General features: G+C 33.4%; 55 protein-coding genes. 15 read left to right on the plus strand and 40 right to left on the minus strand.

Features of this window, described 5'->3' with window-relative positions; all coding sequences use genetic code 11:
* Positions 1–312 precede the first annotated feature (312 nt).
* The gene (locus Q0800_RS09785) at positions 313–1,353 is read left to right on the plus strand and encodes a tyrosine-type recombinase/integrase (protein WP_299129219.1); all 1,041 of its coding nucleotides are present in this window, start codon (positions 313–315) and stop codon (positions 1,351–1,353) included.
* Between the two features lie 17 nt (positions 1,354–1,370).
* Here Q0800_RS09785 and Q0800_RS09790 read toward each other — a convergent pair whose 3' ends face one another.
* From Q0800_RS09790 to Q0800_RS09805, 4 genes are read right to left on the minus strand one after another with little or no spacing between them, the layout of a single operon-like run.
* Positions 1,371–1,760: a VOC family protein gene (locus tag Q0800_RS09790; RefSeq protein ID WP_299129220.1), complete on the minus strand. Its 390-nt coding sequence runs from the start codon at positions 1,758–1,760 to the stop codon at positions 1,371–1,373.
* A gap of 39 nt (positions 1,761–1,799) precedes the next feature.
* Positions 1,800–2,231 (minus strand): DUF4268 domain-containing protein, encoded by a 432-nt coding sequence (locus tag Q0800_RS09795; protein ID WP_299129221.1) that lies wholly within the window; start codon positions 2,229–2,231, stop codon positions 1,800–1,802.
* 41 nt (positions 2,232–2,272) lie between these two features.
* Complete coding sequence (locus Q0800_RS09800) at positions 2,273–2,947, minus strand: ZIP family metal transporter (RefSeq protein ID WP_299129222.1); 675 nt, start codon at positions 2,945–2,947, stop codon at positions 2,273–2,275.
* Positions 2,948–3,679 carry a methyltransferase domain-containing protein gene (locus tag Q0800_RS09805; protein WP_299129223.1) on the minus strand — a complete coding sequence of 244 codons (732 nt, stop codon included), beginning with the start codon at positions 3,677–3,679 and terminating at the stop codon, positions 2,948–2,950.
* Positions 3,680–3,734: 55 nt separating this feature from the next.
* On the opposite strand from Q0800_RS09805, the gene Q0800_RS09810 reads away from it, so the two are divergent.
* A complete protein-coding gene (locus tag Q0800_RS09810; RefSeq protein ID WP_299129224.1) occupies positions 3,735–4,892 on the plus strand; it encodes a THUMP domain-containing protein in 1,158 nt (385 codons plus the stop codon).
* Between the two features lie 87 nt (positions 4,893–4,979).
* On the opposite strand, the gene Q0800_RS09815 is transcribed toward Q0800_RS09810, so the two are convergent.
* The 10 genes from Q0800_RS09815 to uvrA form a co-directional block, all read right to left on the minus strand.
* A complete protein-coding gene (locus tag Q0800_RS09815; RefSeq protein ID WP_299129225.1) occupies positions 4,980–5,456 on the minus strand; it encodes a hypothetical protein in 477 nt (158 codons plus the stop codon).
* Between the two features lies 1 nt (position 5,457).
* The gene (locus tag Q0800_RS09820; protein ID WP_299129226.1) at positions 5,458–6,150 is read right to left on the minus strand and encodes a response regulator transcription factor; all 693 of its coding nucleotides are present in this window, start codon (positions 6,148–6,150) and stop codon (positions 5,458–5,460) included.
* A complete protein-coding gene (locus Q0800_RS09825) occupies positions 6,140–7,204 on the minus strand; it encodes a sensor histidine kinase (protein ID WP_299129227.1) in 1,065 nt (354 codons plus the stop codon). Before Q0800_RS09825 ends, Q0800_RS09820 begins: the two co-directional genes overlap by 11 nt.
* Positions 7,191–7,880 carry a hypothetical protein gene (locus tag Q0800_RS09830; protein ID WP_299129228.1) on the minus strand — a complete coding sequence of 230 codons (690 nt, stop codon included), beginning with the start codon at positions 7,878–7,880 and terminating at the stop codon, positions 7,191–7,193. Before Q0800_RS09830 ends, Q0800_RS09825 begins: the two co-directional genes overlap by 14 nt.
* A 96-nt stretch (positions 7,881–7,976) precedes the next feature.
* Complete coding sequence (locus Q0800_RS09835) at positions 7,977–8,249, minus strand: DUF202 domain-containing protein (protein WP_299129229.1); 273 nt, start codon at positions 8,247–8,249, stop codon at positions 7,977–7,979.
* Between the two features lie 90 nt (positions 8,250–8,339).
* Positions 8,340–10,751 carry an alpha-ketoacid dehydrogenase subunit alpha/beta gene (locus tag Q0800_RS09840; RefSeq protein ID WP_299129230.1) on the minus strand — a complete coding sequence of 804 codons (2,412 nt, stop codon included), beginning with the start codon at positions 10,749–10,751 and terminating at the stop codon, positions 8,340–8,342.
* 154 nt (positions 10,752–10,905) lie between these two features.
* Positions 10,906–13,683, minus strand: coding sequence for a metalloprotease (locus Q0800_RS09845; RefSeq protein ID WP_299129231.1), 2,778 nt, complete (start codon positions 13,681–13,683; stop codon positions 10,906–10,908).
* A gap of 65 nt (positions 13,684–13,748) precedes the next feature.
* Positions 13,749–15,023: a hypothetical protein gene (locus Q0800_RS09850; RefSeq protein ID WP_299129232.1), complete on the minus strand. Its 1,275-nt coding sequence runs from the start codon at positions 15,021–15,023 to the stop codon at positions 13,749–13,751.
* Positions 15,024–15,048: 25 nt separating this feature from the next.
* Positions 15,049–15,735, minus strand: coding sequence for a TIGR00730 family Rossman fold protein (locus Q0800_RS09855; RefSeq protein ID WP_299129233.1), 687 nt, complete (start codon positions 15,733–15,735; stop codon positions 15,049–15,051).
* 92 nt (positions 15,736–15,827) lie between these two features.
* A complete protein-coding gene (uvrA, locus tag Q0800_RS09860; RefSeq protein ID WP_299129234.1) occupies positions 15,828–18,656 on the minus strand; it encodes an excinuclease ABC subunit UvrA in 2,829 nt (942 codons plus the stop codon).
* Positions 18,657–19,216: 560 nt separating this feature from the next.
* On the opposite strand from uvrA, the gene Q0800_RS09865 reads away from it, so the two are divergent.
* Positions 19,217–19,504 (plus strand): DUF2188 domain-containing protein, encoded by a 288-nt coding sequence (locus tag Q0800_RS09865; protein ID WP_299129235.1) that lies wholly within the window; start codon positions 19,217–19,219, stop codon positions 19,502–19,504.
* Between the two features lie 394 nt (positions 19,505–19,898).
* Positions 19,899–20,423 (plus strand): hypothetical protein, encoded by a 525-nt coding sequence (locus Q0800_RS09870; RefSeq protein WP_299129236.1) that lies wholly within the window; start codon positions 19,899–19,901, stop codon positions 20,421–20,423.
* A gap of 148 nt (positions 20,424–20,571) precedes the next feature.
* Here the strand turns inward: Q0800_RS09870 and Q0800_RS09875 are convergent, their stop codons facing one another.
* The 4 genes from Q0800_RS09875 to Q0800_RS09890 all read right to left on the minus strand — a co-directional run bounded on the left by Q0800_RS09875 (position 20,572) and on the right by Q0800_RS09890 (position 24,830).
* Positions 20,572–21,303: a hypothetical protein gene (locus Q0800_RS09875; protein ID WP_299129237.1), complete on the minus strand. Its 732-nt coding sequence runs from the start codon at positions 21,301–21,303 to the stop codon at positions 20,572–20,574.
* A gap of 124 nt (positions 21,304–21,427) precedes the next feature.
* Complete coding sequence (gene yiaK / locus Q0800_RS09880; RefSeq protein WP_299129238.1) at positions 21,428–22,432, minus strand: 3-dehydro-L-gulonate 2-dehydrogenase; 1,005 nt, start codon at positions 22,430–22,432, stop codon at positions 21,428–21,430.
* Between the two features lie 98 nt (positions 22,433–22,530).
* Positions 22,531–24,231, minus strand: a complete 1,701-nt coding sequence (ggt, locus tag Q0800_RS09885; RefSeq protein ID WP_299129239.1) for a gamma-glutamyltransferase — start codon at positions 24,229–24,231, stop codon at positions 22,531–22,533.
* Entirely contained in the window at positions 24,228–24,830 is a 603-nt protein-coding gene (locus tag Q0800_RS09890; protein WP_299129240.1) for an acyl carrier protein phosphodiesterase, read from the minus strand. The genes ggt and Q0800_RS09890 overlap by 4 nt, the downstream gene beginning before the upstream one ends.
* A gap of 71 nt (positions 24,831–24,901) precedes the next feature.
* Between Q0800_RS09890 and glmM the strand changes: the two genes are divergently transcribed.
* On the plus strand, positions 24,902–26,290 hold the full coding sequence (gene glmM, locus Q0800_RS09895) for a phosphoglucosamine mutase (protein WP_299129241.1): 1,389 nt from the start codon (positions 24,902–24,904) through the stop codon (positions 26,288–26,290).
* A 112-nt stretch (positions 26,291–26,402) separates the two neighbouring features.
* Here the strand turns inward: glmM and Q0800_RS09900 are convergent, their stop codons facing one another.
* The gene (locus Q0800_RS09900; RefSeq protein WP_299129242.1) at positions 26,403–27,293 is read right to left on the minus strand and encodes a lysophospholipid acyltransferase family protein; all 891 of its coding nucleotides are present in this window, start codon (positions 27,291–27,293) and stop codon (positions 26,403–26,405) included.
* 61 nt (positions 27,294–27,354) lie between these two features.
* On the opposite strand from Q0800_RS09900, the gene Q0800_RS09905 reads away from it, so the two are divergent.
* The gene (locus Q0800_RS09905) at positions 27,355–28,008 is read left to right on the plus strand and encodes a rhomboid family intramembrane serine protease (protein WP_299129243.1); all 654 of its coding nucleotides are present in this window, start codon (positions 27,355–27,357) and stop codon (positions 28,006–28,008) included.
* A 134-nt stretch (positions 28,009–28,142) separates the two neighbouring features.
* Here the strand turns inward: Q0800_RS09905 and Q0800_RS09910 are convergent, their stop codons facing one another.
* Positions 28,143–29,297 (minus strand): TlpA disulfide reductase family protein, encoded by a 1,155-nt coding sequence (locus Q0800_RS09910; protein ID WP_299129244.1) that lies wholly within the window; start codon positions 29,295–29,297, stop codon positions 28,143–28,145.
* Between the two features lie 147 nt (positions 29,298–29,444).
* On the opposite strand from Q0800_RS09910, the gene mnmE reads away from it, so the two are divergent.
* The 3 genes from mnmE (at position 29,445) to Q0800_RS09925 (ending at position 32,261) form a co-directional block, all read left to right on the plus strand.
* Positions 29,445–30,878, plus strand: coding sequence for a tRNA uridine-5-carboxymethylaminomethyl(34) synthesis GTPase MnmE (gene mnmE / locus Q0800_RS09915; protein WP_299129245.1), 1,434 nt, complete (start codon positions 29,445–29,447; stop codon positions 30,876–30,878).
* Between the two features lie 79 nt (positions 30,879–30,957).
* Positions 30,958–31,320, plus strand: coding sequence for a DUF4870 domain-containing protein (locus Q0800_RS09920; protein WP_299129246.1), 363 nt, complete (start codon positions 30,958–30,960; stop codon positions 31,318–31,320).
* 155 nt (positions 31,321–31,475) lie between these two features.
* Positions 31,476–32,261 (plus strand): DUF547 domain-containing protein, encoded by a 786-nt coding sequence (locus Q0800_RS09925; protein WP_299129247.1) that lies wholly within the window; start codon positions 31,476–31,478, stop codon positions 32,259–32,261.
* Here Q0800_RS09925 and Q0800_RS09930 read toward each other — a convergent pair.
* The 8 genes from Q0800_RS09930 to Q0800_RS09965 all read right to left on the minus strand — a co-directional run bounded on the left by Q0800_RS09930 (position 32,258) and on the right by Q0800_RS09965 (position 39,875).
* Positions 32,258–33,007 carry a head GIN domain-containing protein gene (locus Q0800_RS09930; RefSeq protein WP_299129248.1) on the minus strand — a complete coding sequence of 250 codons (750 nt, stop codon included), beginning with the start codon at positions 33,005–33,007 and terminating at the stop codon, positions 32,258–32,260. The genes Q0800_RS09925 and Q0800_RS09930 overlap by 4 nt on opposite strands.
* Positions 33,008–33,098: 91 nt before the next feature.
* A complete protein-coding gene (locus tag Q0800_RS09935) occupies positions 33,099–34,196 on the minus strand; it encodes an acyloxyacyl hydrolase (RefSeq protein WP_299129249.1) in 1,098 nt (365 codons plus the stop codon).
* A gap of 147 nt (positions 34,197–34,343) precedes the next feature.
* Positions 34,344–35,462: a DNA polymerase III subunit beta gene (dnaN, locus tag Q0800_RS09940; protein WP_299129250.1), complete on the minus strand. Its 1,119-nt coding sequence runs from the start codon at positions 35,460–35,462 to the stop codon at positions 34,344–34,346.
* Positions 35,463–35,641: 179 nt separating this feature from the next.
* Complete coding sequence (gene gldG, locus Q0800_RS09945) at positions 35,642–37,309, minus strand: gliding motility-associated ABC transporter substrate-binding protein GldG (RefSeq protein ID WP_299129251.1); 1,668 nt, start codon at positions 37,307–37,309, stop codon at positions 35,642–35,644.
* Positions 37,296–37,793: a hypothetical protein gene (locus Q0800_RS09950; RefSeq protein WP_299129252.1), complete on the minus strand. Its 498-nt coding sequence runs from the start codon at positions 37,791–37,793 to the stop codon at positions 37,296–37,298. The genes gldG and Q0800_RS09950 overlap by 14 nt, the downstream gene beginning before the upstream one ends.
* Complete coding sequence (gene gldF, locus Q0800_RS09955) at positions 37,790–38,512, minus strand: gliding motility-associated ABC transporter permease subunit GldF (RefSeq protein WP_299129253.1); 723 nt, start codon at positions 38,510–38,512, stop codon at positions 37,790–37,792. The genes Q0800_RS09950 and gldF overlap by 4 nt, the downstream gene beginning before the upstream one ends.
* 52 nt (positions 38,513–38,564) lie before the next feature.
* The gene (locus tag Q0800_RS09960; RefSeq protein ID WP_299129277.1) at positions 38,565–38,861 is read right to left on the minus strand and encodes an antibiotic biosynthesis monooxygenase; all 297 of its coding nucleotides are present in this window, start codon (positions 38,859–38,861) and stop codon (positions 38,565–38,567) included.
* 138 nt (positions 38,862–38,999) lie between these two features.
* On the minus strand, positions 39,000–39,875 hold the full coding sequence (locus Q0800_RS09965; protein ID WP_299129254.1) for an SAM-dependent chlorinase/fluorinase: 876 nt from the start codon (positions 39,873–39,875) through the stop codon (positions 39,000–39,002).
* Positions 39,876–39,985: 110 nt separating this feature from the next.
* Between Q0800_RS09965 and Q0800_RS09970 the strand changes: the two genes are divergently transcribed.
* Together Q0800_RS09970 and Q0800_RS09975 are read left to right on the plus strand one after the other, a co-directional pair.
* Positions 39,986–40,939, plus strand: coding sequence for a PhoH family protein (locus Q0800_RS09970; RefSeq protein WP_299129255.1), 954 nt, complete (start codon positions 39,986–39,988; stop codon positions 40,937–40,939).
* Between the two features lie 150 nt (positions 40,940–41,089).
* Positions 41,090–42,043 (plus strand): phosphoribosylaminoimidazolesuccinocarboxamide synthase, encoded by a 954-nt coding sequence (locus tag Q0800_RS09975; RefSeq protein WP_299129256.1) that lies wholly within the window; start codon positions 41,090–41,092, stop codon positions 42,041–42,043.
* Positions 42,044–42,306: 263 nt separating this feature from the next.
* Here the strand turns inward: Q0800_RS09975 and Q0800_RS09980 are convergent, their stop codons facing one another.
* From Q0800_RS09980 to rlmD, 3 genes are read right to left on the minus strand one after another with little or no spacing between them, the layout of a single operon-like run.
* Positions 42,307–43,062: a DUF6048 family protein gene (locus Q0800_RS09980; RefSeq protein ID WP_299129257.1), complete on the minus strand. Its 756-nt coding sequence runs from the start codon at positions 43,060–43,062 to the stop codon at positions 42,307–42,309.
* Positions 43,028–43,573, minus strand: coding sequence for a DUF6452 family protein (locus Q0800_RS09985; RefSeq protein WP_299129258.1), 546 nt, complete (start codon positions 43,571–43,573; stop codon positions 43,028–43,030). Before Q0800_RS09985 ends, Q0800_RS09980 begins: the two co-directional genes overlap by 35 nt.
* A 3-nt stretch (positions 43,574–43,576) precedes the next feature.
* Positions 43,577–45,028 carry a 23S rRNA (uracil(1939)-C(5))-methyltransferase RlmD gene (rlmD, locus tag Q0800_RS09990; protein WP_299129259.1) on the minus strand — a complete coding sequence of 484 codons (1,452 nt, stop codon included), beginning with the start codon at positions 45,026–45,028 and terminating at the stop codon, positions 43,577–43,579.
* A gap of 243 nt (positions 45,029–45,271) precedes the next feature.
* Between rlmD and rocD the strand changes: the two genes are divergently transcribed.
* Entirely contained in the window at positions 45,272–46,549 is a 1,278-nt protein-coding gene (gene rocD / locus Q0800_RS09995) for an ornithine--oxo-acid transaminase (protein ID WP_299129260.1), read from the plus strand.
* Between the two features lie 66 nt (positions 46,550–46,615).
* Here the strand turns inward: rocD and Q0800_RS10000 are convergent, their stop codons facing one another.
* Entirely contained in the window at positions 46,616–47,587 is a 972-nt protein-coding gene (locus Q0800_RS10000) for a sodium-dependent bicarbonate transport family permease (protein ID WP_299129261.1), read from the minus strand.
* Between the two features lie 36 nt (positions 47,588–47,623).
* Complete coding sequence (locus Q0800_RS10005) at positions 47,624–47,935, minus strand: hypothetical protein (RefSeq protein WP_299129262.1); 312 nt, start codon at positions 47,933–47,935, stop codon at positions 47,624–47,626.
* Positions 47,936–48,284: 349 nt separating this feature from the next.
* Here Q0800_RS10005 and Q0800_RS10010 point away from each other — a divergent pair, with 349 nt between their 5' ends.
* Positions 48,285–49,208, plus strand: a complete 924-nt coding sequence (locus Q0800_RS10010) for a LysR family transcriptional regulator (RefSeq protein WP_299129263.1) — start codon at positions 48,285–48,287, stop codon at positions 49,206–49,208.
* A 13-nt stretch (positions 49,209–49,221) separates the two neighbouring features.
* On the opposite strand, the gene Q0800_RS10015 is transcribed toward Q0800_RS10010, so the two are convergent.
* The 7 genes from Q0800_RS10015 to recF form a co-directional block, all read right to left on the minus strand.
* A complete protein-coding gene (locus Q0800_RS10015; protein WP_299129265.1) occupies positions 49,222–50,331 on the minus strand; it encodes a heparan-alpha-glucosaminide N-acetyltransferase domain-containing protein in 1,110 nt (369 codons plus the stop codon).
* Positions 50,332–50,419: 88 nt separating this feature from the next.
* Positions 50,420–50,770 (minus strand): hypothetical protein, encoded by a 351-nt coding sequence (locus Q0800_RS10020; protein ID WP_299129266.1) that lies wholly within the window; start codon positions 50,768–50,770, stop codon positions 50,420–50,422.
* Positions 50,763–53,186, minus strand: coding sequence for a penicillin acylase family protein (locus tag Q0800_RS10025; RefSeq protein ID WP_299129267.1), 2,424 nt, complete (start codon positions 53,184–53,186; stop codon positions 50,763–50,765). The genes Q0800_RS10020 and Q0800_RS10025 overlap by 8 nt, the downstream gene beginning before the upstream one ends.
* Positions 53,187–53,223: 37 nt before the next feature.
* On the minus strand, positions 53,224–53,706 hold the full coding sequence (locus Q0800_RS10030) for a CIA30 family protein (RefSeq protein WP_299129269.1): 483 nt from the start codon (positions 53,704–53,706) through the stop codon (positions 53,224–53,226).
* Positions 53,707–53,822: 116 nt separating this feature from the next.
* Positions 53,823–54,119, minus strand: coding sequence for a DUF721 domain-containing protein (locus Q0800_RS10035; protein ID WP_299129271.1), 297 nt, complete (start codon positions 54,117–54,119; stop codon positions 53,823–53,825).
* Positions 54,120–54,149: 30 nt separating this feature from the next.
* Entirely contained in the window at positions 54,150–54,620 is a 471-nt protein-coding gene (locus Q0800_RS10040; protein WP_299129273.1) for a hypothetical protein, read from the minus strand.
* A complete protein-coding gene (gene recF / locus Q0800_RS10045) occupies positions 54,620–55,699 on the minus strand; it encodes a DNA replication and repair protein RecF (RefSeq protein ID WP_299129274.1) in 1,080 nt (359 codons plus the stop codon). Before recF ends, Q0800_RS10040 begins: the two co-directional genes overlap by 1 nt.
* Before the next feature lie 141 nt (positions 55,700–55,840).
* Here recF and Q0800_RS10050 point away from each other — a divergent pair, with 141 nt between their 5' ends.
* On the plus strand, positions 55,841–56,605 hold the full coding sequence (locus Q0800_RS10050) for a tetratricopeptide repeat protein (protein WP_299129275.1): 765 nt from the start codon (positions 55,841–55,843) through the stop codon (positions 56,603–56,605).
* A 3-nt stretch (positions 56,606–56,608) separates the two neighbouring features.
* Positions 56,609–57,115: a 6,7-dimethyl-8-ribityllumazine synthase gene (gene ribH / locus Q0800_RS10055; RefSeq protein WP_299129276.1), complete on the plus strand. Its 507-nt coding sequence runs from the start codon at positions 56,609–56,611 to the stop codon at positions 57,113–57,115.
* Positions 57,116–57,294: the final 179 nt, after the last annotated feature.

Below are 57,294 nucleotides of genomic sequence, written 5' to 3' on the forward strand. Positions count from 1 at the left end.
TTGTAAATTCCACAGGCAATCCTTCTGACCAATTTCCTTCCGGAATTGGCACGTACATTTTTCCGTATGGTGGAAGTCCTTTTAAAATTTCAAATATTGAATTCAATTATGATGTTTTTTAGCTTGCTTACAACTCGTAAATAAGTCTGTATTTACGTATTTATTTTTAAAAATAATAATTATTTGTAAACCCAATGAATTTAAAGGGTTTTATTTTTTTAGTAGTCAGGTATTTTGTATATCAAAATACGTATATTTACATAAAGTGTTATACAAAATACCTGTATGAATTTAAAATATTATAGCTTTTCAATGTCATCCCATAGAGGTAATGCCGTTATACTTATTTCATTTCCTTACAGGCAAGATTTAATCAAAGCTTTAAGGCAGCGGTTTCCATCTGCTAAATGGAGTGCTACAAAAAAATCGTGGTATTTGCCAGACCTCAATGTAGTTAGAACCGCCTTAAATTTAATGCCCAAAGACAATCTAAAAGCTAAAGCATCTAAAATTCATCTCGTAAATAGGCAAGCATTTTTAAATTTAAATGAACAGCTCAGTTTAAAAGGTTACAGTCCAAGTACTAAAAGAATTTACATTGCTGAGTTTATGCACCTGCTAGATTTATTAGATGACTATGACGTAAAAGATTTATCTCCTAAACGCTTAAAAGACTACTTTCTCTATTGTATTAAAATTGAGAAAATGAGTGAACGAAAACTTAATGGAAAAATCAATGCTATTAAATTTTATTTTGAGCAGGTACTGAACAGACCAAAAATGTTTTTTGATATTCCTAGACCTAAAAAACCACTAACACTTCCCAAGATGTTAAGTAAATCTGAAGTAAAAAAACTTTTTAGAGTCACCACTAATTTAAAACATAAAATAGCACTACAATTAACATACGGAATGGGTTTACGAGTGTCCGAAGTCGTAAGACTTAAACTTACAGATATTGATAGTAAGCGTATGGTCGTTCATCTCAATGGTGCTAAAGGAAAAAAAGACCGTTATGTGCCTTTACCAGAATCTGTTTTACCTCTGCTTAGAGAATATTATATAACCTATAAACCAAAAGAGTTTTTGCTAGAGGGACAGTATGGTGGCGTTTATGCTAGATCTAGTCTGCAACAAGTCTTTAAAAAAGCAATGCGCAAGGCTAGAATAAAAAAGAATATAGGCATACATGGACTTAGACATTCCTATGCTACGCACCTTTTAGAGTCTGGTGCTGATATGCGTTTTATACAAGAGTTGTTAGGCCATAATTCTATAAAAACAACACAGGTATATACTAAGGTTACGCCACGGAGTATGTCTAAAATTAAGAGTCCATTAGATACCTTATAACCATTTTGTAAAGTAGGCTATTTAGCAACGTCATTATTAACTTCTATCCAATAACCGTCGGGATCTTTAAAGTAGATTTGTCGTATACCATCATCCCGTACATAATCCTTATTAGGAGTATTTTCCCAATCAGAATATGCAATTTTTAACCCGTTTAAGTGATTTATAAACGTATTAATATCCTTCGTTGCTAGTGCAAAGTGTACTGCTTTATTAATCGTAATCTCAAATTGAGGTCTTGGGATTAAATGAATTTGTACGTTTTTAGTTAGCATCAACCATCGTGTTTCAGTTACAGAAGCTGTATTTTTAATTTCATTTAGGTTGAAAACGCTTTGGTAAAAATCAACAGATTTCGCTACGTCTTTTACAGATATAGCAATATGATTAAAAGAAAATAATTGCATTACATAGTTTTATAGGGCAGTAAATATAAATATTACAGTCTAAGAGACCTTAATGATATCTCTATATTCTTCAAAAAAAGATTCAAATAAAATCATGTTAGTATTAAAAAATTCCATCACAGCACGCCAGGTGTTTTTGTTGTGTATGGATACTTTTTGAGGTATAGAAATATAAATACGAGAGAGTTCTTTTCCATTTTCTAGATAGAATTCTTCTTCATAAATAGCATCGGGTAAATAGTCATTTCGAAGAATACTTTTTAAAGCTACTAACTTTTCCCAGCAATTGATCCTGTTTTCCAAGTCATCTTCTAAATCTAAGGCAATTAAGGCCGATGTAGTGTCAAAATGAAATTTAAAAGCAACTCCTTTTATTTTTGTATTGTATAATAGCCATTTTCTAGGAAAAGACTTCCCAAAACTGGTCCAGAATTCTTGTCTTAAAGCTCTACTTTCTTCTTTGCTAAACATTATTTTTAATTGACAGCTAAGACCTACTAATCCATAAGTTATTAAATAAAATAAGCAATTAAAACTCCCAAACAAATGGCTACCAGCTTAGATAAATTAAATTTATGACCCTCACTTGCCTCAAAAAGAATGGTTGTAGAAATGTGTAAAAATATACCAATAACTAAAGCATTAATGCTTACCAATACTTTTTGGTCTAAGCTCACCGTATTAGATATAAAGGTTCCCAAAGGTGTCATTACTGCAAAAATGAAAATAAAGCTAATAATTTGCACTTTTTTACATTTTGATTTTAATAGGTAAGAGGTAAGCAAAGCTGCAATGGGTATTTTGTGTATAAAGACGCCATAGATCATTGTATTATGTTGATGAATCGGAAAACCCTCCAAAAAACTATGGATACAAAGACTAATAAAAAGTAACCACGGAAAGTCTAAATTTTCTTTATGAATATGCACATGGCCATGCTCTGCACCTTTAGAAAAAAACTCTAAAACAATTTGCAGAAGAATACCGCACATTATAAAAAAACCAGTGGATTTAGCATCTAAATGATCATAGACCTCTGGTAGTAAATCAAATAAAGTTAATGCCAATAAAAAAGCACCACTAAACGATAAAAGTAGTTTAGTGTGTATAGATTTTTGACTTTTGGTTAATAAAGCGATAAGTACACCAATAACTATGGCATATATAGGAAAGAGATACTTATTCATTTACTTAAAAATCATAATTAACCGCTCAGAGGTTTTTGGATGATATTTGTGTAATTTATAATCTCCAAATACATCTAATAAATGAACTCCTGCTTTGTTAAATAATACATTAAAATCTTCTAGTGTTAGTGCTTTAACACGTTCTTGAAATTTATAGTTTTCATCATCTATTTTAAAACTAATATCCTTAACAATGTATCCATCTACAACACGGCGTTTTTGATTAAATGCTATGCCGTCTATGGTTTTTGTGTTTTCAGCAACCAAATTTTCTATCACAAAATTGCTGTTCATAAAATCAATTACGCCAAATCCAAATTCGTTTAACTCTGCTTTAATAGATGTAATGGTTTGTAGATTGCAGTCTTCATTTTCAAAGTACCCAAAACTTGTAAAAAGATTAAAAACGGCATCAAAAGTATCAGGATAAGGTTTAGTCATGTCATGCACATTAAACCGCAGGGTGTCATTAGCAAACTGTTTAGCGTAGGTTATGCTTTGTTCAGATAAATCAACACCAGTAACATTATAACCTAAAGTGTTTAAATAAACAGAATGCCTTCCCTTACCACAAGCCAAATCAAGGATCTTACCACCTTCTGGGATGTTGAGGTAATTGGTAAGGTTATCCATAAAGTTTTGGGCTTCGGTATAATCTCTGTCTTTATATAGAATGTGATAGTATGGTGTATCAAACCAAGATGCATACCACGCTTTTGTTGGTTTTGTCATAATGCTAATTGTACTACAAAAATACTGTATTTTTGCATTCCTTTAGACGTAAGTTATGAACGATAATTTTAAGATGGTTGCCAAGACTTTATTTGGTTTTGAAGACCTATTAGCAAAAGAACTAACCCAACTTGATGCCATGGAGGTTACAAAAGGTGTCCGTAATGTTAGCTTTGTTGGCGATAAAGGCTTTATGTACAAGGCTAATTTGGGATTAAGAACGGCCATTAAAATTCTTAAACCAATAAAGTCTTTTAGAGTTACCAAAGAAGAGGATCTTTATAAAAATGTAAAAGATATAAAGTGGGAGAACTACCTTAAATCCACTGGCGCTTTGGCGGTAGATGCTACCGTGCATCATAGTGTGTTTACTCACTCGCAATACACGGCCTTAAAGTGCAAAGATGCCATTGTAGATCGTTTTAGAGAACATAGCGGCACTAGGCCTAATGTAGATTTACGATTTCCAGATCTTAAAATTAATGTACACATAGATCGGCAACGTTGTACCATTTCTTTAGATACCTCGGGTGAATCTTTACACCGTAGAGGCTATAAAACAGCAACCAATATTGCACCAATTAACGAAGTACTTGCAGCGGGCTTAATCTTAATGAGCGGTTGGGATGGCCAAACCGATTTTATGGATCCAATGTGTGGTAGTGGTACCATACTTGCTGAGGCGGCAATGATTGCTTGTAATATACCACCAAATCTAATGCGTAAAGAATTTGCCTTTGAACGTTGGGAAGATTGGGATGTAGATTTATTTGAAAAAATTGAAGAATCTTTATTAAAAAAGACGAGAGATTTTCATCACCGAATTATAGGTTACGACAAATCACCTTCTGCAGTTACCAAAGCCAAAGAAAATATTAAGAATGCACACTTAGATGAATTTGTCCACATTCAGCACGAAGATTTCTTTAAAACCCAAAAAGCGGGTAACGATAAATTACAAATGGTGTTTAATCCACCTTATGGAGAGCGCCTAGAAAATCTAAATATTGAAGCGTTTTATGGTAATATTGGTACAACCTTAAAACATGGTTACCCAAATACCAATGCTTGGTTAATTACCTCTAATCTCGAAGCACTAAAGTATATTGGTTTAAGACCATCTCGAAAAATCAAAGTGTTTAACGCAAAATTAGAGTCTCGCTTGGTAAAATACGAAATGTATGAAGGTAGCAAGAAGACTAAAAAACAGTAAGTTGTTGGTTGTTAGTTCTTGGTTTTGTTTGTTGGTTTCAGGTTTAATAACTCTAATCAATTTAACCCGTCTAAAAAGCCCAATAAACTACACTTCCAAATCCTCTAATTGCAAGTTATAATCGTACTGTAAATCTTCATGTAGGACACTTATCTTTTTCTTAAGCGCAATAATTTGGCGTTCGTATAGGTTACTTAAGGTTTTGTTTCTGTGAATAGAAGGATTAAGTTCATTTAACCGTTCGCAAAAATAGAGTAGGAGCTCTACTTCCGTGGATTTTTTTAATGAATACCTACTATAGACTCTTATTTGTCTTAAAATCTTTCTAATCGTCTTTTTCATGTAGAAATAACTCGCCGTGTTAATGCTGTCAAAGAGTTCGTCTAATGTAGATTTAATGCTTGTAATGTAGCCATCCTCATCATGAGATTCAAAAAGTAAGTAGGTGAGTAAGGCTTTATTTTCTTTTTTAAACTTTCCTAAGCGTAAGCAAAGTTCTAAAAGGTCTTCTTTGGGTAAATGTTGAAGCTCTTTTTTAATCGTAACAATAGATGCAATCTTCATATTACAAATTTAAGGCTTTTAAAACGGATTGCTTATAGGTTGGTCCTATTGGAATAGTGTGAGAATCTACCGCAATTTTATTTCTGATGAGGTGATGCATTCTATTGAGATTAATACTGTAAGATTTGTGTATTCTCAAAAAATAATCTGGTAATTTCCCTATAAGATTAGAAAACGTGCTATGGGTCACAATTGTTTTATCTACGGCGTGCACTTTTACATAGTCTCCAAAAGCTTCAACGTATTGTATGTCTTTAAATAATATTTTATGTATGGCTTTATTTTCTTTTAAAATTATAAATTCACTAGTTATGTTAACGTTATTAAATTTATTTAAGACTTTGTTTATGGCGATTAAAAACCGCTCATAAGAAAAGGGTTTTAATAGGTAATCTGTGGCATTAACTTCAAAGCCTTCAACGGCATATTGAGAATAGGCTGTGGTAAAAATAACCTGTGGTGCATCTTTTAACGATTTGTAAAAATCTAGCCCATTTTGTTGCGGCACGTTAATATCTAAAAATAATAAATCTACATCTCTATGTATTTGAAGATGTTTAAAAGCTTCAGAAGTAGTGTTACATGTCTTTTTTAATTCTAATACTTCGGTGTTTTTTATGAAGTACTGAAGAACTTTTTGTGAGGATAACTCGTCATCAATTATTATACAAGATATATATTTTTTAGATTTCATTTGTAAGTTTTAGTAAAACTTTAAATTGCTCTGGTGTTTCTACAACTTCAAAATAATGGCGGTTAGGATACACTAAATTTAGATTATTTTTTAGATTTTTTAAACCCACACCAGAGTCTTTAGCCTTTAGTTTATTATCCGTGTTAAGGTTGGTGTTTTTAATACAAAATTCAAAATTGTTTTTATTTTGAGTTAGATCTATTTTTATGCGTTTTGGTTCTTCTCCAGAAATAATACCGTACTTGTAACTGTTTTCTATGAGTGGCAGTAAAAGCATTGGGTATATTTTATAATGCTCGTTTTCTATATTAATATTTAGGTCAGTGGGTATTGGTGTCTTAAACCTATAATTTTGAAATGCAATATAATTCGTAATCAATTTTACTTCATCTTTTAGTATCACACGTTCAGTATCAGTATCGTAAATAACATAACGTAAAATGTCCGACAATTGCACAATAGCCTTAGTGGTTTCTGTTTTTTTTTCTAGTGCTAGTGCGTAGATAACATTAAGCGAATTAAATAAAAAGTGGGGATTTATCTGTGCTCTTAAGGCAGATAACTGAGTTTCTATGTGCTGGTTTTTTAAACGTAGAATTTTGTTTTCGTTTGTGTTAAAATAGAACCAATCTTCAGCAAATTTAATTAATGTTGTGGCAACTAAAAAGATTGAAAACACAATAAAAATATCGGTTTTTGAGAGATATGCAATGAAGAAATACTTTGTGAAAACGAGATCTAAAAGCGGCCGTAAAAACCAGCTACTGGTTAACGCAAAAAATACTAAATTGAAGATGAAAGACATTGCATAACTTAAATACTTTTCTTGCTTTAGTAGTCTGGGAATAAGTATATAGAAATTGATACTTACTGGTAGTGCTAGTGTTATTAAAAAGACCATAGTGTAGATGTAATCTACTTTAATTGGAGTATTGCCTTTTGAAAATACAAATACTAATACTACAAAGGCTAATAACCACAAAATGCCATTAAAAATTAATGGTCTGTGGTAATTGGATTTTTTTAGAATGGCATTAAGACTAAGGCTTTGCATTTATTTTTGTTAAGATTAATTTATCAGAAGAATTCCATTTTTCACCATCTTTTTTTAAAGTCGTAAACATGTCCATGTCTAACGCTCTTTTTAAAAACTCGTATAATTCCTCTGAAGATGCCGTTATTAAAAGGTCATTTTCAAAGCCTATTTTTTCATGTTTTAAACGAATCTTTTGTTCTTCAAAAAGTGTTGTAATACGTTCTTCATTTAACCATGTAAGTGACACCGCTTTGTTAGCCTTTATGTTTAACTTAGCTACAGAGTGTGTTTTTAAAAGATGTTTAGCGGCTAAGCTGTTAATTTCGTTATCTTCAATATCTATAGGTATAAAATCTAAAAAATAGGTATCATTAACCTTAAACGGCATTGCAATAAAGCCAGCTTCCTTATTCTTTTTTAAATGTGTTATGTAATACCCTTTGTTGTAGGTTTCATAGATTTTTAGATCTTCATCAGAAAATTTGGCATCGCTTTTTTTATCGGCTTCCATTTTAGCTGAAATGGCTTCTACGGTCCATTGCCCTTTTTTATTATCTACCCAGTTTCCTAAGAGTGCCTTATTAAAGCTTAAATGCTTTTTAATATAAAACGGTTGCAAGGACTTAACAATGCAAGAATTTAATAAAATACCAATCGCAACAGTAACAATAAGGATTGAGGTCTTTGGTTTCATAAACGTTTATTTTTTAAAGTTTATGCTAAACTCAATATTTTTGACCCGATTGACAATAAATTTCGATTAACAAAGCGCAACTCCTGCCATATACATTTAATAGTGTCTTCTAATTGTGTTCTTAACTCTAAAAAGGCGAAAAACACCTATAAAAAGTATAATGGCGGAGATTATAATAAGGATAATACCGTAAGATTCTAGGTCCGAAAAAAACTCTAGTTTAAGTATTGTTACTCCTGTTCCTAAAATGACTAAAAAAGTTCTAAAATATGCTAAAAATGTACGCTCATTAGCAAGTTTGGTGCGCTCTATGGCTAACCAATCTCTTGTAATTAGAGGTTGTTGGTCGGTATTATTTTGCTGTGTCATTAATGAGTGCCTGTTAAAAGATGATTACTTAAGATTCCTAAATTTACGATTTTCCAAATTTAGTAAAATGAGTTTCGTTACGTTTTAAACTTAGCGTAACTTTGGATAATCGTTAGGATTCGTTTCGTGCATAACACCATATACGGCTTCAAAAATATCTTCTGTAGAGGGTTTAGAGAAGTAGTCTCCATCTGTGCCATAAGCAGGTCTATGAGCTTGTGCTGCTAAAGTTTTTGGTGCACTATCTAAGTAATTAAAGGCATTTTGTACATTTAAGAGTTGGTCTAATATATATGCAGATGCACCACCTTTGACGTCCTCGTCTATAACCATTACACGATTTGTTTTGGCTATACTCTTAACAATATCGTGGTTTAAATCAAAAGGTAATAAGGATTGAATATCTATAATCTCTGCATCTATGCCCACTTCTAATAAGTCCTTAGCGGCTTGTTCTACAAGTCTTAAGGTAGAGCCATAAGAGACTAAAGTAATGTCTTCACCTTCTTTAATAGTTTCTACAATACCAATAGGTGTTTTAAAGGCTCCAATATTAGATGGCATTTTTTCTTTGAGACGATACCCATTTAAACACTCTATAACTAAAGCGGGTTCATCACTTTCTAAAAGGGTATTGTAAAATCCTGCAGCTTTAGTCATATTTCTTGGTACTAAAACATGGATTCCTCTAATTAAATTTAATACTCCACCCATTTGAGAACCAGAGTGCCAAATGCCTTCTAAACGATGACCACGCGTTCTAACAATTAAGGGAGCTTTTTGTCGCCCTTTTGTTCTGTATTGTACCGTCGCCAGATCATCACTCATTATTTGAAGTGCGTACAGTATATAATCTAAATACTGAATCTCTGCTATAGGTCGCAATCCGCGCATGGCCATACCTATGCCTTGCCCTAAGATTGTAGCTTCTCTAATACCTGTGTCAGAAACTCTTAATTCGCCAAACTTTTCTTGCAATCCTTCTAAACCTTGATTAACATCTCCAATTCGGCCTGCATCTTCCCCAAAAATTAAGGTTTCGGGATAGGTTGTAAAAATAGCTTCAAAATTATCTCGTAATACAATGCGACCATCAACTTCTTTAGCATCTTCGGTATAGATAGGTTTTACTTCGTTTTGATGAATAGCTTTGTGGCTAGACTCACTATACAAGTGCGAACTGTATTTTGGTTGAATTACCGCGAAGTAATCATTAATCCAATGTTGTAACTGTGTTTTTATAGGCGATTCTTCTGAAACAACATAGCGCAATGCTTTGCGTGCTGTTGAAAGTACATCCTTTCTAAGCGGCTCATCAATTATAGATAAATCGTTGATAAGTTTAGTAATAAAAATACCGTTGCTACTCGTTGCTGCCAATTGTTTTAACAGAGCAATAACTTGTTGTTTTTCTTCTATTATTGGCTTAATAAATGAGGACCAAGCTGCTTTTCTGCCTTGTCTTACCGCTTTTTTAATTTCTTTTTCTAATGGCGCTAATTCATCGTCTGTGGCAATATTATTTTCAATCATCCATTGACGCATTTGGGCATTACAGTCATATTCTCTTTCCCATGCTAAACGTGTTGTGTTTTTATAGCGTTCGTGAGAGCCAGAGGTAGAATGACCTTGCGGTTGTGTTAATTGTTGCACATGAATCATCACTGGCACATGGTCTTTACGCGATATTTGCGCTGCACGCTGATAGGTGTCTATAAGCTCAGGGTAATTCCATCCATTAACCCTAAATATTTCGTAGCCGTTAGTGCCTTTATCTCTTTGAAATCCTTTTAGAATTTCTGAAATATTTTCTTTTGTAGTTTGGTGTTTTGCATGTACAGAGATACCGTATTCATCATCCCAAATGCTAATAACCATAGGTACTTGTAATACACCAGCAGCATTAATGGTTTCAAAAAATACACCTTCGCTTGTACTAGCATTTCCTATAGTTCCCCAAGCAATTTCTTGTCCACCTTTTGAGAATTTTGTGGTGTCAATACCTTTAACATTTCGGTATATTTTTGATGCTTGTGCTAATCCTAAAAGTCTTGGCATTTGTGCGGCAGTAGGTGAGATATCTGCACTAGAATTTTTTTGTTCGGTTAAATTTTTCCAATTACCATGTTCATCTAAACTATGCGTGGCGAAGTGACCTCCCATTTGACGACCAGCTGACATGGGCTCTTCTTTAAGATCTGTATTGGCATATAAACCTGCAAAAAACTGTTCAATCGTTAATTCGCCAATAGCCATCATAAAGGTCTGATCTCTGTAGTATCCAGATCTAAAATCACCATTTTCAAAGGCTTTGGCCCAAGCGATTTGAGGAATTTCTTTACCATCACCAAAAATTCCGAATTTGGCTTTACCAGTTAAGACTTCGCGACGTCCAAGTAAACTGCATTCTCGACTCGTAACAGCAAGCTTATAATCATTTATAACTTCTGATTTAAAGTCGTTGAATGTAATTTCTGTTTTGGTATCGGAGTTGGTCTTCATTCAGGATTAATTTTTGCCATGCAAAAGTACAAAAAAGAGACGTGACCTGCAATAGCTTAGAACTCTTAATTCTTAAAATATTCTCAGTAAAAAGGTTATTTATTTGTTAAAAAATAAGGAATATAAAATATTTTAACATTTCAGTAAGAATATGTTAATACCATTTTCTTCTAAATAAACCTAAAAGCACTTGAGGGTCTACGGAGATTATAAAACGAATTCGTTCGTCGTAATTTGGTTGTGCTATTTCCCACCCTAAACTTGAATAAATAGGGAAGTAGAGTTCTAAATAATCTTCTACAAGATTAAGTCTTATGCCAGAACCATAAACAAATTCTGCTGGGCTAAATTTATTTTTCACTAAGCCAAAATCTCCATAAGCTTGTATATAGCGCCAAATAGAGGTTGTAAAATTAGCCGTTGTCATCCATTGATTTGCAAAAGGAGTTTCTAGCATAGACTTAAAACCACCTTCGGCAATAATAATTTGTTGACTAAATAAACCTGAATCTTCAGACCTTCCTAAATAACTTAAATCAAACAAGTAATCTGTTGGACGGTCTAAGGCAAAACTGAAAAAATTAGAAGTTGGATCTGTATTATTATCTAAAAACATCCCTGCATATAACCTAAAGTTAATATTTCTATTGCTTTTGGTTAACTTTCTAAACTCATAACTGGCGGATAATTTGCTAAACCTTTCTGCAACCTGAAAATCTGCATTAAATCTAGAGAAATTAATAATACCTGGGTTAAAGTGCGAGTACCGTAAATTAAATACCCCATAATCTGGTTCGTCTAAATCCTCTATTATAGCCTCGCTACCGAGTTCTCTAGAAATACTAACATAACGCGCTGAAATTCTATCAACTTTATCTCTCCTAAAGTCACTGTCATCTCTAAATGAGAATGTTACTGACGGGCGAATTCTTGTAAAAAATGCATCTTGCGCAAATGATCTGTATCCTGCTGATATACCATAGGTAATATTAAATAAATTTTGGTTTTCTAAATTGTGCGTGTAAAACGCACTTACACTGCCTGTAAGGCTTTTTGAGCGTGTGGCGTATTGTGGTGAAATTCTATAATTAAGACGTTTTCTAAGTATGGTTTTGTTATAAAATTTAGTCCCTAGAGTTAAGCCGTCATAGATATTATTAAATTCTACTAATGGCATTAAAAACACCTGATTGTAATAAGGGTCTTCTATATCTTTAAAAAGTCTAAACTGTAATGGTTTATTGTTAAGAAACGAGCCGCTAACGGCCTTATAGTTATCTCTTTGGTTAAATTCTGGGATTCTATTGTAATAATCTAAAACAAACTTAGTGGTGCTATCTTTTAGTATGCTTACGGTTTTGGTACCTTTTATGTTTTCTACCCATAGTTTTCCAATAACCGAGTCGTTATTTAGTTTAAACAAGGATACTGGCATATCATTAACACGCTTATTTTTTATAGTAAGGTGTATAGAGTCTTGCGTGGTTTTAACCTTACTTATTTTAAAATCTATTTTTTTTCTTGAGCCTACATAATCTTTAAAAAACCAATCTACATTTTTATTGGTCTTTGTTTTAATAAAAGTTTCAAAACTATCTATGGCAACGGGTTTTAGCTTAGAAGCTTTAAGAAACGAGGTAAGCTCTTGGTCTAGGTCTAAATCTGTAGTAAAGTCGTCTAAATAAGCTAAGCCTAAACCTGCTTTATATTTTCCGGCGATGTTTGCATTAAATTTTATTAAAGAATCCTTAGATGTATTTAAAGGTTGATCTCTATTTTTTCTGGCAATCTCCATAGAATACAGAAAATACTGAAAGTTAAAATCTAAGTCTGCCGCATGAAACGCTCTTATGCCCCAAACATCAGCCAATGTGCCTAAAAGTTTCGTGTCTGGGTAGTAGGTCTCTACATACTTCATCATGTAATAAACCTGTATACCATCGCTGAGCCAATGTTCTTTTCTAGGATTTAGCATTAAGATGTTATCTAAATATTGTCTTAAGGCTGTTTTTAAAAGCTTTAATTCATACTGAAATTGACTTTTAAAAGGTCTAAAAAAACTTGGTAATTGGTTTAAACCGTACAAAGGATCTTTGCCATAATCCATTGCGGTTACTAATAATTTTTTGTGAGGGTAGTTACCTAAATTTTTACTTAAAAACTGCGTAATTCGGTCTGCTATAATTGCTTTTTCTGGGCCAGTTAAACCTTTTTCTTCAATATTTGAAACCACTACAAAATTGTCTGTTTGTACAAATTTAAAGTCTGGAAACTTGTTAATTGATAAATACGAATCTACGCGGTCTTTACCACTTAAAATTGTAGTAAGTGTTTTGTTTTTTAGGTCTGATCGTGTGGTAATCAAATCCAATTCTGACGTTGCTTTATAATTTATAGGATGCGTAATCTCAATAATTATATCGGACTTTGGTATAAAAATATCATCAAGGTTTTTATTGCTGTAATACTGCCATTTACCATTGTAGACTACCGGAGTTAAGTACCAATGCTTTAATTGAAAATCTTTATTTTTTGTTATACCATAGCCTGTAAATGTAGCGTCTGGTAACACAAGGGTGTAATTAAGAACTAGATTAAAGCTCTCATTGGGTAATACCGGCGTTTTTACATCAACTTTTAAAACGTCTGGATGTGCTTTTAAATACGAGTACGCAACCGTTCTGTTATCATTAAGGTTAAAGATGGAGGCTATAAGGGTGAAACCTCTTTGTTTTTTCTTGGCTAAATGAAATTTGGTGGTAAATTCTTCTTCAAACCGTTTGGCTAGTGGTGTAGATTTGGTAGAATAACTTTGGTTCCAATCCGAAATATATAGTGTTTTAAGTGTGTCGGATGAAGTGTTTTTATAATCTATAGTTTGGGTAATGTTTATGGTTTTGGTTTCTACATCTACGTTGGCTTTAATAGCCATACGATTTTGCCCATATAGATTTAAAGTTACGAGGATACAACCAATAGTTATGTATAAATGTTTAATCAATGCGCTACAACAAATTTAATGGGTCTAATATTTGACTCAGAAAAACCTAAAACATAGACTCCGTTACTTAAATGCGAGGTATTGTACCTAAGTTGCACATTATTAGTAATACTTAAGGTTTCAATTTTTTGCCCCATTTGATTGTAAATATAAACGTTATTAGTTGCTGGTAGAGGTGCAGTAAAGTTTAGTCTTAATTCTGAATCGATTAACGTATTTTCGAGAAAAACATTTGGTAGTTTTACGATCTCAGCAGCATTAGATAAGGTTATATTGGCTTGTAAAGATAGCGTTACAGGAAGATGATCACTAAAATTGTGCAAAGCGTCTCTTATAGCAAACGAGAATTCTGAATTTTCATTACCACAATCCGAAGAATTAATACGCCTGTTATAGCAAGAGGACAGTCCGTTATTACCATAAACTACATAAGAGTCTGGTACGTAAGTAATATTGGAAGTACTTAACATATTTTCTGAGGTTAATATAAAATCGAACCTATCATCAAAACCACCTCTTGTGCCTCCAAAACCACTTTGCGTTCTTGTAGATTGTGTAAAAACATCCACAAAATTTGGATTATTATTCCAATTACCAACGCGGTTAACAGGGTCTGCAAATGTTATGTTGTTTGTGTCTTGTAATAATTGCTGAAATGCAGGTTCTGTACCTGTGTAAAGATTAAGATCTCCGCCTAAAAGTACATTTGAATTGGTGGGTAATGTGTTTAAAAAAGTGTCTAATTCTAATACCATATTAAAACGTCGTTGTGCATTTTCGGCACCACTAGAGGCTTTTAAATGACAAACAACAACATATAACTCTACAGGATTTGTAGATTGGTTTATAGCGTTTATTTTAAGTTTATATACATTAAAATCTCTTAAATCTGTGGGTACAATTATTTCTTCTTGAAGTATAAACTTGTTGCTATTGTAATAGAGCTGGTTTTGAAGATCATTTTGGTCACCGCTTGCATCATCTGAGGTGTTGGAGACGTAAGTAGCCATTTCAAAATCTGGTGTAATAGCACTTTTAGTGATGTTAAGAACGTTATTAGCACCAGTGCTATTATTCAATTCACAAACCAAAAACAAGTCTGGTTGATACTCTGAAAGTATAAACTCTAAATCTTCTTCACGATTTGGTACCGCGTCTTCTAAAGGATAATTAAGAAGATTATAAAACATAACCTTAAACGTCTCTTGAGCAGAAACGCTAAGCGAAGTCAAAAATACAATTATTAAAATCCTTAGATTTTTCTTTTTCATACCTGCGAATTAAATAAGGTTTTTTTTAGAAGTTTGGACGCAATCTATACTCTTCATAGAATTTGTTTAAAATATCTATGACTTCGTCTGAAGTATCAACAAGGTGAATTAAGTTTAAATCTTCGGGACTTATGTTACCTGCTTCTAAAAGCGTGTTTTTAACCCAATCAATTAAGCCACTCCAAAATTCCTTACCCACTAGTATTATAGGAAAGGTCTCTATCTTATGTGTTTGTATCAATGTCATGGCTTCAAAAAGTTCATCTAAAGTTCCAAAACCGCCTGGCATTACGACAAAACCTTGAGAGTATTTTACAAACATAACCTTACGGACAAAGAAATAATCAAAATCTAAACTTTTGTCGCTGTCAATGTAAGGGTTGTCGTGCTGCTCAAATGGTAAGTCTATGTTTAAGCCAACAGAAGTACCACCAGCAATATGAGCTCCTTTATTTCCAGCCTCCATAATACCTGGTCCACCACCTGTAATAACACCATAGCCGTGATCTACAATTTTTTGTGCAACTTCTACAGCTAGCTTATAATACTTGTGGTCTGGCTTTGTACGTGCAGATCCAAATATGGAAACACATGGGCCTATTTTACTTAGTTTTTCGTAGCCATTAACAAACTCTCCCATAATCTTAAAAATAGCCCATGAGTCGTTTGTCTTTATTTCATTCCAGCCTTTGTGTTTACTTTCTTTTCTCATATTTGTTCGGTATTCAGTATTCAGTAATTAGTGTTTATTGCTAAGATACTTGTTTTGATTGCACTTAGCGCCATCAAATTTTCAATATAGTATTAATTCAATTCTTTTATTAAAAATTTAGCTGTATAGCTTTTTTTGTCTTTTATAATCTCTTCTGGTGTGCCTTTGGCTACTACTTGGCCACCACCTTTTCCTCCTTCGTAACCTATATCTATAATATAATCTACGGTTTTAATAACGTCTAAATTATGTTCTATAATTAACACGGTATTACCTTTGTCTACCAACTTGTTTAGAACTTTCATTAAAACTCTGATGTCTTCAAAATGTAAGCCTGTAGTGGGTTCGTCTAAAATATAAAAGGTGTTGCCTGTATCGCGTTTGCTAAGTTCTGTGGCTAGTTTAATGCGTTGGGCTTCGCCACCAGAAAGGGTAGTGCTTTGCTGCCCTAGAGTAATGTAGCCTAAGCCAACATCCTTAATGGTTTTGAGTTTACGGTGAATCTTAGGAATATGCTCAAAAAAGCCTACAGCTTCGTTAATGGTCATATCTAAGACATCGCTTATGGATTTACCTTTGTAACGTATTTCTAAGGTTTCTCTATTGAATCGCTTGCCTTGGCAAGTCTCACATTCTACGTAAACGTCTGGTAGAAAGTTCATTTCAATAACTCGTAAGCCGCCGCCTTGGCACGTTTCGCAACGTCCACCTTTAACATTAAAGCTGAAACGACCTGGCTTGTAACCGCGTATCAATGCTTCGGGTATTTGTGCAAATAGTTTACGGATTTCGTCAAAGGTTTTTGTGTATGTTGCAGGATTACTTCTTGGTGTTCGTCCTATTGGTGATTGATTTATATCAATTACTTTATCTATATGTTCTAGCCCCTTTATACTCTTATACGGCATTGGTTTTTTTACACCATTAAAATAATGCGCGTTGAGAATAGGGTAGAGTGTTTCATTAATTAATGTGGATTTTCCACTACCCGAAACTCCTGTGACACCAATCATTTTACCGAGCGGAAAGTCAACATCTATATTTTTGAGATTGTTACCTTTACACCCTTTAAGCGTTATTTTTTTACCATTGCCTTTACGTCTGGTTTTAGGAATTTCTATTTCTTTTTTGCCATTGAGGTAGGCTGCTGTGAGTGTATTGTGCTTAAGTAAGTCTTTTGGTGTGCCTTCGCTTATAATTTCACCACCGTGTTTACCTGCAAAAGGACCAATGTCAATGACATGGTCTGCACGTTCAATCATATCTTTATCGTGCTCTACAACAATGACAGAGTTGCCTACATCTCGTAATGATACAAGAGAGTTAATTAGTTTTTCGTTATCGCGTTGATGTAGTCCTATACTAGGTTCGTCTAAAATGTAAAGCACACCAACCAATTGAGAACCTATTTGAGTTGCTAATCTAATACGTTGTGCCTCGCCACCTGAGAGCGATTTAGAACTTCTATTTAGCGATAAATAAGTTAAGCCAACGTCTAGTAAAAATTGAGTTCTGGCTTTAATTTCTTTAATAATTTCTTCAGAAATTTTTTGTTGCTTTTCAGAAATTCGATTGTTTAAACCTTCTAACCATTCTCCAAGTTCAACAATATCCATATTTACGATCTCAGCAATATTTTTACCATCGACTTTAAAATTTAAAGACTCTTTTCGGAGGCGAGAACCATTACAAACAGCGCATGGTACCTTATCCATATATTCTTTTGCCCAACGCATTAAGGATGTAGAATTAGAGGCGTATTGTGTTTCAATAAAATTAGCGACACCTTCAAAATCAATATTATAATTGCGCTTTACACCAAGTATTTTGCTTTCTACTTCAAAACTATCTTTACCACCATAAAGAATGATTTGTTTGGCTTCTTTTGGAATGGCTTCCCAAGGATCCCCTAACGAAAACTCAAAGCGTTGTGCTATGGTTTCAAATTGCTTAAAAATCCAACTCTTTTTTGTGGGGCCATGCGGAGCTAGAGCTCCGTTTTTAATAGAGAGCGTGGTATCTGGTACAATTTTTTGCTCGTTAACTACATATAATTCGCCAATGCCATTACAGTTTATACATGCTCCTTTTGGCGAGTTAAACGAAAAGTTGTTGGGTTCTGGGTTTGGGTAAGAAATACCAGAGGAAGGACACATAAGATTTCTACTAAAATACCTTGGTTCATTGGTCTCTTGGTCTATAATCATAAGTACATCATCTCCATGATACATTGCTGTATTTATAGATTCCATAAGACGTTTTTCATTATCCTTAGAGTCATCAATTTTTAACCGATCAATAACAATTTCTATATCGTGCGTTTTATAACGGTCTAGTTTCATCCCTTTTTCAAGATCAACAATTTGCCCATCGGTTCTTACTTTTACAAAGCCTTGTTTGGCAATTTGTTCAAACAACTCGCGATAATGTCCTTTTCTAGATCTTATTTTAGGGGATAGAATATTAATTTTTTTGCCCTTATAAGCGTTGAGAATAAGGTCTTTAATTTGTTCATCATTATAACTCACCATCTTTTCACCTGTCTCGTAACTATAGGCATCTGCGGCTCGTGCAAATAATAAACGTAAAAAATCGTAAATCTCTGTAATAGTGCCTACTGTTGACCTTGGTGATTTACTTGTTGTTTTTTGTTCTATGGCAATGACCGGAGAAAGGCCATCTATTTTATCAACATCTGGACGTTCTAAACTACCCAGAAACTGACGCGCATAGGCCGAAAATGTTTCGATATAACGACGTTGGCCTTCGGCATAAATGGTATCGAAAGCCAGTGAGGATTTTCCGCTCCCAGAAAGACCAGTTATAACCACTAGTTTCTCTCTAGGTATAGTAACGTCAATATTTTTTAGATTGTGCGCTCTGGCGCCTTTAACCTCAATAGCATCGTCAGCTATGCTCATAGATAATATCTTTTCTTAAAAGGATTTAGCAAAGTTGCAAAGGTACGCTTTTAGATGTTAAATGAATATTAAGGTGAATATCAAAAAAGGAGAATTCTACCTCCACAAAAATTATGGTTAATTATAGTCGGTATCCGAATTTTTTAAGGTAAAAAACTATTTTATAGAGTTCTTAAGTTTTATGAGCTATTTATAATTTTGATCCCGATGTATCTAATGTCATTGGGTTTTAAAACAAATGAACGTTGACAATTTTAAATGTAAAAGTTATTAATACCTCGGCTTTTTACGTTAGAAATTTAAGGAATGAGTTGCAAAATGAAGTTATAATGAAACGTTTTAATTTATTTTCAAGACATAGAAAAAATCAACAATTTTCTTATAATATGACCCAATCAGGCTATTCGTGGCAACCAAATGCCTATTTAATTATCATTATGTTCTTTCTAATTTTAATTATGGGTATTGTAGCTAATATAATCTATTATTCCATAAATTAAATGTCATAAATGGTATTGTATTTCATTTTGTTATCTTGTTTTCTTAAATGAAATACCTAAATGTCTAAACAAAATTCTCTAACCGATGCAGTACAAAAATTGATTGAAGCGATACTAAGTGCTCTTGGTTATAACTCAACTAAAAAACGCACGTGGCATCAGCATGTAGTGCCTTATGAATTGGGTTGGGCAGTGCGCAGGGAAGGTAATAAGCGTATTACCTCAAAACATAGAAAACAAAGTACGGCTATAAACAAAGCTAAAGTATTAGCCAAGCGTTATAATGCCGATGTGGTTATTCACAGAGAAAGTGGTGGTATTAGAGATAGAATTAGTTATAGGTCCTAGTTGTTAGCTATTTTTTCCTTTGCCTCATACCCTAATGTTAAATTATTGCTAAATTTTTATATTTAAAGTAATTATTCCATCTATATCTTGTCTTAAGATCGTATATAATATATGTTAATAATAACTTGCTATGAAATTATTACAATTATTTAAAAGAAGAAAGCCTATAAAACAGGATATTAAGTCTGATTTTTCTGAAAGAAAACGTTCTTTAATGAGTCGTAGAATTATGCCCAAAAACTATTTTAACGACAGCGATACTTCCTTATTTATATAGCGATGCAATAAGCTTATAAATTTTGTTGATTAATTTTGAGGTAATGCCTATTTTAGTGGTAAAATATGGAATTACTTTTAAATGATTCCTCATTAAAAAAAAGGAATAATACAATCTATGAAATTACTAGGAATTGGCTCTCGAATTAATCATTCTGAATACGGAAAAGGTGTGGTAACTAACGTTACATCTAAACACTATTGGGTAACCTTTATAGAAAATGGTTTAGAGACCTTGGAATTGGACTCAGAATTTGAAGTCATTGAAGCCGCAGAAGATGAGGTGGATACAGTGAGCTTTTATGATGTAGAGCAAAGTTTAAAAGCTATTCTTAAAAAATGGTCTGATGTATCTGAGGTAATTACCATTGGCGATAAATGGAAAGGTGGTAAGCTGATTATGCAGCCTAGTGACGAAAATTTAAAGGCTAGTGAGTTACCAATTGATAAATTCTTTCATAAGATAACTATGGTAAGAGATCGACTCCGCGTTATGGAGCAGAAAATTAACTCGAGTAATCTTGAAAACCAAGAAAAAGTAGATCTGCAGCAGTACTTAACACGATGTTATGGTAGTTTAACTAGTTTTAATGTTTTGTTTAAGCTAAAAACACAGCAGTTTGTAGGGCAACGTTCAAAATAGTTAGCAATATACAGTAACAATTAGAAGCCACTTTAACCCTAAGCTATATAGAGGCTAACCGATGCAGAAGTTGGTTGAAGTTTGAAAACGCAATAGGGTGTAATATGGCTAAAAACCGTATTTGTAAACTACGATTGTTGATTAGTTGTTACAGACTAAGACCTTCAACTTTACCCATATCCAAGTTAAATATTAATAATTTATGAGTTGTAGGTAAAAGTGCACCACTTTGTGTTTTGATCCACTGATCCCAAGTGGCTTCTAAACCACCAATGGGTAAAATATCTACCCACATTTGGTAGCTTTTAGGTTTGCCAGTTTCATCAAAATGCCATAAGTAAGAATCGCCTGGTGTTGTGCCATCAGTGGTATAAGTTACTAAAAGAGCATCTTTACCCTCTTTAGTTTTTACTAATCGACGTTCTGTGCCTTTATCAAATATTTTATAAGGCGCTACTAGCCAAAACGAATCATTATTAAAGTAACGTTCTGCCTTAGCTATAAAATCTTGTTTTTCTTTGTCTTTGTATTCTTCCTTACCTGCAAAAACTTTTGATTTATTAATTTGTTTAAAATCTAAAATTACGCTCATAGCACCCCATGATACTTCACACTTATTATCCGATTTATACCATTTGTAGTGATGTTTGTCTTTAAATGTCCATTCTAAGTAGTCTGTATTAAGATAAGCGTCTTCATTTAAAGCGTTAAGCATAGATTTTGCAAGTGAATTGGCATTAGAACCTTCTTCTCCCACAGGTAACTCTTCATTGTATTTAAAATATAAAAAACCAAAGAATAGAAGCGACGGGAGTGTTAGGAAAATTATAACTCCAATGATGATTTTTAGTACACGTTTTATTGATCGTTTTTTTGCCAAAACATAAAAGCTATTGACTGTAAAAATAATACAATTTAAATGGATAGTATATGTATAAAAAATTAAATTAGAGTTATAAATTATCCGCTAATAGGACTATGTTCTGTATTAAGTGATAATTAGATTAATTAAGATACGCTAGTATTTTTTGCCAAATTTCGTCATTAACAATTAGGCCATCTTTTAATTTTTTTTCTCTGGTTTTAGCACTACGTTCTCCAGGATAGTAGATATGGTCTTCGGGATACATTGGCTCTACGTTGCGTGTAAATTCAATGATTTCATTTAAAAGTCTTTGCTCTAAACCTTTATCATTAAAGACCTGTAGGTAAATACAAATATAGACTTGAGAAATGGCAGTTTCAATAGCTTCGGTACTGATTTTGGCTGTAGAGTTACCAGCCGATAGTACGGTTGCAAGCATATCTAATACCATAGAAAGTGCTGAGCCTTTCCAATATCCAATGGGTAATCCGCGTTCTTTTGATAAAATTTTATTAGGATCTTTTGAGAGTTCGTTATTAGTATCCCAACCACCATAAAACGGTAAGGTTTTATTTTTTAATCTATAATCATTTATTTTTCCAAAAGAAAACTGAGAAAGCGCCATATCTAATACGATGTTACCTTTAGCTCTTGGTATAGAAATTACAAATGGATTATTACCAATTCTACTGTCTTTTCCTCCCCAAGGTGGCATGTTGGGTTTTGTATTGGTAAAAAGTATGGAGATGCAATTAGCCTCTGCGGCACGTTTACCATAGCTTCCACCTCGCATCCAATGATTGGTATTGCGCAATGCAACCATACCCATACCATGCTCTTTTGCTAATGCTATGGCTCGGTCTGTACATTTTGTGGCATTTATTATACCTGCACCTAAATGACCATCCCAACGTTCTATATTACCAAAGGAAGCTATAGGCTCTGCTTCAGTATTAGTTTTAACGATACCTTTTTTAATGTGTTCTATAAAAAGAGGGACACGATTGATGCCGTGAGAACTCACACCATCTAAGGTGCTTTGCGTAAATGTATATGCTAGTAATTCTGCCTTTTCTTTATTAAATTTATACTTAACGAATAGCTCGTAAAGTATCTGTTGCATGTCTTTGTGAAAAATTTTCATGATTAGCCGTTGCTAAATTTAGACGGTTATAAATTACCTTTAATTTTAATTGTATTGTTGAGGTTGTTAAACTATATATTATAATTAATAAAAAACACTTAAAAACCAACGGCTGTGTCATCTCCACGTCGGTCTGCACCACCTTCTAAAGTACCATCTTCTAGCATTAAAATACCATCTACTTTTCCAATAACTGGAGATCTCGATTCGTTAATTTTATAGCCTAAATCTCTAAGTTGCGCAATAATTTCTTTATCAAATCCATTAGGTTCCATTCTAATTTCGTCTGGCAACCATTGGTTGTGAAACCTCGGAGCATCCACAGCGTCTTGCATAGATAATTGAAACTCATGCACGTTTAAAATCGTTTGTAATACGGAGGTAATAATTGTAGAGCCTCCTGGTGTACCTACTGACATATAGAATTCTCCATTTTTTTCTATAATGGTAGGTGTCATTGAGCTTAACATTCGTTTTTCTGGTACAATACTGTTGGCTTCTGCACCAATTAATCCATAATAATTAGGTTCTCCGGGTTTGCTGCTAAAATCGTCCATTTCATTATTAAGAAAAAAACCTAAATCATCAGCATATAATTTAGAACCATAACCACCGTTGAGTGTAGTTGTAACTGCAATAGCATTACCAAACTGATCTACAATAGAGTAGTGTGTGGTTTCATCACTTTCATAACCTTCAATTTTGCCATGCGATATAGCATCTACAGGAGTCGGTTGTTTAAAAGAAAAGCTAGCCATTCTATTTTTTAAATACGCATTACTAGTAAGGGTTTGTGTTGGAATACTAACAAAATCTGGATCTCCTAAATAATAACCACGATCAGCATAGGCACGTTTTTCTGCTTCTACTAAAACCTGAATGGTTTTTAATGCATTATGCCCATAGTCTTTAAGATCAAAAGGTTCTATCATGGTCATTATTTGATTTAAACATATACCACCAGAGGATGGTGGTGACATGGATGTTATGGTTAAATTATCGTATTGAAATGTTACAGGATCTCGCCATTTAGCCTCATATTTTGCCAGATCTTCTAACGTTATAATACTACCTTTAGATTGTAAATAATCTACAAGTTTCGTGGCTGTTTCACCTGTGTAGAATTCAGCCTTACCGTGTTCTGCAATACGCTGTAAAGTATTGGCTAAGGCTACGTTTTTAATAGTGTCGCCCGCTTTTAGTTTATTAGAATATAGTATTTCTTTTTTGTTTACAGCTATAAAATCAGCATCGTAACTTGCAATACGTTTTTGCTGTCTTTTTGTAATGGTATACCCATTTTTTGCGAGCGCTATAACGGGTTCTAATATAGTTTTAACCTCTAATTTACCATAGCGCTCTTGTGCTTTAAATACACCAGCAATTGTACCTGGTACACCTACAGCCATACTACCAACTGTACTTAGATTTTTAATGACGTTCCCTTTCTTATCTAAGTACATGTTTTTAGTTGCTGCTAAAGGTGCTTTTTCTCTATAATCTAAGGCACCTTTGCTGCCATCAGCCATTCTGTATACCAAAAAGCCACCACCACCAAGGTTACCTGCATAAGGGTAGCATACGGCAAGAGCCATTTCTGTAGCCATCATGGCATCAAAAGCATTACCTCCTTTTTTTAAAATTTCGACACCAATTTTTGAAGCCTCTTCTCTAGCGCTCACCACCATGGCTTGTTTTGCAATGAGACCTCTTTTTGTTATTTTAGAAGGGGCAGAAGCGTGTTTGTTTTTACAGTTAAATACACTTGTAATTATAAAAAGTAATAGTAGGCGTTTCATATATTAAATTGCGTTTCTAATTCTATACGTTTTTTTTGGCTAAAGGTCATAAGTTCATCAAAAAATAATGTGAAGTCGTTTTCAAAATCCTCATAGTTGGCTTTTAACTCAGTGGTAGCTTTATTCATTTTAGATTTTCCTTCCGTTCTTCGATTTATACCATTTAAAACTTTTTGAATACCTTCTAAAGATGCATAGCTTAATAGCCAATTATCTTCAATCATAAATGGGGTGAGTTTTTTAAATCGTGGTGGTAATACTTCAAAATTATTGGTTAAGCTTCTATAAAAATTTTCGACATATATTGGTAGTGGAATTGAAGAATACGTGGTCCAGTTTTTTGCTAAGAAATGATCGTAGAAAATATCTACAATAACACCACTGTAGTGGCCATAATTTTTATGTAAACGTTTTGTGCTTCGTCTAAATAGCGTATGTGCATCTGTAAAGGTGTCAATCTCTCTATGTAATAGAATTCCTAATTGAATTTCGGTAGGGTAATCCTTGTATTTTTTGCCTCTTACACCATCACCAACAAAATTACCAATGGTAATTAATTTGTTATCGCCAGAAAGGAATATATGGGCTAAAAAATTCATTAGCCGAATTTACAAATTCATTATAACAAAATCCTATTAACTGATTATATTTGCGTAAAATCAAATGATTTATGACTTTAATAAAATCTATTTCTGGAATTAGAGGTACAATAGGAGGAAAGGTAGAAGATAACCTAACACCTATTGACGCTGTTAAATTTGCTGCGGCCTATGGTACTTGGTTAAAAAAACAACGCTCAAAGGAAAACTATAGAGTTGTGGTTGGGAGAGATGCTAGAATTTCTGGTGAAATGATTCAAAGTTTGGTAATGCAAACTTTAGTTGGTATGGGAATTCATGTTATTGATTTAGGACTATCCACCACACCAACTGTTGAGGTTGCTGTGCCTATGGAGCATGCCGATGGAGGTATTATTTTAACGGCTAGCCACAATCCAAAACAATGGAATGCACTTAAATTACTGAATCATAAAGGTGAATTTTTAAATGGTGCTGAAGGAAAAAAGATTTTAGACATTGCCGAATCTAATGATATGACCTTTGCAGAAGTCGATGATTTAGGGAAAATCACTAAAAATGAAGCTTACATCGATTTACATATTGATGAAGTTTTAGAATTGCCACTAGTTAATAAAAAAGCAATTGAGGCTGCTAATTTTAAAGTTGTTGTAGACGGAGTAAACTCTACTGGTGGTATCGCTATTCCATTATTATTAGAGCGTTTAGGCGTACATCCTATAAAATTATATTGTGATCCTACGGGTCATTTTCCCCATAATCCAGAACCCTTAAAGGAGCATTTAGGGGATTTAGCAAAAGCTGTAGTTAAAGAAAGTGCTGATTTTGGAATTGTGGTTGATCCTGATGTAGATCGTTTGGCCTTTATGGATGAAAATGGAGATATGTTTGGAGAGGAATATACCTTGGTAGCTTGCGCAGATTATGTATTAAGTAAAAACCCAGGCAATACAGTAAGTAATATGAGTTCTACAAGAGCTCTTAGGGACGTTACTGAAAAACATGGAGGTCGTTACGAAGCAAGTGCTGTTGGCGAAGTGAATGTTGTAGAATTAATGAAAAAGAATAATGTGGTTATTGGAGGTGAAGGTAATGGTGGTATTATTTACCCAGAGTTACACTATGGCCGCGATGCCTTAGTTGGTGTAGCTTTATTTCTAAGTTTATTAGCAGAAAAAAATCTATCTGTTAGTGCGTTAAGAGCTACATATCCTAATTACTTTATGAGTAAAAAGAAAATTCAATTAACACCAGGTTTAGATGTTGATGGTATCTTAAAGACTATGGCATCTAATTACAGTCATGAAAAATTAACTACTATAGATGGTGTAAAAATTGATTTTTCGGATAGCTGGGTGCATTTAAGAAAAAGTAACACCGAACCTATTATTAGAATTTATACAGAGGCACCATCGCAGGAGGTTGCCGATAATTTAGCTGATCGTTTTATAGCAGAAATTAAAGCCATTGCTAATATTTAGTAACATTAAATAGGAATCTTAAATCATAAGGCTACTGAAAATTAAGAAAATCCGTTATTCTGAAACAAGGTCAGATTGACAAAACATTACCTTATCTTACAGTCTCTTGATTTTATTGAAATTCTTTGGGTACATTATTTCGGTGTTTCCAACGTTTATGAGTCCACAGGTAATATTGAGGAGCTTCTTGTATCTGTTGCTCTACGAGCTTAAAAAATAGATCTGTAATTTCGTAGTCTTTATAGTTATTAGGATTTTCGGCTAGGGTTTTAAACGTTGTTTCGTAGTAACCACGTTTAATACGTTTAACGCCAAAAAAAAGAACAGGCATATCTAATTTTTTAGCAAGCATTTCTGCTCCTGTATGCATAGGGACTTTTATATTCATAAAGTCATTCCAATAAAAAGCTTTATGGGCTTTGGGTGATTGGTCAGAAGCAAAACCATTAATGGTAAGCTCTCCGTTCTTCTTAGCTTCGGTAAGCACCTCAAAGGTTTGTTTTGTTGTAATAAGATGGCTGTTGTGTCTGGCTCTTATACGTTTTACCAACCTGTCAAAATACTTATTAGCTAACCGCTTGTAAATAGCGTAACCTTTGTGATTAATGTAGGTTTGAAGAATAAATATCCATTCCCAACTGCCATAATGTGCGCACATTAAGATGATACTGCGTTGCTTTTGTTCAAAATCTCTTATGAGATCAACATTTGTAAAACGATAACGCTTTTTGAGTTGTGCTTTTGATATGGTCATAGATTTAATAGCTTCTACAATCATATCACATAAATGGTGGTAAAATTTTGAGGTTATTGCTTTTATGTCTTCCTCTGATTTTTCTGGAAACACTAAACGCAAATTATTTGTAACCGTAGATTTTCTATACCCAAAAACTCTGTATATAAAAAAACATATTACATCAGAAAAACCATAAAGTAACCTAAAAGGTAATATTGAAATTAACCAAAGAATGGGATAAACTATTATGTAGGCAATAAGTTGCATTTATTAAGGTTAGTATTAAAGCGTAAATATATGTTATATTTGAGTGATATAATTATAGTTTATGTTCAATTTAGATGTCGTCACCATTGTAGTTATTGCAGCAAATGTCATTTTTTCGATAAAGGGATTTGATGATCATTCTTTTTTTGAGACCTATAAATTTAATGTTGGTAAGATTATTAGAGGAGAGCAGGTGCGTATGTTCAGTTCTGGTTTTCTTCATGTAGACACCACACATTTATTATTTAATATGTTTACGCTGTATTTTTTTGCCAATACAGTGGTTAACCAATTGAGACCATTAAATTTCATTGTTATTTACATAGCGAGTTTAATTTTTGGTAATTTATTGTCGTTATACTTTCATAAACATGAGTATTGGTATAATGCTGTCGGTGCAAGTGGTGCTGTTACTGGTGTTTTATATTCTGCAATTATTTTAGACCCAGAAATGAGTTTAATAATGTTTTTTATACCTGTTCCAATCCCTGGTTATATTTTTGGTATTGGTTACTTGTTGTATTCAATATATGGGATTAAAAAACGAATAGGTAATATTGGCCATGATGCACATTTTGGTGGTGCTGTTGGAGGTTATTTTGTAACTTTAATTTTAATGCCTAGTCTTTTTAAAACAGATCTAGGACACATTGCACTTTTGGCGATTCCTATTATTATTTTATTTGTGTTGTATAAAACTGGTAAGCTGCATTAAATAAAGAGAAGGTTATTTTAAAACATGTTGCATTTATTCAAATTAAAAAACGGACTATAATAACCTTTAATTTCAGCTTAATATAATCCGTATTTTAAAAAAAACTCTATTTAAGGCGCTAAGTCTTTATGCTATTAAGACTTTTCTAATAATTCTTTTACCTTATCTTCTAGCGCTTTACCTCTTAGATTTTTGGCTACTATTGTGCCTTCACTATCTAAAATAAAGGTTGCAGGTATAGCCTTTATGTTATAAAGTTGAGCAACAGGATCATTAAAATATTTTAAGTTAGAAACGTGGTGCCATGTTAAATTATCTTTTTTAATGGCTTCTAACCAAGCATTTTTAGGATCTTTCTGTCTCGTTTGTCCGTCTAAAGAAACTCCAATAATTTCCAAACCTTTGTTGTGGTACTCGTTGTATATTTTAACAACATTTGGGTTTTCGCGTCTACATGGACCACACCAAGCTGCCCAAAAATCTATAATAGTAACCTTACCTTTAATAGCGTTTAAACTTAAAGTATCTCCATTGGTTGTAGGAGCTTCAAAATTTGGTGCAGGATTACCAACCTCTAAATAGGCTACTCTTTCGTATTCTTTGTAGAGCTCATCTAAAAGAATTTTTACTTTTTTGGCCTTATCGGTAGATTTAATGTTTGTAGAAAAATTATCAAATACATCAACTAATTTTTTGGCGTCCGCTTTTGGTCTACTTAGTTCTGTTTTAAATAATTCTAAACTAAAGTAACTGTCATTATTTTCTTTTATATATTCTAAAGGGTAATTCGTCATTTTTTCCCTTAATGTATTTAAGATTTCTCGTAGCGAATCTGATTGACTACTGCTTTGTTCCATCAGTACATCTCTATGTTTAGCCATAATTTCGGTGCCTTGCTCTTGTATAGCTCTTATATTGGTCTGAAAGGTGCTAAAATCATCTTGAGATTTAGATCCTATAATTGTAGATTTATCTAAACGTTGTTTGTCAATTTCTATAGAGATATCAGCATTTTCGAGCATAAAAACAACCTTACCGTTTTCGCCATCTATACTAAGTGAATGCAGGTTAGGTTCTAAAACGTTGCCATTAAAGGAGAACGTTTCGTTCATAACAATAGCAGTGTCAATGACAACTTCTTTACCTTTTTGGTCAATTTCTTTTAAGTAAACTCTAATACCATTATAAACTCCTTCTGCCTTTCCGTTTATATTATAGTCTGTTCTGTTTTCCTTTTTGCAACTGCATATAAGTAAACCAACTGTTAATATTATTAGTATTTTTTTCATAAAATATGTTATCTATTTATTGCGTTGCAAATATAAAAACAATGTCTTGAAAATAGAATTTTGTATTGTAAATTAAATCTTAAATAGAACGAACAACTTTTTAACAATCCCATATTTTACAATACTTTTGCTTTAAATCCTTATAATATGCATAATGACACAATTGTTGCTTTAGCAACACCATCTGGAAGTGGTGCTATAGCAGTTATAAGATTATCAGGAAACGAGGCTATAGCCATAGTTTCTCAGGTTTTTAGATCTGTTTCTAATAAGATCTTAGAAGACCAAGCTACGCATACCATACATTTAGGGCATATTATTGAGGGAGCTAAAACCTTAGACGAGGTTTTGGTATCGGTTTTTAAAAACCCAAATTCTTATACAGGCGAAAATGTGGTTGAAATATCATGCCATGGGTCTCAGTACATTCAACAAGAAATTATACAGTTGTTTTTAAGGACAGGTTGCAGAATGGCTACAGCAGGAGAATTTACCTTACGTGCGTTTTTAAATGGGAAATTAGATTTGAGCCAAGCAGAAGCTGTTGCGGATCTTATATCTAGTGATAATGAGGCTTCTCATCAAATTGCGATGCAGCAAATGCGCGGTGGGTTTTCTTCTGAGATCACTAAACTTAGAGAAGAACTTTTAAATTTTGCATCGTTGATAGAATTAGAATTGGACTTTGCAGAAGAAGATGTTGAATTTGCTGATAGAACGCAGTTTAAGCAACTTATAGAACGTATAAATTTTGTATTAAAACGTTTAATAGATTCGTTTGCCGTTGGTAATGTTATAAAAAATGGAATTCCGGTTGCTATTGTTGGAGAACCAAATGTTGGTAAGTCTACACTCTTAAATGCATTGCTTAATGAGGAACGCGCTATAGTATCGGATATAGCAGGAACAACGCGAGATACCATTGAAGACGAAATTAGTATTGGTGGTATAGGTTTTCGTTTTATTGATACAGCTGGTATTAGAGATACTGCCGATGTCGTGGAAAGTATGGGTATTAAAAAAACGTTTGAAAAAATAGATCAATCGCAAGTGGTAATTTATTTATTTGAAGCAGCTGTGATGGCTAATGAAAGTGAAAAATCGACTGCGATGCAGATTGAAATCGAAAAAATCAGAAACAAATACCCACAAAAACCATTAGTGGTAGTAGCCAATAAAATTGATCAACTTTCTAAGGAAGAATTAAAGAATCTTTCTGTTACTTTTAGTGCAGTACAGAAACCTTTAGAATCAGAATTAGCGAAATCTCATTTTCTAAAATTATCTGCTAAAACAGGTAAAGGCATTGAAGAATTAACAAGCGCACTCTTAAACTTAATTAATACAGGAGCTTTACGCAATAACGAAACTATTGTAACCAACTCTAGGCATTATGATGCTTTGCTTAAAGCTTTTGAAGAAATTCAGAAAGTACAATATGGTTTGCAAACTGGACTCTCGGGCGATTTATTAGCCATAGATATTAGACAAGCCTTATATCATTTTGGTGAAATTACAGGCGAGATTACCAATGATGATTTACTAGGTAATATTTTTGCTAATTTCTGTATTGGGAAATAATTCAACCTTTAAATTTTCTTCTTTTATCCTGTAACATTTTTAAATCATGTGCGTCTCATAGGTGTAAATACATAAAATAATGGAATCAAATTATCACACACTTAAACGTACAGACAATCAACTGTTGGTAATTACACATCTATGCCAAATGTTGACTTATATTACAGGGTTTGGTGGCTTAATAGTTCCGCTTATTATATGGGCAACTCAAAAGGACAGTGTAGATGGTATGGATGCCCATGGTAAAGCTATTATTAATTTTCAATTGAGTATAATAATCTATTCTATTTTAAGTATTCCTTTAATTTTAGCATTAGGATTAGGGATTGTACTCTTAATACTTATAGGCATATTAGCCTTTGTAATGCCTATAATAAACGCTATAAAAGCTAGTAATGGTGAATTACCTAGCTATCCGTTGTCTCTTAATTTTGTTAGTTAGTTATTAATACTGTCCCGACGTGTCGGGAGTTACAGTATCTGGAGGAAAGCGGAATTAAAAAGACTTATCTATTAAGATGGGTCTTTTTTATTTATCTTTAAGTTTAAAGAATGCTTTAATAAGAAAACGACCAATAAAAAAAATAAATGGATACTATGAACGCTAAATTATTAAGACCAAGTCTACTAGTTTTAATCTGTACAATGTTTGTGTCTTGTTTTTCCTCTAAGGGCATACCCTACAAAAAAAAGACTAAAACGTCCTATACTACTAATGTTAAAAATAATGTAGATCATAGTGCTTGGGATCAGCTTTTAAAGACATACGTTACGGAAGATGGGTTGGTGGACTATAAAGGCTTTAAAGACGACAGAAAAGCACTTAATAATTATGTAACGTATTTGGCTAACATTACGCCCAAAAATAATTGGGATTTTAAAGAGCAGTTAGCCTATTTTATAAATGTTTATAATGCCAACACTATAAAGCTTATTGTAGATTATTACCCAGTAGAAAGTATAAAGAAAGTAGATGCTACTCTATCACCATTTTTAAAGAAATTTATATATATCGGCGATAAGAAATTTTCTTTAGCCGATATCGAAAAAGGAATTTTACAAAAAATGAAAGAACCAAGAATGCATTTTGCTATTAATTGCGCTTCCTTTTCTTGTCCAAAATTATTGAGAGATGCTTACACCTCTCAAAATGTTGATGAGTTAATGGATAAAGCTGTAAAAGCATTTATTAATTCGGATAAAAATAAGATTACTGAAAATACTGTAAAGCTTTCTGAAATTTTTAAGTGGTATAAAAAGGATTTTTTACAAGATTCTGAGTCTATAATTGACTACATAAATCAGTATGCAAATACAAAGATTAGTCCTAGTGCTGAAATAGCGTATATAGAATACGACTGGAGTCTCAATGATATAGATTAATCTTCAATTATAACTTGGCCAGTATATAATTGTTCTACATCTAGCAGTAGAGGTGTGTTTACAACCACCATATTGCCAGTGCTTAGGAGCGTGCCTGTAAGTTCATTTTGCGGATTAATAATAATATCGTTTGTGCCTCTATGGTAAACGTCTGCATTTTCTACGGTTAAATTTCTGCCTTCAAACCGAGCATCTCCAAAAAGAAAGTTGAGATCTAAATTGGTGATGTTTCCTGATAAAAAAAAATTACTAAGGCCATTTTGTGTAATGGTAAGATTTTCAACATTTAAATTAAGCTCAAAATCTCCATCGATATAAAAAGCATCTTCCGCTTCTAAATCTTCGGATAATAGGGTTAGGTTAGGATAGTTTAATCTATTTTCGCTAATAATTTTTAGACCAGAACTATTCCTTATTTCAGTGAGATTTGGTGCAGATACAAAGACTTTAGTAATGCCATAATCTCTGATTAAGTTACAAGCATTGTTATTTTTAATAACCAATCTATTGTCTAAAATTTTTATGTCAATATCATTAATTAGATTTTCGCCAGTTTCTAATCTTACAGAATAATCTCCTTCAGATATAAAAAGTTGCGCGCGCTCAAATACGGTAATTTTATCAAAACCACTGAGGTCATATTCTTTTACTCTACTACTGCCAGCAGATTGAAAACAATCTATTGCATTTTCAGAATCGCAGGATGTTACGATAATTAATAGTAGTATACCTATTATTTTTTTCATCTATTTAAAGTTTTTGCAATTGTCTGTTTATCTGTAAATTAATTAAATGATTTATAGTGTTAATGGCTTATTAAATACCTATTATGGGCCTTTATAATCTTAAGCCTATTCCAAACTCTACAGCCTCTGCTTTTGCACCATGCGAATGTACATTAACCACTCCAAAAAGTTTATCTGAAAAATACCGTTTTAGACCTAAGCGGTTATAGATTCGGTTTTCAAACTCAACAGGCCAATACACGTAATATCCTAGATGGGTTATAAAGGCGACTTTGTTAAAACGTAATTCGTGGCCAGCAAAAACACCAACACGTTTATAGTCGGTGTTTGCTTGTATTCCGTTTTCAGGAAAAGCAATGGACTGATGTCTTATGTATTCTTTTAAGAAATTTGATATAAATACTTCTGTACCGGCCAAAAATGTACTCTTGTGATTGATGCGTTTATCTACAAATGCTGTAAATACATAAAAAGGAAACTGCCCACTACCGTTGATATCACTTTCATTGATGCCGCTTCTAAATACAAAATTGTACTTAAAAGGTTCTGTATATTTTGTACGTTCACCTTCTGGTATGTAGTCTGGAAATTGGTCTGCATCGAACAAATAATTTAATCCTGCCGAAAAGGCAAAAGTATTAGTGCTATTATTTGGCGCTTTTATATTAGCATTAGAATAATGAATTACAGTAAAACCAGCATTAAATCCCAAACCTTTTAATAGGTTTTCCTTAATGTAATCAAACTTTAAATAGGTAGAACTTAGAAGGTGCGAGCCATAAGCGTTATTTATAAAATTATGTTCTCTATCGTATGGTTTGTTAGCGTAGGTAATGCCTTGTCCAATTCTAAACACCAAATTTCGTTTTAAAAAGTAAAAATTGAAATGACCATAAAGACCAATGTTTTCTCCCAGGTATTGATTTTTCATATCTTGGTAAGAGAGTGAAAAACCCCAATCTGGATAATTATAGCGTCGTTCCCATTCATTAAATCCGTACGTTTTTCTATTGTAGCTTAATATGAAACCCGTTGGATGATCGGTAATAAGATGTGCAATATCTGGATTGTGTTCTAATATTGTTCCAAAAAAAGGGCTTAAGTCTAGAGAGAAAGGTTTTTTTTCTATGCGCTGTGCGTTGCTTAAAACACCTAATAAAGAAAAAACTGCTAATACGTAGTTTTTCATAAAAACGTTAAAGATAAAGGGGGAAGAGGTTAATAGTTTTTAAAAGTATATATTATTATTTAAACCTTAATATTAATCTTAAAAAAAAGACCCACCATTACAGTGAGCCCTTTCCCAGTCATAACTGTTGAAATAGCAAATCTTTGCTTAATTATTAAGCATTACAGGCATTACTAACATGGTAACTTGCTCACCTTCGTCAAGCCCATCAATTGGTGTTAAAATTCCTGCTCTATTTGGTAAACTCATTTCTAATTGTACATCGTCTGAGTTTAAATTATTAATCATTTCTGTTAAGAACCTAGAGTTAAATCCTATTTGCATATCATCACCTTGGTAATCGCATGTTAGGCGCTCTTCTGCCTTATTACTATAGTCAATATCTTCGGCAGAAATATTAAGTTCTGCGCCAGCAATTTTTAAGCGAATTTGATGAGTGGTCTTGTTAGAGAATATACTAACACGACGCACAGAGTTTAAAAACTGCGTTCTGGCTATGGTAAGTTTATTTGGATTTTCTTTAGGAATTACGGCATCGTAATTAGGGTATTTTCCATCAATTAGACGACAGATTAAAACAGAATTCTCAAAAGTGAATTTTGCATTAGATTCATTATATTCGACCAAAACATCATCATCGCTTCCAGCTAAAATACCTTTCAATAAATTTAAAGGTTTCTTAGGCATTATAAATTCTGCCGATTCTGTTGCAGAAACATCGTTACGTGTATATTTTACCAGCTTGTGAGCATCTGTAGCTACAAACGTTAAACTATCAGTAGCAAATTGAAAAAATACGCCACTCATAACAGGTCTTAAATCGTCGTTACCAGCAGCAAATATGGTTTTACTAATAGCTGTGGCTAGTATATCTCCCATAATGGTGGTTGTACTGGCATCATCTACGGATACAGCATTAGGAAATTCTGCACCATCCGCATAGGCTAAAGCATATTTACCATGGTTAGAGCTAATTTCTACCGTATTGTTATCCTCAACAACAAACGTTAACGGTTGCTCTGGGAATGTTTTTAGGGTATCCAATAATAAACGAGCAGGTACGGCTATACTACCTTCGGAATCACTTTCTACATCAATAGTAGAAGCCATGGTTGTTTCTAAATCACTTGCTGATATTGTTAGCTTAGATTGGCTTAATTCAAATAGAAAATTATCTAAAATAGGTAGCGTATTACTATTATTTATAACACCTCCTAATATTTGCAGTTGCTTTAATAAATAAGTACTTGAAACTATAAATTTCATGCGTTGTATTTTAATTATTTTTTTAGATCATATGAAACAACTTAATGACGTTTTAAGAAAAAAATCAAACTTATTTAGAGCGTAATACTATACTAAATAAGAGCCATTGTTTCGTGCTACATTGTCTTACAAATATATCTCAATACAAGGGTTTTCTAAAACAAACTTATTAACAAAGTCTAGGTATATTTTTTCTTTCGGAAGTAGTTAAAGATAAATCCAAAAACAGTGAGAAACACTAGTGGTGTAGCGATGTTTAGTGTTTGCCATTTTACTTTTTCAGCCTTTACTTTATCAGAATTTAGATAGGCCATACTAATATTTTTTGCCCTAATGTTTATAAGTCCATTATCGTCTAATAAATAATTGATAGTATTTAGTAGAAATTCTTTATTTCCGAAGGCTTTTCCGGTGAGTTGATCAAAACCTAGCTCCTGAGGTCTATTTTTTATAACTTCATTTTTTGCAAGGTCTCCATCAGAGATTATGACCATTTTAGTTTCGGGACTTTTTGATTTATAATTTTTAACCTTAAATGGTAATATGCGCTTATCGTAAACCGAAGTAAATTCTCCCTCTAGTAATACAGCTAAATTTTGTGGACCAGCATTAAATGACGTTTCGTCTAAATTTTTTGTAACCTCAGATAATGAAATTACAGTAGGCACGCCTTCTAATTTAGATTGCGGCGAACTTTGTAATAAAACTGTTTTTGTAATAGCATTTTTTAAAGTGTCTATAGGGCTTGCAAAATCATATTTTACTAAGTTTAAATTTTTTGTTGAAGGATGCTTAGGGTTAGCAGCTGCTAAAGGAGAATATTGCCATTGTATAGGCTGCAGTTGCGCTTGGCTGCCTTCACCAATAGCGAGCATAATGGGTGCTGAATATAAATCTTTAACCAAATTTGGGTTAATTCTTACACCATATTTAAAGAAAAAATCTTTTAGGTTTAAATCTCTCATAATAGAAACTCCCGAACCAGAATCGTTATACAGACTATCTTTATCCATAATTACGGCCTCGGTTAGCCAGAGACTTTTGCCACCACTCATAATGTACTGATCTAATACTAATTTTTCTTCTTCAGAAAACGCAATGCTGGGTTTATGGGCTACAATTAAATCGTAGGTCTTTAACTTATCTAAAGTACCTTGCGGATTGTTTGATACACTGTCCAAGGTAAAGGGAGCAATATTGTAGTATGGTTGTATTGTCTTTAAGAAATCGGCAATATAGATATCCTTGAGCTGCCCATTTCCTTTTAAAATAGCAACGGTTTTAGTCTTGGTGTTTACTAATTTGTTAAATCCATCAGCAAAAGCATATTCTAAGCCTTGTACAGCGCTGTTAACTTGCTCTTGCAATCCTTGCGTTAGGCTTCGTTTTAATAATGGAATTTTAACCGTTTTATTTTTGTAACTGGCAAAAGCCCATGGAAAAATAAGTTCTTGTGTTACTTTGGCCGAATTATTATCGGTATTAACATAAGGCTCTAAGCCAGACTTAGTGAGTTCTTCAATATTGCGCTCTCTGGTAGCTTCATCCTCAATAGGATTAATGTAATTTACTTTTATAGTATTGGTTGTTAATTGAAACTCTTCAATGATTTGTTGTACTTCAGTTTTAAGCAAACGAAATTCAGACGGTAGGTCACCTTCTAAAAATACATCGATAACCAATGGTGCATCTATAGCTTTTATTAACGATTGCGTGGTCTCAGACAAAGTGTAACGTTTATCTTTAGTTAAATCAAAACGACCATAAAAGTTGCTAGAAATGGCGTTAATAACAATTAAACCAACGCATACAAAGAGGATATGTATAAGGGTTTTATTTGTCTTCATTCTCGTATGTAATTTTTTCTTGATAGTGTCTTAAGAGCTCAACCTTGTTGTCCTTAAAGGTAATTTCTATACAATCTTTTTGGTTATTAAAAGCACCTGGTTCTATGCCTAAACCATAATTCCATTTATTTGGATTATGATCTTTTTTTGCATCGTCCCAAGATAACCATTCATGTTGGCCAAGTACGTTTGTAATTTCATCTTTAGAAAACCCAATTAATGTATCCGATTCTATAACATGGTCAATCATTTCGTAACGCAATGCAGGTTTTTTAATCCAAGCTTCAGCATCAAAGTATTTTTGGTGATGGTAGTTACTAATGATATTAATAAAAGGATAGAACATAAAGAAATAGACAAAGGGCGTAAGTACTAAACTAATGAGTGCTGTTAGCCATTTGCGTTTATCAACCGTATTTAAAAACAGAAAAAGTAATACAAAAACTACAATTATAAATACTACTAAGAGGGGAGTAATTATCATTGTTTCTGAATTTTAAGTTTGGTAAAAAATAAAAAAGCTAAAGCAATGCTTATAAAGTAAATGAGGTCTCTGGTGTCTATAACTCCGCGGCTCATACTGTTATAATGTGCAGACATACCAAGGTTTTCTATATAAACCAAGTCACCGGCAATATTGTAATTAGAAAGGCCTTGAAAACCAAAATACATAAAGAAGCAAATAAATATTGCGATCATAAAGGCTACAATCTGATTGTCTGAAAGCGTAGAGGCAAATACACCTATAGCTGTGTAGGCGCCTACCAAAAATAATAAACCAAAATAAGAACCAATAGTACTACCCATATCTAAATTGCCTTGCGGATTGCCTAGTTGAGAAACAGTGTAGACATAGAGTAGCGTTGGTATAAGTGCTAACACAATTAAGATAAATGCTCCAAAATATTTACCTAATACAATTTGAAAATGTGAAATAGGTTTGGTTAATAACAATTCTAATGTACCCTGTTTTTTTTCGTCAGTAAAACTGCGCATTGTAACTGCAGGAACTAAAAAAATAAGAATCCAAGGTGCTAACATAAAGAAGGCAGATACGCTAGCTTCACCATTATTAAGAATATTAAAATTACCTTTAAATACCCATAGGAATAAACCATTGAGTAATAAAAACACACCTATAACCAAATACCCAATTGGTGAGGCAAAAAACGTATTTATTTCTTTTTTTAGTATTGCTAGCATTAAATTACAGTATTCAGTATTCAGTATTCAGTATTCAGTTATTTGTGATTTATTAATCTAAAGTTGCCAATTTATTAACAGACCAAGCTTCAGGTTTTGCATTAAATAAAGGTTTTGTTTTACTCCAAACGTCTTTAAATAACTCTGAATGTCTGTACGTGTTTAAATCGTCTTCAGAATTCCAATAACTATAAGTGAAAAAGATATTGGGCATATTCTTATCACGATATAATTCTAAAAAACTACAACCTTCAAATGCTCTAATTTTTTCTTTATTAGCTTCAAAATTAATCAAGAATTTTTCAATCTTAGACGGTTCAAAACTCAGTTTTACAATTCTTACTAACATTTTATTCCCATGAAAATGTGAATCTTTTTCATTCAAACTCATAATCTTAATTAGAACTTTAATTTAAATCTTTCTTAAATCCTTCCCAAAGGAAAAAACTTTATTACGGTTGTGAAAATAAAATTTTGGTTTATCACCTCAACTTAAAATTCCTTCCCTTTGAGTAGGGTTAGGACTATGGCTAGGTAAAAAATTTACGGTTACTGTATCCATAGTTTTTAAGCCCATTAGTGTAGATGCGCTACCTACTGTGCTGCAGTTGCTTTTGTAAACGGCTATTTCTAAATAACCCGAAGAGTTAAATACTACTAGACCTTTACCCTCATCATTACGTTTAGATTCTTCTATATCAAAATTTACAATATCACTGTATTTACTATAGATTTTTTTAAACTTATGATTGCGTGCAGAGATTTCATAGGTTCGTGTTTTTTGCACATCCTCAAAAAATTTCTGTTTAATATTGGTAACCACATTGCCATAATTATCTATATAAATAACACTCCCAATAATTTGATTTTTTTCGTCATTAACAAAAGGTATTAAATTTTTAATCGGCTTTATAGTGTTAATAACTTTTCCTATGACCTCTAGTGTGCCACCACGTGCAATATGACAGGCCACTTTTACAAAGACATCTAATAAAGGGAAACTCGTTTCTATTTTGTCATGGATATTAATCTCAACAATTTTCTCTGGTGCAATCTCTGCACAAATCATGCTCATAATACCATTGTTAGCACATATAAAGTAATGATCGTCTAATTTAATAGCAATATGCTTGTTTTCAGGGCTTAACTCAGAATCTATACCTATAATATGAATGGTGCCTTTAGGAAAACTTCTGTAAGCGTTTAAAATAATGTAAGCCGCCTCAGAGATGTTAAATGGTGAAACAGAATGCGATACGTCAACAATCTTTACCTGTGGTAGTTCGCTATAAATAGCACCTTTTATTGCACCAGCAAAGTGATCTTTTTCTCCAAAATCAGTGGTTAAGGTGATTATTGCCATGGATTAATTGTTGATATTTTTTTTAGAATTGAGGTTGTAAAATTATTAGCTTTGTCTATATCAGTTTGATACACAAAACTAAGAAAAGAAACACTAAATTAAGAAGCCTTTTGAACGAACTTATTCTAGAACTCGAAGAAATAACACCAAAAGAATTCTTCGGAGCCCAAAATGCTAATATTGAACTTTTAAAGAAATACTATCCAAAGCTAAAAATTGTTGCAAGAGGCAACAAAATTAAAGCTTATGGAGACGAAGACTTATTAGAAGAGTTTGATACTAGGATGATGATGCTTATGAAACATTTTGGTAAATATAATAAACTCGATGAGAATGTTATAGAGCGTGTATTAACCAGCAATAGCAGTGCAGATTACACCACATCCGAAAAAAGTGGTGAAGTTATTGTGCATGGCGTTGGCGGTAAACTCATAAAAGCCCAAACTGCAAATCAACGCAAACTCGTAGAAAGCACGCGCAAAAATGATATGGTATTTGCAATAGGACCAGCCGGTACAGGTAAGACGTACACAGGTGTTGCCTTAGCTGTGCAGGCCTTAAAAAATAAACAGGTTAAACGTATTATTTTAACACGCCCTGCAGTTGAAGCGGGCGAAAATCTTGGGTTTTTACCAGGAGACCTAAAAGAGAAGTTAGATCCTTACATGCAACCCTTATACGACGCCTTACGCGATATGATTCCGCATGAGAAATTAGAAAGCTATATAGAAAAAGGTGTCATACAAATAGCACCATTGGCTTTTATGCGTGGTCGTACCTTAGATAATGCCTTTGTAATTTTAGATGAAGGGCAAAATACCACACACGCACAAATGAAAATGTTTTTAACGCGTATGGGTAAAAATGCCAAGTTCTTACTAACCGGAGATCCTGGTCAGGTGGATTTACCAAGACGAACTATTTCGGGCTTAAAAGAAGCACTTTTAGTACTCAAAAATATAGAAGGTATAGGCATTATTTATCTCGATGATAAAGATGTTATTCGTCATAAGTTGGTGAAGAAAGTCATAGCTGCATATAAGAGTATTGAGAATCGTGATTAAAGTTCCTTTAATTTCCCAAAGAGGAAAATTAAAATGAGTTGTCATTGCGAGGACGAAGGGCGTGGCAATTTCATCACATTATAAATAGAATCAATGAGATTACCATGTTAAGTAAAAAAAGCTTGACAATTAATGAGATTACATTAAACAATGAACAACACAATAACAGATACCAATTTTAATTTTCCTAATCAAAAGAGTTTTTACAAAGGCAAGGTTAGAGAAGTTTATAATATTAATGATTCGCAATTAGTTATGGTGGCAACAGACAGGCTAAGTGCCTTTGATGTGGTTATGCCAAAGGGAATCCCATATAAAGGACAGATCCTAAACCAAATAGCTACAAAAATGATGGCAGATACTGAGGATTTAGTACCTAATTGGTTAGTAGCCACACCAGATCCTAACGTGGCTGTAGGTCACTTATGTGAGCCGTTTAAAGTAGAAATGGTAATAAGAGGCTACATGTCTGGGCATGCAGCGAGAGAATATAAAGCAGGTAAACGTTTGCTTTGTGGTGTGCCAATGCCAGAAGGTATGCAGGAAAATGATAAATTTCCTAAACCAATCATTACACCTGCAACAAAAGCAGAAATGGGCGATCATGATGAAGATATTTCTAGAGAAGATATTTTGAAACGTGGTATTGTTTCTGAAGACGATTACGCAGTTCTTGAAGATTATACACGGAAATTATTTCAACGCGGAACTGAAATAGCTGCTGACCGTGGCTTGATTTTAGTAGACACAAAATATGAATTTGGAAAAACTAAAGACGGTAAAATAGTATTAATCGATGAAATACATACGCCAGATTCATCACGTTATTTCTATGCAGATGGTTACCAAGACCGCCAAGACAAAGGTGAAGCGCAAAAGCAGCTTTCAAAAGAGTTTGTGCGTCAATGGTTAATATCTAACGGGTTTCAAGGTTTAGAAGGACAAACCGTACCTTTTATGAGCGATGATTATATTACCTCTGTGAGTGATCGTTATATAGAACTTTACGAAAATATTACAGGCGAAACATTTGTAAAGGCCGATGTTTCAAATATTCAGAGTAGGATAGAGGCCAATGTTTTGGGGTATTTAAATAATGTTTAAGGTTGTTGTGCTGAATTTATTTCAGCATAACATCATTTACATAAGTTGATTATATATACAAAAAACGAGTATTTCTTTTAAATAGCTAGTTATAGTGATAAGGTATTAATCCATAGTAGATTTTAACTAGGATTAAAAAAATTAAAATTAATCGGCGCCTTAGATGGTTGTGATTTTACATTTATTTAGCCAACAACCAACAACCAACAACCAACAACCAACAACCAACAACCAACAACCAACAACCAACAACCAACTACTCTTTACTCTTCTTCCTTTTCTTGAACAACGACTTTATCCTTCTTAAAAATCGGTACTAAATAGGCGACGTTAAAGCCAAAACCAACACCAAAGCGTCCGCTATCAAAAGTTCTGTTAAACCCTGGGATGTATAGATTTTCGTAGTTATCTATTGAGGTTTCAGAAATTAGACCTTTTAATTGTACATTGATCCCAGCATAAAAGTTATTAAACATCTCTGCCTTCATACCAATGAGTAGTTCTGCCCAAAGTGCCGTTAAGCCATTAAATTCTGTACCCGCTTCTACAGCAAATTGCTGATCCCAATATTGGTTATTTACGTTGTAAATGCTATAGTTATTTAAGGTTTGGCTATATGTACTAGCTCCAACTCTAAACCCAGCGTAGATCATATTCTCCATATCTAACCAGTTTTTATAAAAGTTGAGGTCTACTCCACCTTTAAAATAGCTTCCTTTTGTAGTGTTGCTTAAAACTTCATTTTCTAAGGTACGTTCTTCATTACCAATCTCACCTGCCAAATATATTTTTTTGGTGAGCCTGTAATCTCCCATAATTTCTATGCCTGTATAGTTGTCGTCAATAAAAGTTCTGACGATTTTACTTAAATCTGCTCCAAGCCGTAAACCGTACTTTTGTTTATAAATTAAGGTGTCATTAACCGTTTTGTTTTGGTCTTGTGCAAAAGCCATTGTGGATAACAAAAGCAGTATAATTAGGCTTCTAATGGAAGATACGTACATGTACTGTGTTTTCATTTTCAATGGTAGTTTCAACAATTTCTATGGCACTTATCCAAGCATTTGTTTCATCCTCTAAATTTACATTTAATTGTGTGAAAATACTTTTATAACCACATGCTCTAGAGACATATAAAAATTCAGGTATGTATGAGATTTCTATAATATCGGTATTAGATGTTGTAGTGTCATTTTCGTCTAACCTTAGGTTTGTATTTTGCTCTAGTACAAACCTAGAGGTTATAATTTCACCTTCGTTTCCAATAAGAAGCGGAAGGGCTAGCGCATTTGTATTGGTATTAAAAATTAGGGTTTTAGGGCCTTCACTTTCTGGTGGGTTAGGGTCAGGTAAGTTTTCGCCATAAGCTGTTAATCTTGGGACGCTTTTAAGATCTTCGGTACTGTTAATATCGTAAAATTCTACTAACAGCAGAGGTGTTGTCTGTGTGCCTTCGGCGCAAATATCATCGCGCTCACAATTCTGTAAGCAGATAACTAAGCAAAAGAGGAGTTTATAAATATTTTTCATAGACTATTTCTCAAACAAGGCCACAGTTTCAATATGAGCTGTATGTGGAAATTGATCCACTAAACTAAGCTTTTTTATCTCATAGCCAGCTTGTATTAATTGCTCTGTATCTCTAGCTTGTGTAGCCGGGTTACAAGATACATAAACCAAACGTTCTGCATTAAGGTTTATTATTTTTTTAAGGGTTTTAGGCGCAATACCTGCTCTTGCAGGATCTAAAATAATGGTTCGTATTTTGTTGGTACATTCAGGGTGTTCTGTTAAAAATTTGCCGACATCAGCCGCGTAAAATTCTAAACCCTCAATGTTATTACGCTTTGCATTTTTTGTGGCATCCTCAATGGCAGATGCAATAATATCAACACCTATTATTTTGGTATTATCTGCTTTACTGGCAATAATTTGTCCTATAGTACCTGTACCGCAAAAAAGGTCTAAGACTACCGAATTATCTATGGCTTCTTTCTTCTCTAAGGCGTAATCTACTACTTTGGTGTAGAGTTTTTCTGCACATTTTGGGTTGGTCTGAAAAAAACTTTTCATACTAATTTCAAAATTTAAACCTAAGAGTTGTTCAACAATTTTATCATTACCATAGATAAGTTTTATACTGCCTGTTGTTGCAATAGTTCTATCTCCAACTTCATCATTAATGGTGTGGAGTAATCCAGCTACTCTTTCACCAAACAATTCAACTAAAAACTTAGCAAATGCGTTTAAATCAAATTTTGGCAAATTATAAGAGGTTGTAACTAAATTAAATAACAGCTTATTGGTTTTGTAGGATTTTCTTACAACAAAATACCTAAAGAAGCCTTCTTTTTTTGGGCCATGCCAAGGGGCTAAGCCTGTGTTTTTGCAATAGACTCTAATACTTTTTAAGTGGTTTTCAACCTCAGGATCAAAAAGTCCAGAATCTTTATTTAAATTTTCTCCACACCACCAAAGACCACGTCTTTTAAAACCAAGGGTAAATTCATCAACATCAGTTTTCAAAGTTCTGTCGTAGCCTATAGCTGAGAAGCCATATTCCATTTTATTTCTGTAATGAAACGTATGAGGTGATTTTACAAACTCGTCAAACTTATCTTCAATATCTAAAACTTTACCTATACGCTTAAATAATTCGAGCGTGCTTTGTTTTTTGTAATGGTGTTGATTTTCAATAGGTAATTGAATGTATGGCGCGCCAGGAATCTCTTGATAGGGCATTTCTAGTTCGTCATCAGAAGGTTTTAAGACATCTAGCAGTTTACATTCAGCATATTTTTTGCTCGATTTCTTTACTTGAGCTTTTACCAATTGGCCAGGCAGTGTGTTTGGTACAAATACCACAAACTCACCATAGTCATTTCGTAGGCGACCAATCCCTTTTCCTCCAAAAGCATAGTCTTCAATTAAAATCTCAATAATTTGTCCGCGTTTTACAAATTTGTTGCGTTCTCGTCGTGGCATTAATTATAAATTAGAGTGCAAATATAGTTGCATTTTAAAAATACCTTTAATTAATTTGATTATAACACTTCACTATGAATTTCATAAATATTTAGTAATTTGCAGTCCTCTAGGGATGATTTCTTTCCCACGCTGAATTTTCAAAACTTTTGAAAGGATAAAGGTAGATAAGGAACTCGCTAAGCGAGATTAGGCATACACTACTCTTTGCTTGGTTTATGTTAAACTTTAAAAACTTTTAAAATGGCTGGTTTAGACCAATTAACGTCGCAACAAGCGATTGATTTAGAAAACAAGTATGGTGCACATAATTACCATCCATTACCAGTGGTATTACATAAAGGAGAAGGTGTGTATGTTTGGGATGTAGAAGGCAAAAAGTATTACGATTTTTTATCGGCTTATTCTGCTGTAAACCAAGGGCATTGTCACCCTAAAATTGTCAATGCAATGACCAATCAGGCCCAAACACTGTCATTAACCTCTCGTGCCTTTTATAACGATATGCTTGGGCGTTATGAGAAGTTTGCAACCGAGTATTTTGGTTTTGATAAGCTTTTACCAATGAATACTGGTGCTGAGGCTGTTGAAACTGCTTTAAAGTTATGCAGAAAATGGGCTTATGAGGTTAAAGGTATTGATGAAAATGAAGCAGAAATTATAGTATGCGAGAATAATTTTCATGGACGAACCACAACCATTATTTCATTTTCTAACGACCCTGTTGCCAGAAAAAACTTTGGACCATATACAGATGGATTTATAAAAATAGAATACGATAATTTAGAAGCGTTAGAGCATGCGTTACAAGCCAACAAAAATGTAGCAGGCTTTTTAGTTGAGCCTATACAGGGTGAGGCTGGTGTTTATGTGCCTTCTGAAAATTATTTAGTAAAAGCAAAAGCACTTTGCGACGCTCATAACGTCTTATTTATTGCAGATGAAGTGCAAACAGGTATTGCAAGAACAGGACGTTTATTAGCAACTTGCGGCAATTGTAATTGCTTGGATAAAAATTGCTCATCTACACCAGATGTAAAACCAGATGTTTTAATATTAGGAAAAGCTTTATCTGGTGGTGCCTATCCTGTTTCAGCGGTTTTAGCTAATGATGCTGTTATGAATGTTATTAAGCCAGGTAACCATGGTAGTACTTTTGGTGGTAACCCTATTGCAGCAGCTGTGGCTATTGCGGCTTTAGAAGTTGTTAGAGACGAAAAATTAGCTGAGAATGCATATAAACTTGGTAATTTTTTTAGATCTGAGTTAAATACATATATTGAAACAAGCGGTATTGTAAACTTAGTAAGAGGTAAAGGATTACTCAATGCCATAGTTATTAATGACACCGAGGATAGTGATACAGCTTGGAATATCTGCTTAAAACTTAGAGATAATGGTCTTTTAGCAAAGCCAACGCATGGTAATATCATTCGTTTTGCACCGCCTTTGGTAATGACCGAAGATGAGTTGTTAGATTGTGTATCTATAATTACTAAAACGTTGAATGAATTTGAGTAATTACATCTGATTTTATTAATAAAAAAAGAGGTCATCTTAAAAGTAATTTTAGATGACCTCTTTTCATTAAAAGAAATTACACATTTGTATAATACACAAATACAAGGGCATGCCTAATGTTATATTAAATGGAAATGTTATGGCTAGTGCCATTGGTAAATACAAACTAGGGTTTGCTCTTGGCACAGCGATGCGCATTGCAGCAGGTACTGCAATATAAGACGCGCTAGCAGCTAATATTGCGAACAAAAGCCTGTTGCCATCACTGTCAGTAAATAAGGAACTTGCTACAGCGACTAGGCATCCATTTAATATAGGGATAACAATAGCAAATACTAATGCAAACCATCCTTTTTTAAGAAATGCAGATAACTTTTTACCACTTGTTATTCCCATATCTAATAAGAACACGGCTAAAAATCCTTTAAATATATCTGTTGTAAAAGGCTTAATACCTTCCGCTTGTTGATCGCTTGCTAAAAAACCGACAACCAAACTTCCGAGAATTAGTAGAACACTGCCGTTAGTTAAAGCATGCTTCACCACTTTACCCATTGAGATTTTAATAGGATTTTCTTTATCGTATAGCGATATAAGCAGTAAACCTACGATAATGGAAGGCGCCTCCATTAAGGCCATAACAGCAACCATATGTCCGCCAAAGCTTATTTGCTCAATTTCTAAAAATGAAATAGCTGTAACAAACGTTACAGCACTCACAGAGCCATAAGATGCAGCAATAGCACCAGCATTAGCGACATTAAATTTTCGTCTAAGAATAAAGTACGTATATATGGGTACAACAATTGCTAATAAAATTCCAAATAAAAGCGACCAAATTATTTCTAAATTAAGGTCGCTGTGAGAAAGTTCTTGTCCGCCTTTAAATCCTATTGATAATAGTAAATAAAGCGATATAAACTTAGAGGAATTGGGTGGTATTTCTAAATCACTTTTAAGTTGTACTGCAATAATTCCTAAAAAGAAGAATAAGAGTGCCGGATTTGTTAAATTATCAAATAACAAATGTAAATCCATAACTATAAGTCTATTTAATGAGGTTAGTTATAAAGCTTACTTCTTAATAAAAGTGATATCAAGTTTACCGTTTATAATAATATCAAAGTTTTTGCGTCTTGCTGTGTCTATATAGCTTTTTGCAATTTCTTTTTCATTTAGTAATTCTTTAATACGAGCATTTTCGTATGTAGTATCACAATTTTCATCACCTTCGCATAGACTTAACCGTTGTATTTTGTGGTAGTTTATTTTTTGATCAATTAAGGCATTAATGATATGAGATGCCTCAGAAGGTCTAAACATACCCTCTACTAAATTAATTTTTTGTTCTGTTTTTGTTTCGGTTTGTTTTAATGATTCTGCCATGTTGTTTTGTTTTTAAAATTAGATATTAATTAGTTTCCATTAATTTGATAATAGCAACGCACGCAATTATAAATCCGCTTATTGCGAGTTGCTCCATAAAGATATTGTCATTTAAATACGAAAGTGTAAGCAATCCAGATATGCTGAGTAAGATTAATCCAGATAGTGCCTTTGTCTTCGCTGATGAAGTTTTTCTTTTAGTATTTCCTACTACGATAGAATTTTGAGTGTTTATTCTTTCCATTTTAATACTATTAATTGTTTCTTAAAATTTAATACGCTGCAAAGTTGAGATAAAAAATTTATTTATTTTTATATATATTTTTTATAACATACATAAATATATCTTATGAATTATACGTTACATCAGCTTCAAATTTTCTTAAAAATTACCCAATTAAAGAGTATTACCAAGGCTTCCGAAGCTTTGTTTCTAAGTCAGCCAGCTGTATCTATACAATTAAAAAAATTTCAGGATCAGTTTTCTATTCCTTTAACAGAAGTGGTAGGTAGACAACTTTATGTAACAGATTTTGGATGGGAGATAGCTGAGGCTGCAGAGCGAATTCTTAATGAGGTAGAAGCTATCAATTATAAAACCTTATCGTTTAAAGGGCAAGTGGCTGGGCGGTTAAAAATTTCAGTAGTATCTACTGGTAAATACGTAATGCCTTACTTTTTATCGGACTTTACAAATAAACATGCTGGTGTAGATTTGATTATGGATGTAACAAACAAGAGTAGTGTAGTAAGAAGTTTAGAAGAAAATAAAGTTGATTTTGCTTTGGTTTCTGTAATCCCAGATCAATTAAATTTAGAACGGATAGAGCTTATGGAAAATAAGCTGTTTTTGGTAGGTAGCGCCAACGACAAATTTAATCGTAATGTAAAAAAAGGAAAAATATTTGAAAAGTATCCGATGTTATATAGAGAAGATGGGTCTGCAACCAGAAATGCCATGGAAACGTTTATTGCAAGTTATAATATTTCAACAAGAAAGAAAATGGAACTTACCTCTAACGAAGCCTTAAAACAGGCTGTAATAGCTGGGTTGGGATATTCTATAATGCCGCTAATAGGTATAAAAAACGAAATTAAAAATGGGGATTTACAAATTATACCGTTTAATGGATTACCTATTGTTACAAATTGGAATTTGGTTTGGCTAAAGTCTAAAAACCTGTCTCCCACAGCTTTGGCTTATCTCGAGTTTTTAAAAAACGAAAAAGAAAGAATTATTAATGAAAATTTTGACTGGCACATGGATTACTGAAACAATCTAAACCTTAAACCTTGTAACGCGACTGCTTGGTGACTTTTTCATAAATTTTTCGGATGCCAGAATATACAAATGCATTGCTTTTAACATAGTAAAATGCTATAAAACAAACCGTAGTTAAAAACAGTAGTGCGCCAATAACCGCTTGCCATGGGTTTAAGGTTTTGCCTATAATAGTATTTAACCCAAATCCTGTAAAGCTTCCATAAATAATAATAAAATGTATAACGTAAATAGACAGTGTTTTCTGACCTATTTTAAGGATTAGAGATTGTTTTACGTAGTTTTCAGCCAAATAGAATACTGCAAACAATACAAGGACATTACCTAATCTTGTGTAGAGGTAATTGTAATTGGCTACACCATAAAATACATCTACATTAAACATAAGGTATAGTTCTTTAAACAGCCAAGATGATTTATGAATAAGAACCATGCCCACAACAAAGAAGACTGTAATTATAGATATTTTAAATTTAGGATGCTCTAAATACTTATAAAAAAGTGTGGCTATAAATGCTCCAAAGCAAATGTACCCAAACCATGGTATAATGGTAAATACAGATCCGTTAACTTTAGTTAAGTAGTTAGAAAATATAAGCGGTAATTTATGTATTACTAAAGTTCTGTATAGCGGTTCTGTAGTGAAAATAATAATCGCTAGTAAGAGCATTAATCCTGAAAAAATGTACGTTTTTTTATTTACTAAATTGTACAATAAAATCACTATTATTAAAGATAGGCCAATGCATTGTAATACATCGACGATTAAAAAATACAGTTTAAATTCTCCTATTAACCATTCAAAAATTGGTATTCGTAAAGCGTAACCTATACCTATTAGCATTAAACCTCTTAATAAACCCTTACGTATTCTTTGTTTGCTACAACCAGTCTGCTTGGCTTTAATTAATAAATAAGAAAAAATTAAACCAGAAATTGTAAAAAATGTTGGTGCGGTGAGTCCACGAAAGTATTTCCAACAGCTATATAGCATATGGCTTTCATCTCTATACTGAACATCTAATACTGTATCAATAAAGTGTCCTTGCAACATCATTAAGATGGCGAATGCTCTAACAGCATCAATAAAGTAAAGACGTTTTGTGGCGCTCAAAATGGTATTTACATTTTAAAAAACAAAAGTAATACTTAGAGATTTAACATTTCAAGATTAAAAAAATAGGTGCCATATAATAAGCAATTTACTTTGTAACCACTGTTATTTGTTTGCCAAGCAATGCCGCTGTACCGGCTGCTAAGCCACCGACAAGACCAGTTATTATAATTAATAAATAAGGGTTACTACCTAAATAGAGTAATTGAGAAATACGCTTGGCTAATGTGTAATCATTACCACTGCTTAATGCGAAACTGTAAACACTCCAAAAAAGAAATATAGCTAAAAAAGGGACAAAAAAGACTGCGAATTTTTTAAGTGGAATAAACAATGCCGAAGCCAAAGCAGCAGTCATAACAGACCACCAAGGTAGAAAAAGCGATAAAATAAGAGCCAAAACCAAAGTCGCTATAAAATTTAAAATTGTTTTATTCATTTGATGCAGGTATTAAGGTTTGTGTACCAATGATATCAGCTGTTATTTCTTGTGATTGTAAAACATTAAGCTCATGGTATTTGCCAGCGGCCCAATCCTCTATAAAATTATCGTAATATTGGCTACCAGGATTTCCAGATTGTCCACCAGGATATATACCAATAGCTTTAGGAGGCGAAGATAGTTCTACAATCATTCTCCAAGATGGACCATGGTTTTCTGAGGTAGCATTAACAATGTTGCGATCGCCACCAATAGGAATGTTAAACCGAGAAAAAGCAGGTAGTGCTTGTAATAAATGACCTGCATAAGTGGCTTTATAGTTTAACCAAGTGTAATCTCCTTTTTCGTCTTTAATTTCAGCTAATCGCTTGGCAGCTTTTTTAAAAGATAGAAGAAACAAATCTTTTGCAGTTTCAATAGTGTCTTCTGTAGCTTTAATATCCATAAACTTATGATCACCCTTATGTTTTAAAAGATGAATAGTTTGGTAGGTGTAAGGAGATATTAAAGCAAGCGTATCATCATCAAACTCATCCCAAACCATGTCGTAAAGTTTTCCATACCACTGTCTCCAAATACTTGGCCCAACTTCGTTAATATCATTATTAAAGGCCCATGCTTTAATTTCATTAAATATCAATTGCTCAGACGCATTAAGTGTAGCTGTGTCCATGTGAGCAATCATGTAAGGTAAAAGTTCAGAGGCCTTTAAATTAAAATTGTTGTTATGTAGTGCTTTAAAGTCAGCAACGCTAAATGTCTCCTTGGAGTTAAAAAAATCATTAATAACACGATTTCTATATGTTTCATAACCATCATTAAATACGTAATATGGGTAATTTTCATCCACAGGGTGCTGATTTGCAGAACTTACAAAACCACGCTTGGGATTTTTTGTATGTGCATTAAACTTTTGAGGAATATAAGATTGCCAATCATTTTCTGGATTACTACCATCCATTAAAAATTTACCCTGACCTTCCCATTTATTAGGGAATTTTCCTTGAATCCATAACGCAATATCTCCCGCAGTAGAAGCAAAGACAAAATTTTGAGCAGGCGCATTCCAGAAGTTTAGTGCTGCTACATAATCATTGTAGTTATTAGCTTTATTAAGCTCTATAAATGTTTTTTGATTGTTTCCGCCATCGTGGCCTATCCATCGCATGGCGTAACCAGAACGCTCGTTATCAGATTTAAAATTCTTATCAAATACTACAGGGCCATGGTGGGTGTATAGTACGGTATCTTTATAATGTGGCTTTCCTTTAATTTTTATGTCTTCAACACGCATTGATACGTCTTTCCAAGCTCCATCGTACTTATATTTAGTTCTATCACTGTTAAATTCAATCTTATACCAGTCAATAACGTCTCTTGTTGCATTGGTCTCTCCCCATGCAATATGTTGGTTAAAACCAGAAATAATACCTAAAGCACCAGGTATTGTGGCACCAAATGCAGTGTGATTCGGTGTACTTAATTGCATTACAAACCAAATACAAGGAAGGTTTAATCCTAAATGAGGATCGTTGGCTAAGATAGGATTGCCAGTAGCAGATTTAGCACCAGAAATCGCCCAGTTATTACTACCGTTATCTGGATGAGGTTTTTCAATGGTTTCAACAATGGTATCTAATAGGGCTTTACTTGCGGGTAATTTTGTTTGTGGAACATCAATAAAACTCCAATCTGTGTCTTTTGGAATTACAGGATCTGTGCGGTCAAAAAAATCGGGAAAAAGTAAATCAAAGTTTTTTTGACCCACTAAACGTAGCACGTTGGTATATTCTAAATCATCATCACCACCAGCCAACATTTTGGTCATATACATTAAGAGTAAAGCTGTTTTTTTAGGAGACCAAGCCTCTGGTTCGTAGTTTAATAATTTATATTCTACTGGGTAATCTTTTGGGTTAAGTTCGTTTATATAAGTATTAACACCGTCTGCATAATCTTGTATGTAATTAAGTGTTTCGGTATCGTGCTGTTTCATGTACTCCATGGCTTGGTCTGCACCGTAACCCATACCTCGTCTTCGTTCCGTTCTATCATAGTTTAGGGCTCCTTCACCAAAAATTTCAGATAAACGACCAGCAGCAGCGTGGGTTTGAAACTCTATTTGCCAAAGCCGATGTTTTGCGGTTATATAGCCCTGCGCTTTATATAAATCGTGCTCGTTTTGTGCAAAGAGATGCGGTATCATTTGTGCATTGTAATGCACTGTGACTTTATCTGTTAAACCAGGGATATCAATAGTTCCTGTAACAGATTCGTCGGTTTCATTTTGCCAAATGCCAGCACTCGGATTTAAAAATTTACCTAAAGGAGGAAGTGAACCTAGTTTTGTATTTAAAACGAAAAACACACCAATTGTTAATACAAAGGATAAGAGTAATTTGGCATATTTCATAAGCTCAGAATTATTAAGAACCTAAAAATACCAAATATTATTCTAACCGAATGGAATCTATAAGTAGTTTAAAGTGTTCTTCTTTTTTATTACCAATAAGAAAGGCAATTTGTTCCATCTGGTCTCCATTAAAATTAGGAACGTCTACTTTAGAGCCTCTAAACCAGGCATACATAGCGTTAAAAGGAATTTCTGTTATTTGCCAATTGCCAGTAGTCGTAAAGGTAGTAACATAAGAATAGCGTTGGTCACTCGTGCGTTTTACTCTAAACTGATAGGTTTTACCATCCCCTTTTATTTTAATTTTAAACTTGGTAAACTGATGAGATTCAATAGTATTAAAACGATATCTTAAAGATGAAAATCCACCATTATTTTTTAAAGATATGTCTCCGGTGTATTCACCATAACCCTCTGTATTTATTTTAAAATCTCCATGAGATTGTCCGCCCATAACACCGTCATCTACGGTTCGCCAGTCATTGAGTTTACTGTCTGCGTTAAATTTAAATAGTATCATATGTTGTTGAAATAGACTAAGAAATATAAATATATAAAGACGCATTGCTTCTTTTGCTTAAAGATACAATGATGCTTTATCTTTATAACGTAATTTGTAAAACTTTAAGATTGTAATTACCTTAAGATTAGTTTTTTTACAATGGCTTTTCCTATAGATTCGTTGAGCATTGAAATAATTTTTTCTGTACCATAGCTCAATTCTTCACGTAATACACTAGAGCTTAATTGCACATAAAGGGTGTCTTGCTTTAATTCTATAGCCGTTGTGTAGTTGTTAACACCGTTTCCCATAAGCTTTTTCCAAGCTTCGCGCACATTGACCTTGTCTAAACCAGATTGTAAATTATTGGTTTGTACAAATTCTTTGAGGACCTCTTGTATAGGTTGATTATCGTTATTACGTTTAGCCATCACCGTTGCCGCAAAAGCGGTATCTTTTAATTATTCTATATTCAGTTTTATAGGAGTATAGCGTTTGTATAAATATACATCCTTATTTTGATTACTTACTTTAAGCTGGGTTTCAGAGGCCATTAACACAGTTTCCTTCCATATGGCATAAGGTGTCACATAGTAAATATTTAAACTGTCGTTTTCTAGTTTTATGGTAAAGACTTCTGCATCGTCTGATGTGTAGTAGGTTTCGTTAATTCCTGGTTTTAACTTTTTTCTAAAGCCTTTTAAGCTATCGTTTACGGCTATGTAATCTATGGTTTCATTATATTTATATTGCTTTTTTATGCCATTACTTAGGGTAACTTCCTCTATTTCCCAGTACCCATTTAGATGGTCTAAATAAATTTCAGGATTTTCAGAACAACTGAAAAGAGTAAGCAGGGTTATTAAAAACAGTGTTTTTACATTTAAAATAGACCTCAGATAGAGGTTTTTTTTAGTATTAAAAGTTTTCATTATAGTTTAAACAATTTATACGATTGATGTATTTGTTTTACCACATTTTCAGTGCGATCCGCATGCGTATCACTTATAAAAATTTGGCCAAAATGATCATTGTCAACCAAACTAATAATTTGTGCCACACGGTTTTCATCTAATTTATCAAAAATATCATCGAGTAAGAGTATTGGTGATACACCACTTTGCTGCTTTATAAAATCGAACTGTGCTAATTTTAACGCAATTAGAAATGATTTTTGCTGACCTTGGCTACCAAATTTTTTAATAGGGAAATCATCAATTAAAAAGGTAAGGTCGTCTTTGTGAGTACCTATACTGGTATATTGTAATGCTTTGTCTTTGTTAATATTACTTTGTAAAAGCGCTATTAATTCACCGTTAAAAAGGTCACTTTTGTATTTTAAGTCAATAGCTTCATTGCTTTGGCTTATAGCTTCGTAACGTTCTTTAAAAATAGGAATAAAAACGTTTAAAAATGCGTCACGTTTTTTAAAGATGTCTTTACTATAATTGTCTAATTGTTCGTTATAAATAGCAAGTGTATCACCGTTAAACGTGTTGTTAAGTGCAAAATACTTTAAAAGTGCATTACGTTGAGATAACACTTTGTTATATGCAATAACAGATGTTAAGTAAGCTTTATCACTTTGGGATATAACGCTATCTATAAATTTACGTCGCATATCACTCCCTTCTGTAATTAAATCGCGATCTGCTGGTGAAATTATGACCAAAGGCACAAACCCAATGTGTTCACTAAATTTATCGTAGGCTTTTCCGTTACGTTTAATTATTTTTTTTTGGCCGCGTTTTAGGGAAACAATAATCTTTTCAGGACGCTCGTTTTTAGTAAAATTACCATCTACCACAAAAAACTCGGTACCGTGTTTTATGTTTTGAATGGCAACAGAATTAAAGTAACTTTTACCAAAAGCCAGGTGGTAAATAGCGTCTAAAGCATTTGTTTTTCCTATACCATTAGCACCAACAAAACAATTGATTTTGCTGTCGAAATCGAAAACCTGACTTTCAAAATTTTTGTAGTTGACTAATGATAGTGTATTTAGAATCATAAAAATTAAACAATTTTCCTTTAGTTTACTGCGGTTATGAAGGTATATCTTATTGGTGCAAATTATTGAAAAATAACAAATAAATAGGCTTTTAAATCCCAATAAAAATTTTATTTTTGCCCACGCATTAATAGACAAGATATGGCCACGTATAAGAAAAGAGGATACAAACCAAAAACTAAAAAAGAGAAGGAAGTTGTAGTAGAAGAAAACTCTACAACGGCTGAGGTGTTTAATACACTAGATGAAGGAGCTTCTAAAACAGAAGAGTGGTTTGTTAAAAATCAGAATTACATTATAGGTGCTATTGCTGTAATTGCCTTAATTGTTTTGGCTTACTTAGGCTACAAAAAATTTGTTGCAGAGCCACAAGGTAAAGAAGCGCTTAATGAAATGTACCAGGCTAAAAAATACTTTGAAGATGCTGCCAATGGTATATCATCAGACTCGCTTTATACACTTTCGCTTAATGGAGGTGAAGGTAAGTATGGCATGTTAGATATTATCAGTGAGTATGGTGGTACATCTGCAGCAAACCAAGCCAACTACTACGCAGGTATGGCTTATTTAAACCTTAAGGACTATCAAAATGCCATTACCTATTTAAGTGATTTTAATAGTAATGATAAAATGTTAGACCCTATAGCTAAAGGTGGTATAGGTGATGCTTTTGCTCAATTAGAGCAGCCAAGTGAAGCATTAGAATACTACGAAAAAGCGATTAATGCCAATACAAACAACTTTACAACACCAATTTATTTGTTAAAAGCAGCACGTATGGCAATAGATCTAGGAGAAAATCAGAAAGCTTCAGAGTACCTTAACCGCATAAAGTCTGAATTTTCTACATCTGCAGAGGCTAGCCAAGTGGATGTTTTAATAGGAAAACTAGAGGCAAGCTTATAATAGATGGCAACTGCAAATCATAATTTATCGAATTACGATAAAGCTACAATCCCAAACGCGAAAGACTTTCGGTTTGGGATTGTTGTTTCTGAGTGGAATACCGAAATTACAGAAGGGTTATGGCAAGGTGCTTTTGATGCACTTATAGACTGTGGTGCTGTAAAAGAAAATATTGTTCGTTGGAATGTTCCTGGGACTTTTGAGTTGACGTACGGAGCAGCGCGTATGTCTAAAAGTATCTATGCCGATTCTGGTATGTTAGATGCTATAATTGTTATTGGTTGTGTTATTCAAGGTGAAACTAAGCACTTTGACTTTGTATGTGACGGTGTTACCCAAGGTATAAAAGACTTAAATCTAAGTGGTGACATCCCTGTTTTGTTTTGTGTATTAACAGATAATAATAGGCAACAATCCATAGACCGTTCTGGCGGTAAACATGGTAATAAAGGAACAGAAGCAGCTATTACTGCTATTAAAATGGCAGCGCTAAGACGAAATACGCAGTAGGCGGTTTTTAGTGGTTAGTTGTTAGTAAAAAGGTATTAGGAGGTGTAAATGGTTGCTGCCAAAATTTTATTTTGTTAATCACCAATCACCAATCACCAATCACCAATCACCAATCACCAATCACCAATCACCAATCACCAATCACCAATCACCAATCACCAATCACCAATCACCAATCA

This window comes from uncultured Winogradskyella sp., from assembly GCF_937958655.1.
Lineage (GTDB): Bacteria > Bacteroidota > Bacteroidia > Flavobacteriales > Flavobacteriaceae > Winogradskyella.

Bases quoted from the DNA above. Each gene is read 5' to 3' on its own strand.
- Q0800_RS09835 (WP_299129229.1), bottom strand. From the start codon at position 8,249: ATGACACAGCAAAATAATACCGACCAACAACCTCTAATTACAAGAGAT.
- Q0800_RS09960 (WP_299129277.1), bottom strand. From the start codon at position 38,861: ATGTTAGTAAGAATTGTAAAACTGAGTTTTGAACCGTCTAAGATTGAA.
- rlmD (WP_299129259.1), bottom strand. From the start codon at position 45,028: ATGCCACGACGAGAACGCAACAAATTTGTAAAACGCGGACAAATTATT.
- Q0800_RS09850 (WP_299129232.1), bottom strand. From the start codon at position 15,023: ATGAAAAAGAAAAATCTAAGGATTTTAATAATTGTATTTTTGACTTCG.
- rocD (WP_299129260.1), top strand. From the start codon at position 45,272: ATGGCTGGTTTAGACCAATTAACGTCGCAACAAGCGATTGATTTAGAA.
- ggt (WP_299129239.1), bottom strand. From the start codon at position 24,231: ATGAAACGCCTACTATTACTTTTTATAATTACAAGTGTATTTAACTGT.
- Q0800_RS10050 (WP_299129275.1), top strand. From the start codon at position 55,841: ATGGCCACGTATAAGAAAAGAGGATACAAACCAAAAACTAAAAAAGAG.
- recF (WP_299129274.1), bottom strand. From the start codon at position 55,699: ATGATTCTAAATACACTATCATTAGTCAACTACAAAAATTTTGAAAGT.
- Q0800_RS09870 (WP_299129236.1), top strand. From the start codon at position 19,899: ATGAAATTACTAGGAATTGGCTCTCGAATTAATCATTCTGAATACGGA.
- gldG (WP_299129251.1), bottom strand. From the start codon at position 37,309: ATGAAGACAAATAAAACCCTTATACATATCCTCTTTGTATGCGTTGGT.
- Q0800_RS10020 (WP_299129266.1), bottom strand. From the start codon at position 50,770: ATGAATAAAACAATTTTAAATTTTATAGCGACTTTGGTTTTGGCTCTT.
- Q0800_RS10005 (WP_299129262.1), bottom strand. From the start codon at position 47,935: ATGGCAGAATCATTAAAACAAACCGAAACAAAAACAGAACAAAAAATT.
- Q0800_RS09975 (WP_299129256.1), top strand. From the start codon at position 41,090: ATGAACAACACAATAACAGATACCAATTTTAATTTTCCTAATCAAAAG.
- mnmE (WP_299129245.1), top strand. From the start codon at position 29,445: ATGCATAATGACACAATTGTTGCTTTAGCAACACCATCTGGAAGTGGT.
- Q0800_RS09985 (WP_299129258.1), bottom strand. From the start codon at position 43,573: ATGAAAAATATTTATAAACTCCTCTTTTGCTTAGTTATCTGCTTACAG.
- Q0800_RS09785 (WP_299129219.1), top strand. From the start codon at position 313: ATGTCATCCCATAGAGGTAATGCCGTTATACTTATTTCATTTCCTTAC.
- Q0800_RS09820 (WP_299129226.1), bottom strand. From the start codon at position 6,150: ATGAAATCTAAAAAATATATATCTTGTATAATAATTGATGACGAGTTA.
- uvrA (WP_299129234.1), bottom strand. From the start codon at position 18,656: ATGAGCATAGCTGACGATGCTATTGAGGTTAAAGGCGCCAGAGCGCAC.
- Q0800_RS09900 (WP_299129242.1), bottom strand. From the start codon at position 27,293: ATGCAACTTATTGCCTACATAATAGTTTATCCCATTCTTTGGTTAATT.
- Q0800_RS09830 (WP_299129228.1), bottom strand. From the start codon at position 7,880: ATGAAACCAAAGACCTCAATCCTTATTGTTACTGTTGCGATTGGTATT.
- Q0800_RS10035 (WP_299129271.1), bottom strand. From the start codon at position 54,119: ATGGCTAAACGTAATAACGATAATCAACCTATACAAGAGGTCCTCAAA.
- Q0800_RS09810 (WP_299129224.1), top strand. From the start codon at position 3,735: ATGAACGATAATTTTAAGATGGTTGCCAAGACTTTATTTGGTTTTGAA.
- Q0800_RS09930 (WP_299129248.1), bottom strand. From the start codon at position 33,007: ATGAAAAAAATAATAGGTATACTACTATTAATTATCGTAACATCCTGC.
- Q0800_RS09865 (WP_299129235.1), top strand. From the start codon at position 19,217: ATGTCTAAACAAAATTCTCTAACCGATGCAGTACAAAAATTGATTGAA.
- Q0800_RS10025 (WP_299129267.1), bottom strand. From the start codon at position 53,186: ATGAAATATGCCAAATTACTCTTATCCTTTGTATTAACAATTGGTGTG.
- Q0800_RS10000 (WP_299129261.1), bottom strand. From the start codon at position 47,587: ATGGATTTACATTTGTTATTTGATAATTTAACAAATCCGGCACTCTTA.
- Q0800_RS09965 (WP_299129254.1), bottom strand. From the start codon at position 39,875: ATGGCAATAATCACCTTAACCACTGATTTTGGAGAAAAAGATCACTTT.
- Q0800_RS09950 (WP_299129252.1), bottom strand. From the start codon at position 37,793: ATGATAATTACTCCCCTCTTAGTAGTATTTATAATTGTAGTTTTTGTA.
- yiaK (WP_299129238.1), bottom strand. From the start codon at position 22,432: ATGAAAATTTTTCACAAAGACATGCAACAGATACTTTACGAGCTATTC.
- Q0800_RS09815 (WP_299129225.1), bottom strand. From the start codon at position 5,456: ATGAAGATTGCATCTATTGTTACGATTAAAAAAGAGCTTCAACATTTA.
- Q0800_RS09980 (WP_299129257.1), bottom strand. From the start codon at position 43,062: ATGAAAACACAGTACATGTACGTATCTTCCATTAGAAGCCTAATTATA.
- gldF (WP_299129253.1), bottom strand. From the start codon at position 38,512: ATGCTAGCAATACTAAAAAAAGAAATAAATACGTTTTTTGCCTCACCA.
- Q0800_RS09910 (WP_299129244.1), bottom strand. From the start codon at position 29,297: ATGAAAAAAATACTAATAATATTAACAGTTGGTTTACTTATATGCAGT.
- Q0800_RS09825 (WP_299129227.1), bottom strand. From the start codon at position 7,204: ATGCAAAGCCTTAGTCTTAATGCCATTCTAAAAAAATCCAATTACCAC.
- Q0800_RS09800 (WP_299129222.1), bottom strand. From the start codon at position 2,947: ATGAATAAGTATCTCTTTCCTATATATGCCATAGTTATTGGTGTACTT.
- Q0800_RS10040 (WP_299129273.1), bottom strand. From the start codon at position 54,620: ATGAAAACTTTTAATACTAAAAAAAACCTCTATCTGAGGTCTATTTTA.
- glmM (WP_299129241.1), top strand. From the start codon at position 24,902: ATGACTTTAATAAAATCTATTTCTGGAATTAGAGGTACAATAGGAGGA.
- Q0800_RS09840 (WP_299129230.1), bottom strand. From the start codon at position 10,751: ATGAAGACCAACTCCGATACCAAAACAGAAATTACATTCAACGACTTT.
- Q0800_RS10030 (WP_299129269.1), bottom strand. From the start codon at position 53,706: ATGATACTATTTAAATTTAACGCAGACAGTAAACTCAATGACTGGCGA.
- Q0800_RS09795 (WP_299129221.1), bottom strand. From the start codon at position 2,231: ATGTTTAGCAAAGAAGAAAGTAGAGCTTTAAGACAAGAATTCTGGACC.
- Q0800_RS09845 (WP_299129231.1), bottom strand. From the start codon at position 13,683: ATGGCTATTAAAGCCAACGTAGATGTAGAAACCAAAACCATAAACATT.
- Q0800_RS09855 (WP_299129233.1), bottom strand. From the start codon at position 15,735: ATGAGAAAAGAAAGTAAACACAAAGGCTGGAATGAAATAAAGACAAAC.
- Q0800_RS10010 (WP_299129263.1), top strand. From the start codon at position 48,285: ATGAATTATACGTTACATCAGCTTCAAATTTTCTTAAAAATTACCCAA.
- Q0800_RS09790 (WP_299129220.1), bottom strand. From the start codon at position 1,760: ATGCAATTATTTTCTTTTAATCATATTGCTATATCTGTAAAAGACGTA.
- Q0800_RS09805 (WP_299129223.1), bottom strand. From the start codon at position 3,679: ATGACAAAACCAACAAAAGCGTGGTATGCATCTTGGTTTGATACACCA.
- ribH (WP_299129276.1), top strand. From the start codon at position 56,609: ATGGCAACTGCAAATCATAATTTATCGAATTACGATAAAGCTACAATC.
- Q0800_RS09890 (WP_299129240.1), bottom strand. From the start codon at position 24,830: ATGAATTTTTTAGCCCATATATTCCTTTCTGGCGATAACAAATTAATT.
- dnaN (WP_299129250.1), bottom strand. From the start codon at position 35,462: ATGAAATTTATAGTTTCAAGTACTTATTTATTAAAGCAACTGCAAATA.
- Q0800_RS09905 (WP_299129243.1), top strand. From the start codon at position 27,355: ATGTTCAATTTAGATGTCGTCACCATTGTAGTTATTGCAGCAAATGTC.
- Q0800_RS09920 (WP_299129246.1), top strand. From the start codon at position 30,958: ATGGAATCAAATTATCACACACTTAAACGTACAGACAATCAACTGTTG.
- Q0800_RS09935 (WP_299129249.1), bottom strand. From the start codon at position 34,196: ATGAAAAACTACGTATTAGCAGTTTTTTCTTTATTAGGTGTTTTAAGC.
- Q0800_RS09925 (WP_299129247.1), top strand. From the start codon at position 31,476: ATGAACGCTAAATTATTAAGACCAAGTCTACTAGTTTTAATCTGTACA.